This window comes from Bradyrhizobium sp. 132 (assembly GCF_023074185.1).
Lineage (GTDB): Bacteria > Pseudomonadota > Alphaproteobacteria > Rhizobiales > Xanthobacteraceae > Bradyrhizobium.
The window spans coordinates 1-57,671 of record NZ_JADPKY010000134.1; the positions used below are offsets into that span (position 1 = coordinate 1).

Annotated in this window: 44 protein-coding genes and 6 pseudogenes; 40 read left to right on the forward strand and 10 right to left on the reverse strand. The window is 59.5% G+C overall.

Going from position 1 to position 57,671, the window contains the following annotated elements; translation table 11 throughout:
- The 3 genes from IVA74_RS30310 to IVA74_RS30320 form a co-directional block, all read left to right on the forward strand.
- Nucleotides 1–294 (forward strand): hypothetical protein (locus tag IVA74_RS30310; RefSeq protein WP_247350348.1); only part of this gene is annotated, 294 nt, incomplete at its 5' end.
- A 662-nt stretch (nt 295–956) separates the two neighbouring features.
- Nucleotides 957–1,376 carry a hypothetical protein gene (locus IVA74_RS30315; protein WP_247350350.1) on the forward strand — a complete coding sequence of 140 codons (420 nt, stop codon included), beginning with the start codon at nt 957–959 and terminating at the stop codon, nt 1,374–1,376.
- Between the two features lie 480 nt (nt 1,377–1,856).
- Nucleotides 1,857–2,333 carry an Lrp/AsnC family transcriptional regulator gene (locus tag IVA74_RS30320; protein WP_247350352.1) on the forward strand — a complete coding sequence of 159 codons (477 nt, stop codon included), beginning with the start codon at nt 1,857–1,859 and terminating at the stop codon, nt 2,331–2,333.
- Nucleotides 2,334–3,261: 928 nt separating this feature from the next.
- On the opposite strand, the gene IVA74_RS30325 is transcribed toward IVA74_RS30320, so the two are convergent.
- The 6 genes from IVA74_RS30325 to IVA74_RS30350 form a co-directional block, all read right to left on the reverse strand.
- Nucleotides 3,262–4,794, reverse strand: a complete 1,533-nt coding sequence (locus tag IVA74_RS30325; RefSeq protein ID WP_247350354.1) for an AMP-binding protein — start codon at nt 4,792–4,794, stop codon at nt 3,262–3,264.
- Nucleotides 4,795–6,596: 1,802 nt separating this feature from the next.
- On the reverse strand, nt 6,597–7,610 hold the full coding sequence (gene trpD, locus IVA74_RS30330) for an anthranilate phosphoribosyltransferase (RefSeq protein ID WP_247350356.1): 1,014 nt from the start codon (nt 7,608–7,610) through the stop codon (nt 6,597–6,599).
- Nucleotides 7,611–8,945: 1,335 nt separating this feature from the next.
- Nucleotides 8,946–10,553: a carboxyl transferase domain-containing protein gene (locus IVA74_RS30335; RefSeq protein ID WP_247350359.1), complete on the reverse strand. Its 1,608-nt coding sequence runs from the start codon at nt 10,551–10,553 to the stop codon at nt 8,946–8,948.
- Nucleotide 10,554: 1 nt separating this feature from the next.
- Nucleotides 10,555–11,061 (reverse strand): biotin/lipoyl-containing protein, encoded by a 507-nt coding sequence (locus tag IVA74_RS41285; protein WP_247350361.1) that lies wholly within the window; start codon nt 11,059–11,061, stop codon nt 10,555–10,557.
- 1 nt (nt 11,062) lies between these two features.
- The gene (locus IVA74_RS30345) at nt 11,063–12,523 is read right to left on the reverse strand and encodes a biotin carboxylase N-terminal domain-containing protein (protein WP_247350363.1); all 1,461 of its coding nucleotides are present in this window, start codon (nt 12,521–12,523) and stop codon (nt 11,063–11,065) included.
- 393 nt (nt 12,524–12,916) lie between these two features.
- A complete protein-coding gene (locus IVA74_RS30350) occupies nt 12,917–13,120 on the reverse strand; it encodes a hypothetical protein (protein ID WP_247350365.1) in 204 nt (67 codons plus the stop codon).
- A 968-nt stretch (nt 13,121–14,088) separates the two neighbouring features.
- Between IVA74_RS30350 and IVA74_RS30355 the strand changes: the two genes are divergently transcribed.
- From IVA74_RS30355 to IVA74_RS30370, 4 genes and pseudogenes are all read left to right on the forward strand, one after another.
- The gene (locus tag IVA74_RS30355; protein ID WP_247350367.1) at nt 14,089–14,622 is read left to right on the forward strand and encodes a hypothetical protein; all 534 of its coding nucleotides are present in this window, start codon (nt 14,089–14,091) and stop codon (nt 14,620–14,622) included.
- On the forward strand, nt 14,573–15,448 hold the full coding sequence (locus IVA74_RS30360; protein ID WP_247350369.1) for a prolyl oligopeptidase family serine peptidase: 876 nt from the start codon (nt 14,573–14,575) through the stop codon (nt 15,446–15,448). Before IVA74_RS30355 ends, IVA74_RS30360 begins: the two co-directional genes overlap by 50 nt.
- A 513-nt stretch (nt 15,449–15,961) precedes the next feature.
- Entirely contained in the window at nt 15,962–16,339 is a 378-nt protein-coding gene (locus IVA74_RS30365; protein WP_247350371.1) for a hypothetical protein, read from the forward strand.
- Between the two features lie 261 nt (nt 16,340–16,600).
- Nucleotides 16,601–17,981, forward strand: a pseudogene (locus IVA74_RS30370) (IS5 family transposase).
- 317 nt (nt 17,982–18,298) lie between these two features.
- Here IVA74_RS30370 and groL read toward each other — a convergent pair.
- Both groL and groES read right to left on the reverse strand, forming a co-directional pair.
- Nucleotides 18,299–19,939, reverse strand: a complete 1,641-nt coding sequence (gene groL, locus IVA74_RS30375; protein WP_247350373.1) for a chaperonin GroEL — start codon at nt 19,937–19,939, stop codon at nt 18,299–18,301.
- A gap of 85 nt (nt 19,940–20,024) precedes the next feature.
- Nucleotides 20,025–20,339 carry a co-chaperone GroES gene (gene groES / locus IVA74_RS30380; protein WP_247350375.1) on the reverse strand — a complete coding sequence of 105 codons (315 nt, stop codon included), beginning with the start codon at nt 20,337–20,339 and terminating at the stop codon, nt 20,025–20,027.
- A gap of 1,898 nt (nt 20,340–22,237) precedes the next feature.
- On the opposite strand from groES, the gene IVA74_RS30385 reads away from it, so the two are divergent.
- The 7 genes from IVA74_RS30385 (at nt 22,238) to IVA74_RS30415 (ending at nt 31,507) form a co-directional block, all read left to right on the forward strand.
- A complete protein-coding gene (locus IVA74_RS30385) occupies nt 22,238–24,715 on the forward strand; it encodes a 2-aminoethylphosphonate--pyruvate transaminase (RefSeq protein WP_247406603.1) in 2,478 nt (825 codons plus the stop codon).
- Between the two features lie 32 nt (nt 24,716–24,747).
- Nucleotides 24,748–25,806 carry a dhydrorhizobitoxine desaturase gene (rtxC, locus tag IVA74_RS30390; RefSeq protein WP_247350383.1) on the forward strand — a complete coding sequence of 353 codons (1,059 nt, stop codon included), beginning with the start codon at nt 24,748–24,750 and terminating at the stop codon, nt 25,804–25,806.
- Between the two features lie 38 nt (nt 25,807–25,844).
- Nucleotides 25,845–26,636, forward strand: a complete 792-nt coding sequence (locus IVA74_RS30395; protein WP_247350385.1) for a gamma-glutamyl-gamma-aminobutyrate hydrolase family protein — start codon at nt 25,845–25,847, stop codon at nt 26,634–26,636.
- Entirely contained in the window at nt 26,633–27,595 is a 963-nt protein-coding gene (locus IVA74_RS30400; RefSeq protein WP_247350388.1) for a DMT family transporter, read from the forward strand. Before IVA74_RS30395 ends, IVA74_RS30400 begins: the two co-directional genes overlap by 4 nt.
- Nucleotides 27,592–28,878: an ATP-grasp domain-containing protein gene (locus IVA74_RS30405; RefSeq protein WP_247350390.1), complete on the forward strand. Its 1,287-nt coding sequence runs from the start codon at nt 27,592–27,594 to the stop codon at nt 28,876–28,878. The genes IVA74_RS30400 and IVA74_RS30405 overlap by 4 nt, the downstream gene beginning before the upstream one ends.
- Entirely contained in the window at nt 28,878–30,215 is a 1,338-nt protein-coding gene (locus IVA74_RS30410; RefSeq protein ID WP_247350392.1) for a glutamine synthetase, read from the forward strand. Before IVA74_RS30405 ends, IVA74_RS30410 begins: the two co-directional genes overlap by 1 nt.
- Before the next feature lie 776 nt (nt 30,216–30,991).
- Entirely contained in the window at nt 30,992–31,507 is a 516-nt protein-coding gene (locus IVA74_RS30415) for a hypothetical protein (protein ID WP_247350395.1), read from the forward strand.
- 69 nt (nt 31,508–31,576) lie between these two features.
- On the opposite strand, the gene IVA74_RS30420 is transcribed toward IVA74_RS30415, so the two are convergent.
- Nucleotides 31,577–32,638: a pyridoxal-phosphate dependent enzyme gene (locus IVA74_RS30420; RefSeq protein WP_247350398.1), complete on the reverse strand. Its 1,062-nt coding sequence runs from the start codon at nt 32,636–32,638 to the stop codon at nt 31,577–31,579.
- A gap of 2,168 nt (nt 32,639–34,806) precedes the next feature.
- Between IVA74_RS30420 and IVA74_RS30425 the strand changes: the two are divergent.
- From IVA74_RS30425 to bioD, 23 genes and pseudogenes are all read left to right on the forward strand, one after another.
- Nucleotides 34,807–34,976: pseudogene (locus tag IVA74_RS30425) on the forward strand (HupU protein); the annotation flags it as partial.
- 27 nt (nt 34,977–35,003) lie between these two features.
- Nucleotides 35,004–35,468, forward strand: a pseudogene (locus tag IVA74_RS30430) (nickel-dependent hydrogenase large subunit); the annotation flags it as partial.
- Between the two features lie 356 nt (nt 35,469–35,824).
- Entirely contained in the window at nt 35,825–36,916 is a 1,092-nt protein-coding gene (locus IVA74_RS30435) for a hydrogenase small subunit (protein ID WP_247350400.1), read from the forward strand.
- 29 nt (nt 36,917–36,945) lie between these two features.
- A complete protein-coding gene (locus IVA74_RS30440) occupies nt 36,946–38,736 on the forward strand; it encodes a nickel-dependent hydrogenase large subunit (RefSeq protein WP_247350403.1) in 1,791 nt (596 codons plus the stop codon).
- 16 nt (nt 38,737–38,752) lie between these two features.
- Nucleotides 38,753–39,496: a Ni/Fe-hydrogenase, b-type cytochrome subunit gene (gene cybH, locus IVA74_RS30445; RefSeq protein WP_247350405.1), complete on the forward strand. Its 744-nt coding sequence runs from the start codon at nt 38,753–38,755 to the stop codon at nt 39,494–39,496.
- A gap of 18 nt (nt 39,497–39,514) precedes the next feature.
- A pseudogene (locus tag IVA74_RS30450) lies at nt 39,515–40,084 on the forward strand (HyaD/HybD family hydrogenase maturation endopeptidase); the annotation flags it as partial.
- 39 nt (nt 40,085–40,123) lie between these two features.
- Nucleotides 40,124–40,420, forward strand: coding sequence for a HypC/HybG/HupF family hydrogenase formation chaperone (locus IVA74_RS30455; RefSeq protein WP_247350442.1), 297 nt, complete (start codon nt 40,124–40,126; stop codon nt 40,418–40,420).
- Between the two features lie 237 nt (nt 40,421–40,657).
- Nucleotides 40,658–41,101 carry a hydrogenase accessory protein gene (locus IVA74_RS30460; protein ID WP_247350408.1) on the forward strand — a complete coding sequence of 148 codons (444 nt, stop codon included), beginning with the start codon at nt 40,658–40,660 and terminating at the stop codon, nt 41,099–41,101.
- Nucleotides 41,098–41,961 carry a hydrogenase expression/formation protein gene (locus IVA74_RS30465; protein WP_247350411.1) on the forward strand — a complete coding sequence of 288 codons (864 nt, stop codon included), beginning with the start codon at nt 41,098–41,100 and terminating at the stop codon, nt 41,959–41,961. The genes IVA74_RS30460 and IVA74_RS30465 overlap by 4 nt, the downstream gene beginning before the upstream one ends.
- Nucleotides 41,958–42,167: a rubredoxin gene (locus IVA74_RS30470; RefSeq protein ID WP_247350414.1), complete on the forward strand. Its 210-nt coding sequence runs from the start codon at nt 41,958–41,960 to the stop codon at nt 42,165–42,167. The genes IVA74_RS30465 and IVA74_RS30470 overlap by 4 nt, the downstream gene beginning before the upstream one ends.
- A complete protein-coding gene (gene hybE, locus IVA74_RS30475; RefSeq protein WP_247350417.1) occupies nt 42,164–42,679 on the forward strand; it encodes a [NiFe]-hydrogenase assembly chaperone HybE in 516 nt (171 codons plus the stop codon). Before IVA74_RS30470 ends, hybE begins: the two co-directional genes overlap by 4 nt.
- Nucleotides 42,676–43,770, forward strand: a complete 1,095-nt coding sequence (locus tag IVA74_RS30480; RefSeq protein WP_247350419.1) for a nickel-dependent hydrogenase large subunit — start codon at nt 42,676–42,678, stop codon at nt 43,768–43,770. The genes hybE and IVA74_RS30480 overlap by 4 nt, the downstream gene beginning before the upstream one ends.
- Nucleotides 43,763–44,104: a hydrogenase maturation nickel metallochaperone HypA gene (hypA, locus tag IVA74_RS30485; RefSeq protein WP_247350421.1), complete on the forward strand. Its 342-nt coding sequence runs from the start codon at nt 43,763–43,765 to the stop codon at nt 44,102–44,104. Before IVA74_RS30480 ends, hypA begins: the two co-directional genes overlap by 8 nt.
- Entirely contained in the window at nt 44,104–44,994 is an 891-nt protein-coding gene (gene hypB, locus IVA74_RS30490; RefSeq protein WP_247350423.1) for a hydrogenase nickel incorporation protein HypB, read from the forward strand. Before hypA ends, hypB begins: the two co-directional genes overlap by 1 nt.
- The gene (hypF, locus tag IVA74_RS30495; RefSeq protein WP_247350424.1) at nt 44,991–47,246 is read left to right on the forward strand and encodes a carbamoyltransferase HypF; all 2,256 of its coding nucleotides are present in this window, start codon (nt 44,991–44,993) and stop codon (nt 47,244–47,246) included. The genes hypB and hypF overlap by 4 nt, the downstream gene beginning before the upstream one ends.
- On the forward strand, nt 47,246–47,482 hold the full coding sequence (locus IVA74_RS30500; protein ID WP_018459070.1) for a HypC/HybG/HupF family hydrogenase formation chaperone: 237 nt from the start codon (nt 47,246–47,248) through the stop codon (nt 47,480–47,482). Before hypF ends, IVA74_RS30500 begins: the two co-directional genes overlap by 1 nt.
- Nucleotides 47,479–48,621 (forward strand): hydrogenase formation protein HypD, encoded by a 1,143-nt coding sequence (hypD, locus tag IVA74_RS30505; RefSeq protein WP_247350426.1) that lies wholly within the window; start codon nt 47,479–47,481, stop codon nt 48,619–48,621. The genes IVA74_RS30500 and hypD overlap by 4 nt, the downstream gene beginning before the upstream one ends.
- Nucleotides 48,618–49,658 (forward strand): hydrogenase expression/formation protein HypE, encoded by a 1,041-nt coding sequence (hypE, locus tag IVA74_RS30510; protein ID WP_247350428.1) that lies wholly within the window; start codon nt 48,618–48,620, stop codon nt 49,656–49,658. The genes hypD and hypE overlap by 4 nt, the downstream gene beginning before the upstream one ends.
- Nucleotides 49,659–49,871: 213 nt before the next feature.
- Nucleotides 49,872–50,621: a formyltransferase family protein gene (locus IVA74_RS30515; RefSeq protein ID WP_247350430.1), complete on the forward strand. Its 750-nt coding sequence runs from the start codon at nt 49,872–49,874 to the stop codon at nt 50,619–50,621.
- Nucleotides 50,622–50,645: 24 nt separating this feature from the next.
- A complete protein-coding gene (locus IVA74_RS30520; protein ID WP_247350432.1) occupies nt 50,646–51,305 on the forward strand; it encodes an enoyl-CoA hydratase/isomerase family protein in 660 nt (219 codons plus the stop codon).
- A 17-nt stretch (nt 51,306–51,322) separates the two neighbouring features.
- A pseudogene (locus IVA74_RS30525) lies at nt 51,323–52,345 on the forward strand (8-amino-7-oxononanoate synthase); the annotation flags it as partial.
- The gene (locus IVA74_RS30530; RefSeq protein WP_247350433.1) at nt 52,332–52,592 is read left to right on the forward strand and encodes a hypothetical protein; all 261 of its coding nucleotides are present in this window, start codon (nt 52,332–52,334) and stop codon (nt 52,590–52,592) included. The pseudogene IVA74_RS30525 and the gene IVA74_RS30530, both read left to right, overlap by 14 nt.
- Nucleotides 52,593–52,758: 166 nt before the next feature.
- The gene (bioD, locus tag IVA74_RS30535) at nt 52,759–54,108 is read left to right on the forward strand and encodes a dethiobiotin synthase (RefSeq protein WP_247350434.1); all 1,350 of its coding nucleotides are present in this window, start codon (nt 52,759–52,761) and stop codon (nt 54,106–54,108) included.
- Between the two features lie 2 nt (nt 54,109–54,110).
- Here the strand turns inward: bioD and IVA74_RS30540 are convergent.
- A pseudogene (locus IVA74_RS30540) lies at nt 54,111–54,368 on the reverse strand (transposase); the annotation flags it as partial.
- Between the two features lie 421 nt (nt 54,369–54,789).
- Here IVA74_RS30540 and IVA74_RS41290 point away from each other — a divergent pair.
- The 3 genes from IVA74_RS41290 to IVA74_RS30555 are packed head-to-tail and all read left to right on the forward strand — an operon-like array spanning nt 54,790 to nt 57,475.
- Nucleotides 54,790–55,590, forward strand: coding sequence for a YiiX/YebB-like N1pC/P60 family cysteine hydrolase (locus IVA74_RS41290; protein ID WP_247350437.1), 801 nt, complete (start codon nt 54,790–54,792; stop codon nt 55,588–55,590).
- An 8-nt stretch (nt 55,591–55,598) separates the two neighbouring features.
- On the forward strand, nt 55,599–56,612 hold the full coding sequence (locus IVA74_RS30550; RefSeq protein ID WP_247350439.1) for a serine protease: 1,014 nt from the start codon (nt 55,599–55,601) through the stop codon (nt 56,610–56,612).
- A gap of 56 nt (nt 56,613–56,668) precedes the next feature.
- On the forward strand, nt 56,669–57,475 hold the full coding sequence (locus IVA74_RS30555; protein ID WP_247350440.1) for a hypothetical protein: 807 nt from the start codon (nt 56,669–56,671) through the stop codon (nt 57,473–57,475).
- Nucleotides 57,476–57,671: the final 196 nt, after the last annotated feature.

Sequence of the window (57,671 nt, forward strand, 5' to 3'; positions counted from 1 at the left end):
CATCTTCGCCCATTGGGCGTCAGTCAAAACGAATCGGTCCATCCCAAGCTTGAATCACAACCAAGCCCCGATGAGAATCCTGAATCCCAACAGACCCTAGACGAGGTTGTGTCTTACAGGGGATATTTTCCCAAAATTACCCAGATGCTGATTTCGGGGCCAGCGACCAATGCGACCTCATGTGGAATAATCACGATCGGGTCAGGGCTGCGCCTCATAAGGTCGAAGCAGGAAAGTTCCAGTCATCTCCACATGCTGAGCGAAAAACGCCGGGTATCCACGGATGACCGCTAGGATAAAGTTCTATCGCTCCGATCTCATCGGCAAAGGCTGCCGCAGAGCCGGAATGATCTCGTGGGATTGCTCATGCCCTTCATCGGAAGAGAAAGTGAAGCGGGTTATGGCATGAGCTACACCGACGCAGCCTTTAGTTTCTGGTGGACCCTCTGGAGGAATAACTACGAAGTCTTCGCAGCAGATGGCTGGACGTCCGATGATCCCTTCGGCCTTTGGGTTGCAGATGGCGAACACTGGGAGGACCATTCTCGGATCCTATTGTCAGTTCGAGGCATCCAATGTTCTTGATGACCTGAGCGAGCCCAAAGACATCTGCCCGTCAAGAACATCTGCTTGTTGGAAGCCTGCTCATGCCAAATGCAAGGAAACACGCCTGTAGCCGCCTCTTCCCAGTCACATCGGCTTTCACGGAAACCGGAGTTCTTGCCATTGAGGGGCAGCGCCGCGATGCATGATCGACGAGCGCGTCGATGGATCTGCATTCTGGCTCATCGTTCCGAGCAGTTCCTGTTATCGGAGCAGGAATGCGATATGTTGGTTGATTTGTGCCTGGCTCATGTGGGTAGTCGCAAGGCGGTCATGATCACATGCAAACATTTCAGGACGCAATTGCAATCGAGCGCGCCCGCTATGCGGCCGCGCGTGGCGCAAGCCTTCTGATGCTGATGCCGGCCTACCACGGCGTGAGCCTCAACGCGGACGCGCCCTCGATGCTCGATCGTTTCGGCCGTATCGGAGATGCGGCCAAGATTTCGATCCTGGTCCTGAATGCGCTGCTCAGTGGCGTGACGTTAACAATGTCGTTTCTGGTGCGCCTTGCCCGGGAGATGCCGCGCTTTAGTTATTTCAATATCGAGGTGCCGTTTGCCGCGGCGAAGCCGCGGACGTTGACTGACGCCGGAGGAGGGACAATCCTCGGCCCCTTCGACGGAGAGGAAGCCATTACAATGATGCCAGATCTCGATGCTGGTGCGAGCGGGACGATACCGGGCGCGCTGCTTCCTGATCTATTGCGTCCAGTGATCGATCATCACACTAGGGGACGCAGGCGGGAAGCCGCCCTGCCTGTCGTGAATTGATTTCGAGAACTGCCAGTGTGGCCTGCGCGCCGCCACGGGCGCGGCGTGACATAGCTGAAGGAAATTCACCCCCCACTAGCTCGCCCGCGACGTCAATCCAATGGCGCTCTCCATTGGTGACGCTAACCCGCCCACATGTCCGCTGCCGAAGAACTACGTTCAATCAGCTGCCAGGCGTCAAGAGAGGTGCGCTTCCGACAAATTCACCTCCACAAACGGCGCCGTGAGGATAAGAGCTTTAGCGGCTTATTGGAATCAGGGGAGGCGACGCAAGCCGACCGGGCGCGCACAAGACCGGAACCGGTGGTTGGCTGTCCCCAATAACGTTTGAGCCTTCAACTCATCAGTGCGCGCATTGTCGGCTGAAGACGTACATTCGTAAGGTGCTAGGGAGGAGGTTTAGAGATGGCCGGGACACTCAATGGGACTACTTCGCATGCTTGGAGGAGGCGGTCGCGCTCGAGAGTCCGCAATGGAGCCGTGGAAATCGACAAAATCGATGCTCGTATTCTTGATCTCGTTCAACGCAACAATCGCCTAAGCAGTGAAGAACTCGGCGCGAAAGTTGCCCTATCTGCATCAGGAGTTCAGCGCCGACTAAAGCGCCTACGAAAAGAGGGCGTGATAGAATCAGACGTCTCAATCATTTCGCCAAGGGCGATCGGCCGAAACGTGACTATGCTGGTCCTCATTTTCTTTGAGCGCGATCGCGCCGACATCATTGATCGCTTTAAGCGGGGGATCCGCACTATGACGGAGGTGATGAGCGGGTTTTACGTCACGGGCCAAGCTGATTTCATCCTGTTGGTGACTGCAAATAATATGGAAGAGTACGAGCATTTCACCCGACGCTTGATAAATGAAAATCCAGATATAAAGCGCCTCGAAACTGTAGTTGTTCTGGACCGAGTCAAAGCCGGTTTCTTTTTACCAATGGGATCGTTGGCATGCTGGTGACCCCGCCGTGACCCTCAACGCCCTCATCTTGGATGGAGCATAATCGCTTTCCGCGCTGTGAGAGCGGTAACGACCATCTCGCACTCTCGGCCCGGGTCGATGCGGTCCGATGAAAATGAGGTCGCGTTCCAGCAATTCCATCTGGCTCGGCGCATGCTCCTCAACAGCAGTGTCCGAGGCTAACACTATGAGGCCGGCGCTTGTTGTGCGGTTTCGGGCTTCCGAACAAGTCAGGTCCGGTTCAAGACGCTTTGCACGATCGACAGGTCGCTCATTTTTCCGGGCATATCAGAAGCTTTATTCAACATGGCGCTGATACGGGGATTGCTGCAAGCACTCGTCGAGGGCGAGCGTCCACGCAGGCTCGCAAGAGCGATCTCTCCTTTTGAACCCGGACGGGCTCGAATGGCGCACTACTCATCGGTTGATAGGAAGATTGATACAAATCCCGCTCCCAAAGACGGCATGGGTAGTTCGATCACGTCCCAGAATACGCCGGCAGCAACAAGGGCAAAGCTCTAACTGACGCGGCGTCGGCGGCGAGGAGCCAAAAACCGAGATGGGACAGACGATCGGAATATCGGCTGAGTGAGGATGGCTATCCAACTGGCGACGTCGCTCCGGCTCAGCACCTCCATTAACTTCCTGGAAGAGTGTGGCACCTGTGAAGACATGGACTCTCGGCCGAATTGGACGCAAGCGAAACTTGGATGTCGCCAGATCAGAGCCCGACATTTGCGCGGTACCGGCATTCATAATGAGGATCCGCGGCATCAGCGACCTCGGGGCAACGTTATTCCACGGAAAGGCGCCGACATGATCAACTCGCAGCTGCCGTGTTCGCATAGACGCGGTGACCCGTGGGGTTTCGCGGCCCTCAGCGGCCACGCCTGCGGGGTAAAGGAAATGCCACACCCGATCGAAATCTTCAGTCGCCGTCGTTGTGCTGGCTTGATCGTGTAAGCCCCTTCAGCGCGAAATGCTGGATCTTGCCCAGCGCAGTTCGTGGCAATTCTGCCGTGAAAATAATTTCGCGCGGCACCTTAAAGCGGGCGAGCTGCGAGGCTGCATGCGCCGTTAGTGCTTCCGCGTCAAGCCGAACCCCCGGCCGCCTGATCACATAAGCGATCGGCACCTCATCCCAGCGCGGATCGGGTCGACTGACAACGGCGCAGTCTGCGACATCGGGATGCTCCATAAGCGCGCGCTCTACTTCCGCCGGGTAGATATTTTCTCCACCCGATATGATCAGGTTCCTTTTGCGATCATGAACCCAAAAGTATCCATCGGCGTCGCGGCGGCCGATGTCACCGGTGAGATACCAACCGTTGTGCAAAGGCTCGCGCGTTGCTTGTTGAGGGCCCCAATACCCGCTGAAGACATTCGGGCCCCGTACGGCGATCTCGCCCGGGCTGCCTGCCTGCAACTCGTTGCCGGTATCATCGAGAATAGCCGCTTCGCAACATAGGCCGGGCAAGCCGCTCGACCCCTTACGCGCAAGATCGCCGCCGAGCCTCGTATACACAGCAATAGGGCAGGTCTCGGTCGAACCGTAAACCTGCAGCACTGGCACCCCACGCGCGACAAAGCGTTCGATAAGGTGCTGCGGGACCATCGTTGAACCGGTGCAAATTGCCTTCAGTGAGGAGAGGTCCGTCGTCCGCCACTGAGGATGATCGGCTAGGGATTGCATCGTGGTAGGCACCAACGCTGCCAGCGTAGGTCTGTCGCGTTCGATCGCAGCAAGCGTCGCCTCGGGCGTAAATCGCGTGTGAATGGTGACGGTCGCGCCGTGATGCAACGCCGGCGTGGTCTGGATATTCAGGCCGCCAACGTGAAACAGCGGCAAGACTGTCAGGACATGATCGGTCGAGCTGAGATTATGCATGTGCTGACTCATAATTCCATTCCACAGCAACGCTTGTTGACGCAGCACAGCGCCTTTCGGCCGCCCTGTGGTACCCGAAGTATAGACAATCAGAAGCGGGCAAGACAGGTCCGTGTGCTGATTGCGATCGTCGCCTCGACCCTGGTCTACCAGGCAGTCCCACTTACTTCCGCCGAGAGGCGAAAAGTTCAACCCGGCAACAAAGGTATCAGGCAACTGCCCCGCCAGAGCTGGTAGCAGTGCATCAAAGGCCTGTTCTAGAACTAGCACTTTGGGACGGGCGTCGGAGAGGATGAACAACTGTTCCGCGACCGTAAGCCGCCAATTTAATGGAACGAGCATTGCGCCGAGTCGCGCGCAGGCATACAGCAGGGCCAGGTAGTCGGGCCGGTTGAGCCCAAGGATCGCGACGCGGTCGCCTCTCTCGATGCCGAGCTGATGTTTTAGAGCACGAGCGATTTGCTCGATCCTTTGACTGAAGGCGGCGTAGCTTAGGGTGCCCCCGTCGAAGTGGATCGCGGGTTTGTCGGGAGTAAACGACGCGTTACGCTCAATCAGTGTGCAAAGATCCACCTTTGTCCCCTTTTCGCTCAGGTTCGCTACGTACTTGGAAAACTGCTTAAACTCTTGACCTCCTGAGCCGTTCGGAAGCTCTCGATCGCGATCAGACGCATCGGATGGCTTCAGGCACGCGAGCAGTCAAGCGATCTCAGTCGGAAGCATACGGTCTTGACGACGTCATCAGCCCGGGCTCGATGTAAATCTCTTAAAGCGTAAAGGCGGAGGCGCTTCGTCACGGGCTCCGGTTCGTCCAACAGCGCTGGCGTGCATCTGCGCGCAGTGATAAGCGCACCATGACGTTATCTTCTGCAGGTTTCCGACCTACAGGCTCACCACAGATATGGGCCGATTGGAACCATCCGAGGTCGGATCGACCGTCCTGCAGCCGAGATGATGGCGCCGTGCGAGATCCAAGCGGGCTGAGCGAACAGAACCAAAAACGCCTTGGTTCAACTGATCTCCACGGGTGTCCCGGCCCGCGGAGGAACTCGCTTTCCAATCTTCAATTGGGGGGAGCCGCACAGCGCGGTAGGGTGACGTTGACGTCCTCTGAATTGACCAGCTCTCCAGCGATGTGGATCAGAGAAGGCGTATGGTGCCGGCCCAAGATTGTCATGCCCATCAAAACCACCCGCAAGCCGCACTGTCGCGATGATCGAAGTAAGGCGGTGCGGTGCAATTCTGACATGCTCGAACATTCGCAATCCTATCTCGACCAGCCCGAGACTGGTGTACCTTGAGATGGTACAATTTCACGTTACGTGCGATTCAAGCTGGAAGAGCTCGCGATGCCAAGCTTAATTAATCGCCGCGACCGAGAAATACACAGTACCACGTCTTCCGCACTCGACCCTCACGCCATAGCGTGCGTTTGGTCCCGCCAACGCAATTCACGAGATGCACCCCAGCTGCGGCGCCTGCCTTGAAGAACGAGCCGCACGAATGCGCGAGCGCGCCGCCGTACGGCGGCAAATGGCGATGGCAGATATTCGCGGTGCGACGCGGCAAATCGCGTCGGAAACGCCGCCGGTGAAGACGTCGACTAAATCGAAGCCGAGCCCGGTGGCAAGGGGTTGGCATCATCGAAGAGCGCAGCTCCGGCGTTCGGTTTTCCGCGTTTTCGTTGTGGCGATATCATCCAGATAGTACTTGCGCACTTCAGCCTTCTTCCTGAGGCACTCCGGGCATCAAGGCCTTCGCGCAGGATTGGGCCAAAAAGCGTAAGCCGTGGCTCACGAACTCGTCGTCGCCATCGGCATAGGTGCGGGTGAACCATCGGCACCCCCGGGCCCGCAAGATGACGCCACCTCCAAGGTTTGGGAGCGTCGGCAGCTCTCCGCGCGTAGCGGCATGAGAGCACCCAGTGGTTTCCGGAATCGTCGACAATCTGCTTTTCTTGCAGCGAGAAGATGCTTATCGAGTGTTGTGTGCAGCGTACCCCGCAGATTTCGGGGGATGGAGCTGTCTGTATCGATGACCTCCCGAAAGTTCCGAGCATGTGTTCTATCTTTGCCATAAATGCGAGCGCTTCTACCGTTCGTGGGGACGTCATTGCTCATCCTTTGACGCATTGCGTGCACACAAAATTGAGAACCTAAGCTTCGGCCGTGGCCTTCTGATTGTCTCGGCAGGCTGCTTCGCACTGGTCTTCGCGATCTGAGGCCTTTCGCGCATCCCGCTCCCGTCGATTCGAAAGCGGGGCTGCTGCGTCTGTGACCCGGCAACCGCGGTAAGCGCCTCGACGTGTGGCAGAGGCAACTCGCGCCTTGCGCCTGCAATCTCTTCGCGCTCGTAGGGCTTCGGTGTTGGTGTTCTCAAGCATTGGAGATCGCGATCAGGTGTTTCAATCGCGCGGCTGCCGCACCGCTATTAAGGGATTCGTGCCCAAGGGCGACGCCGTGCTTCAAGCTGGTTGCGTGGCCGGCCACGATCATTGCCGCGGCGGCGTTGAGAAGAGCAACATCGCGGTACGGACTTGACATGCCGTCGAGCACGCTTTGCAGCGCGATTGCATTGGCATCGGCGTTGCCGCCCCTCAGCGCCTCGTTGTGGCAGCGGGCGAGGCCCGCTTCTTCCGGGGTGACTTCGAAGGTACGGATCGCATCTCTCTCTAGCGCGGCAACAAACGTCGGCCCGGTGAGGGTGATCTCATCGAGTCCATCTGAGCCATGCACCACCCACACCGATTCAGCACCAAGGTTCTTTAACACTTGCGCCAAGGGCTGCACCCATCGACGCGAAAACACTCCGACAATCTGCCGCTTGACTCCGGCCGGATTTGCGAGCGGGCCGATTAGATTGAAGATCGTGCGGGTCCCAAGTGCCGCTCGGATCCGGGCAACGTGGTGCATAGCCGGATGACGGATGGGCGCAAGCATGAAGCCGATGCCAGCTTCGTGCACACAACGAGCAACGCCTACAGGCGGGAGGTCGACCTTCACGCCGAGCCGGGCCAAGACGTCAGCAGCGCCTGGTAGTGAGGACACGGCGCGGTTGCCATGCTTGGCCACCGGAACGCCGGCCCCGGCGACGATGAATGAGGCGCATGTGGACACGTTGACTGAGCCCGAAGCGTCACCGCCCGTACCAACGATGTCGACGGGATCGGGGGGCGCACTGACCCGGAGCATTTTGCTCCGCATGGCCGAGGCTGCGCCTGTGACTTCTTCGACGGTTTCGCCACGTACCCGCATCCCCATTAACAATCCTCCGATCTGGGAGGATGTCGCCTGGCCCGACATCATGATTTCAAAGGCTGTTGCGGTCTCCTCGCGGGTCAGCGTGGCACCTGTAGCAACTTTGCTAATGATCGATTTGAGGGCGTTCATTGCTCTCCACGTGCTTAGTCGTTCCAATTGGCCAGTCCCGCGTGCGAGCGCGACCTCAATCCGCTAGATGATCCCATCTTCCATGTTGTCGATACCCACGCTGTTCTTTGCTGATATATCATCGGACAAAACGTCGCGGTTTTGTGGATCGAGCCGAACTCGACGGTTGCAGGATGACGTCGATGCCACACACGACTACTCGCCGTTGATGCTCCCCGCTGGCGCTGGCGCATAGCTCGAGATCCTGACCAAATACACTGCATGCTGCTCCTGATATGGCATTATGTCGCGCCGTCTCGATCACAAATGGTGCTCCTCCTCTTTGAGGTACTTGACCTTAGAGCGCGTTGCGCAACTTGCGCGCGTCTCGGCCGGCATCATCGGCGCTCGTTACCGGAAGCGTCTGCTTAGTGGATGTTTGCACTGATCCTAAGTCACTCGTTATCGATACTTGCGAGCCCATGACATCATTCTCACCCTTTTTCGTTTTCTGCGTTCAACAGCGAGGCGTCATTCGAAACGGGCATTGGTGGGGTCATGCAGCTCGGCAACCGGTCCGGCTCGGACCGCGTATGCGTCGTCGAGGCATGCGCGGTGTCAGCTTGAACGTCGGTCCGCTCTGCAATCCTACAACCTGACGCTGCGTAAGAATCAAGCTATCCATGGCGTTCACCTGCAAAGGAGCAAGTGTTCTTTGCTCGAGATCAGATCAGACGATCGGACGGCAAGACGGTGGGTGGTTCCATCGTCGAGCATGGCGGGATGACTTCTTCTGCAACCAGCCCGTCGCGGAATCGTTGACCGCGATCGGTATGATGGCTTGTCTCCTCCTAAGGATTCTTATCGTTGGCGATGAATGGACCAACAATCCATCAGTAGGGCGCACCTTAGATCTAGTGTGACTGACGCGTCCGTTGGTGGATCAGAGTCAGCAGGGCAGACCGCGCTTGCATCGATCGCGAACTCCAGATGTCGATGGCGTCGACACGCAGGAACCTCGCAATTACACCACGCAATGCTAGCAGTGTAACGAGCAGATCATCTCGAGTGTTACGCACTTTGCGTAGTCCCCACGCGAGGTTCGATGCGCGGCCAATCAGGCTTATGCGACCAGCTCCACCTGCGTCGACGCAACGCCGTCGTCCTGATCGACAACGTGGTCACCGAATTCAACGCCCCACCCGGGTTGATCTATTTGACGAAGGTCGCGAATTCGAGTTCTGCGCGGAATGTGGGCGACACCAATCTGGCTCATGCCGGGGACAGGACGATCCGTCGATTTGGACTCCGGTTAGAGAGTAGAATCCACTGACACGGACGTTCGACTCCTGCCGGCTACATTCGGAATACGCCATAATGGGGCGCTTCGATGGGAGCATTCAGCGAAGCGCTCAGGGCAATCGCGAGTGCACTTCGGGTATCGACTGGATCAAGAATTCCGTCGTCCCAGATTTCAGAGGTTGCATAGTAGGCGCTCGATCGTTCCCGATACTCGTCGAGAAGGGGACCTCGAATGGCTGCTAGCTCCTGCTCTGCGAGTCGCCCACCATCACGGGCCAGTTGTCTGGCCTTAACATGGGTCAGCACACCTGCCGCTTGCTCGGCGCCCATCGCAGAGATCTGAGACTGCGGCCAGGTGAAGACGAACCGAGGATCGAAAGCACGTCCCGCCATAGCGTAGGTACCTGCTCCGTGCGAGCTGTTGCAAACGACCGTGAATTTTGGGACCGACGCTCCCGAGACGGCCATGATCAGCTTGGCGCCATCCTTGGTTATGCCACGGCGCTCGTATTCGCGGCCGACCATGAAGCCCGTTGTATTCTGCAGGAAGAGCAGGGGCGTCCGGTTCTTGTCGCATAGTTGGATGAAGTGAGCGCCCTTTAGCGCACTTTCGCTGAGCAGCACGCCATTATTTGCAAGAATCCCTATTTGATATCCATGAAGCCGCGCGAAACCGCACAGCAGAGACGTGCCAAAACGCGGCTGGTATTCGTGAAATCGGCTGCCATCGACCATGCGGGCGATGATCTCCCGCATGTCGAACTGCACTCGAGGGTCCTTGGGAATAATGCCGTATAGTTCCGATGCGTCGTAGGCAGGGGGCTCCGGGGCGGCTTGATCAATCGGAGTCTTCGCGGCCCGATGGAATCGGGCAACGATATCACGTGCGATCGCAATAGCGTGCATCTCGGAGCTCGCGGAATAATCGCTCGTGCCCGACACGCTCGTATGCATGTGGGCGCCCCCAAGCTCCTGTGCCGATACGTCTTCACCGGTAGCAGCTTTCACGACTGGAGGGCCACCGAGAAATATAGCTCCCGTATCCTCGACCATAATGCTGAATTCGCTAAGCGCCGGGACGTAGGCCGCTCCCGCTGTGCAATGACCCATTGCGATCGCGACCTGCGGTACTCCCATCTTCGAGAGAATGGATTGGTTACGGAGGATCCGACCCGCGAAGTAGCGATCGGCGAAGAACTCTGCCTGAAAAGGTAGGAATCCTCCGGCGCCGTCGCACAAATGAATCACTGACAGACGATTCTCGATTGCGATGTCCAAGGCCCGCACTATCTTCTTGACAGACAACGGATACCATGCGCCGCCCTTCACGCTTGCGTCATCTGCATGAACCATCACCTCGCGACCCGCGACGATCCCGATGCCGACGACCTGTGCCGCGCCGGGGACTTCGCCGTTATAGGCCTTGTTAGCGGCCAGCGTTGAAAGCTCGAGGAACGGAGTTTTTGGATCGAGCAAGGCGTCGATCCGATCTCGTACAAACAGCTTATTTTGACGTCGAAGGCGCTCGAGCTCCCGCTCGGGCCGCTGAAAGCGGACAGCACGTTGCCGCTCCTTCAACTCGTCAGAAAGCCGCCTGTTGTGGAGCTCGTTTTGACGAAAGTCTTGCGAATTGACATTCGCCCCAGAAGCGATTCGTAGCATTTCAGCGCCCTTCTTTCGATAGCGTAATCAGCACAGCATCCCGCTCGAAGCTCTCCCCTTCTTTGAAATGGATTCCATCGACTACGCCATCCTGTGACGAGCGAATAATCGTCTCCAGCTTCATGCTCTCAATCATCATCAGCGCCGCGCCTGCGGATACCGGTTGACCAGGCGAAACCGCGATCGTAACGACTACTCCCGGCATCGGTGCGCGGGTCATGAGCGAACTTTCCTCTTGGTTCACGCAAGCGAGCGTTCGCAACGGGTCGCGGTAGCGCAAAACGCGCATTATGCCACGGATGTGGACGTGAATCAGATCGCCTTCGATGACGAAGCGGACCCGTTCGGTCTCGCCGGCAACAGTCAGGACACCTGAATTCTCGCCGTATTGAGCGAACGCGACCGGGGAAATGACTTGGTCGCGCAAATGAAGATGATAGGAGCCGGATTGGCAGGGTGAAAGCCATAACTGATGGTCGACGCCATCAACCTCGACGGAGTGATACACGTCAATTTCTCCAATCGCCCAGCGAAGCGTGAAGCGCGGGCACGGCATCGGCCGATTCGCGGACTTGTCGGGTCAGGAGAGCAGCTGATGCGAGGAATGCCGGTAGGCCGGTAGCAGAGTTACCAGCGGCAATGTGCGGGTTTTCCTCCAGATATCCTGTATGAAACTGTCCGCGGACAAACGACTCGTCGGAAAGGATGCGGGCGAGGAAGCTAGCGTTTGTCTCGCAGCCGAGAAGAATGACCCCCTGAATCGCGTGATTGGCTGTGGCGGTGGCCAATGTGCGCGTCGGCGAATGCGCGATGATCTTTGCGAGCATGGGATCAAACGCAGTGGTGATTGGCTGACCCCGCGTGATGCCGCTGTCAATCCGTACCCCGCTCGGATACTCGAGAAGAAGTACTTTGCCGGACGTCGGAACATAGCCTCGTTCGGGGGCTTCAGCGTACAGCCTTAGTTCGATCGCGTGGCCGTTCGAAACGATATCTGACTGAGCAAAACCAAGTTCTCGGCCCGCGGTGGCATAGACCTGTTCGGCGACAAGATCGATGCCGGTGATCATCTCAGTCACGGGATGTTCGACCTGTAGGCGCGTATTCATCTCGAGAAAGTAGAATTCTCCTGCATCGAAAATGAATTCGACGGTTCCTGCGTTTTGATAATTCGCGGCGCGTGCGATACCCACCGCGGTCTCGCAGACGCGTTTCCGTAGTTCTGGCGACAGGGCTGGCGAGGGCGCTTCCTCGATGATCTTCTGGAAGCGGCGTTGCACCGAGCACTCCCGCTCAAACAGATGTACAATGTTCCCAAAAGAGTCGCCGAGTACCTGCACTTCGATATGCCGCGGGTTCTCAATGTAACTTTCGACGTAAAGCCGGTGATCCCCAAAATACCGTTGCCCCTCAGAGCGAGCCTGCTCAATCTCGCCTTCCAGAGCATCGACGTCGCGTACAATCCGCATGCCCTTGCCGCCCGCGCCCCCTGACGGTTTTACCAGCAAAGGGGTTCCAATTGCACGCGCCCTGGAGACGAACGTCGCTGGATCGTCCTCCTCAATTGCAGCTGGCGCCACTGGAAAGCCGTTCGACTGGACGAAGTTGCGGGCCCGAATCTTATCGCCCATCAGTTCAATAGTTTCGGGGGCGGGGCCGATGAACGCAATGCCGGCCTTTATCACGGCCGTGGCGAATTGAGCCTGTTCGGAAAGAAATCCATAACCTGGATGAACAGCGCCGGCGCCCGCCTTGTGAGCGGCGGCGATGATTTGTGCGATGTCCAGATAGGCCGCGATCGGCGTGTGACCGCTGATAAGAATCGCTGTGTCGGCCATGGAGACTGCCGGGCTTCGCGCATCGACCTCGTGGTAGACAACTGCAGAACGAAGGCCCAGCTTTCGCAACGTCTTGATGATGCGGGCGGCGATCTCGCCTCTGTTGGCGATAAGGACTGTATCGAAAGGCATTGTGTACATTCGCATCCAAACAAACAACTCAAACGAGACTTCGAGTCCCGTGGTTTCTTTGGCGGTATCGCCAATGGAGGTCGCGACATTGATGACTCAAGCTCGCCTGCTTGGCTCTGAGACACGCAGTGATGGCGGTGCGATCCGGGGGTGTGGGTGCTACGCAGGCGAAATACGTCTTCCATGCAAGATGCTTCGCGTCGGTCGGCAGCTGATCTTGCGCAACCCGCCGACTCGAGGACAGAGATGCCGTTGCACAATAAGAACTACTGCACAGCAGTTGGCTTTGGGACGCAAAAACAAATGCGTTCGTTGTGTGCGCATCACGATATCCTCTTTAGGTCGTTACGTTGTGGTAGTGGTGTTCCTGCGCAAAGGCACAGTATGGCCTGTCTACAGGAAAAACAGGCCGGAACCGTTCAAGTCGTTGGTGGCTGCGGAAGCGTTGCTTTGTATGCTAGAACCGAAGGCTGCGATTTGTTGACGATTTACAATAAGCATGCCGATGTCGTCGTAACGCGTGTTGTCTTGCCGGAATCGCCTCGCAACTTGCTCGATCAGCTCGTCGGGAAACCAGGCAAACTTGCGCGTCGACAAGGCGCTAAGGTCTTCCCGACGAAAAAAAGGCCCGGCCTCATTTTGGAAGCCGGGCGAAGTCAGTCTGGGAGGAGCGACGCTGCTACACATCGCCCGACCGTCGGCAAGGGAGAGTTGCCGCCGGCTCATTTACGGCGAGCGTTCGCCGCAAATTCGAAATACGACAAGATCGTTATGTCATCGCCACACACCCTAGGAGTAGCTTACGTTCGTTTGTCAGAGGTCGCGATCTCATTTCAAGATCGTACAATGTGACGTTACGTGCGAATCAAGGCCTTTCAACGAAATGATCGCACAAATTTGTCCAAGCTCCTGGCTTACGCAGCGCGCCGGCGCAGCGCCTTCACGGGGCAAGCCCCCACCCGTAGATTGCTAAATTTAAAATCGAGCCGCTGATTTGACCTTATTGACGCCGTTCTCAAGTGCTTCGAAGGTAATCTGACGTCACAAACTCGTAGTAAGACTGTGCAAGATTGCCGGTCCGCCGGATAATTTCAGGTGCCGAACACTCGGCCTTCGGCTGTAGCCGCCGCGAACGAAATCCTTCCGTGCGCCAACGCACCGATGCCGAGATCAAGCGCGTGTCGAAAGGCAAATCGCGCCATGCTCGAGACCTTTGATTATGAACGCTTGTCGACCTTGGCGCCCTGTCAGCGTCGGACCACCAGAGACTCGGGAGATCACGACCGCTGTTGCCGGCCGGTAAGACCAACCTCTCCCTGGCACGCCGCATCGATCGGAGGTCGGTGAGTAGCGAACCACCATGGTGGCCGCTCTTAATGAACAACCAAGAGACGTTGCCCTGAGGTTTTTGACGAGAGTTCGACCTGGACACCAACGCCTTCGTCACGACCGGTTTCGCTCTTTCGGAGGGAAAGCAGGCCGTCAGCTGGGTCGACCGCAACGCGGTGCTCATCGCACGAGATTGGGGAGAAGGGACCCTGACGCAGGTTGGCTACCCTTTCGTCTTGAAGGAGCTCAAGCGCGCTCAGCCGCTCGTTCGAGCGCGCGAGGTCTTCCGTGGGGAGCCGACCGATGCCGTGGCGGCGCCCTTCGTGCTGCAGGATAATAAAGGCAAAGTTCATGCGGCCGGCGCCATGCGCGCCATAAGCTTCGTCGAGCAGGAGTATGTGCTCTTTGGGCCCAACGCACCGATCAAGCTAAACCTGCCAAAGAAAGCAAACATCAGCGGCATCGTCAGCGGCCGCCTGCTCGTGACGCTCGATGAAGACTGGATACTGTCCGGCAGCACCCGCTTTGCGGCCGGCTCGATGATCTCGTATGGCTTGGGCAAATGGAACAAAGATCCGCTGCGCGGGATGCCATCGCTCGTCTTCCAGCCCGAGCCTCGGCGAGCGCTCAGCGGGTTCCCGGTCACCAAGAACTTGTTGATGGCGAGCCCTGACAATGTTCAGAGCAAGGTACGACCAGGGCACTTGGCGGGCCAACTATTTGGAGCCGACGCCCCTTTGGTACTTCGACGCGGCGAGCGAAGGGCTTGAAATACTGAGGACGACACCTCCGAAGTTCAACCCGTTCAGGCATGTCGCGGAGCAGTTCGAGGCCACTTCGCTCGACGGGACCCGGATTCCCTACTTTCTGGTGCGTCCCAAGAACGCGAGGTTCGGAGCGGAGATCCCAACTCTTCTCAATGGTTATGGCGGATTCCACGCCTCGCTCCTGCCCTCCTTTGCGGGAGCGATGGGGCGGCCCTGGCCCGAGCAGGGCAATGCATATGTCGTCGCGAACCTGCGGAGCGGCGGCGAGTTTGGGCCGCGATGGCACGAGGCGGCCCAAGCGGCAACGAAGCAGCGGACATGGGATGATTTCATCGCCTTTGCGGAGGACCTAATCCGCCGGAAGGTCACCTCTCCGCGTCGATTGGGCGTGGTCGGCGGCAGCCAGGGAGATCTGCTGGTGGGCACCGCGACTACTCAGCGCCGAGACCGCTTCAACGCAGCGATCGTGCAGGTGGCGCTGTTCGACATGTTTCGGTTCACCAAGTTGGGCGCAGGCTCCTCCTACATCGGCGAATATGGCGATCCCGCCATCCCGAGCAGCGCGGGTGGATCGAGGCCTACTCACCCTATCAGAAGCTTGTCCCGGGCAAGACCTACCCAGACACCTTCATTCTCACTTCCACCAAGGGCGACCGCGTGCATGCGGCCCACGGCCGCCGCTAGGCTTGCTGCGCTCGGCCAGCCCTATTACTGCTATGAGAATATCGACGGCGGACATAGCGCGGCCGCCAATCTCACGGGATACGCGTGCCGGCTGCACTCGAATACACCTATGCATCCAGGCGGCTTGTGGATTGAGTGCGGTTGACGAGTGAGTTCGCTAAGGTCGCCAGTGCAAATGGCGGCCTGTCAGCATCAGCGCGTTTGGTCGGAGAGATCAGTGACCAGGCCGCATCCGTGTATGTCATGACCGGGATGTCGTTGTGCTCTATGGCTTCACTCCAGCCATCCCCACGTCCGGCGGGGTGGCTTCGGCTTCGCAAACCTGAATATCTAGAACTCTCACAGCCACAAGAGCTCTCCTTCGTTGCGCTCGAGCATTCGTAATGGTGCGTTAAATCCATCTCGGAGCAGTGGGCGACATGCAGCGGAGAATGCACAAGCCTTCGATCGTCAAGAAGGCGGCGCGCGGCATGAAGTTGTGGACACTTTCCAGCTGCACAGCGCTCAATTAACGCGATCTGTTCTCGGTTACATCAACGTAGCGAGTCGGTTTACGCTGATCACTTGAGCCATGATTGCATCGTCAGCCGCAGGAAAGTTGCCTGCGGGCTTGCGCTCCGACGGAGAGGTGAATTACGAAATGCAATGGAATCCATTCATGAGCAACATGACAACTCAGATTCATTCGCACGCGGTCGTGTGGATCGACCACCTCATTGCTAAGATATTCTCCATAGGTTTAACGGGCGTCAGCGCGACGGCCGTACGCGCGCATTTGGCGCCCCAGCGTCTTGATTGCAAAGCGCATACTGGCTCTGCCGACGTGAATGATGATCCGACGTTTGTCGTCAGGGTAGGTCGGGCCCTGAGTAGCTGCACTGATCTGCTGATCATCGGACCGGGAACCGAGAAGACCGAGCTGATGAACTTCCTGAGAGTGAACAGGCCGAATCTCACTCTGCACGTCGAGACAAGTAATCCTCCGACCGACCGGGAAATTGTAGCGGTTGGGCGAAAGATTTTCCGTCTCGATTGAGTTGGCGATGTTCTTCTTCTGATTGTGAACGGTGCAACAGATCGGCCCAAATTAGGAGAGATGAGGATCGCTCTTGCCGGGGACCACCACCTACTCGTCCGTGAAGAGCGGCTAAGGGATTGAGCCAGAATCGCATTTGTCTTTGTGGACTGCTTTGCGATTGCAGGGTTTTGATGCTTGGGGCATCGGGACCTTGCAATTTCATTTTCAGGATTCCGTCGAATGGCCAGTCATGATTTCGTCGTCGCATCGGAGGTGGCGATGCGACCGAAGAAGCACAGGACGACGGGATCGGGCGATCTGTTCCGGGCCAGGCTGGACCAGATCATCAATATGAAGCACGAGCTGGTTCAGCTTGCCGGCAAAGTCGATTGGGACTGGATCGACGGCGAGATCGCGCCGCTATATAGCGAGAACGGTCGGCCGGGCATCGCAACCCGCTTCGTGATCGGGCTACTCCCGCTCAAGCACATTTACGGCCTGTCCGATGAGGGGGTGTGCGAGCGTTGGGTCCACGACCCCGTATTTCCAGTACTTCACCGGCGAAGTGTTCTTTCAGCACGCGTTCCCGCACGAGCGCTCGGACCTGAGCCATTGGCGCAAGCGGCTCGGCGACAAGCTTGAGCTGTTGCTGGCCGAGGAGCTTGCGGGTGGCGCACGAGGCCGGTGCGTTACGCGGCCAGGACCTCAAGCGGGTCACGGTCGATACCACCGTGCAGCCGAAGGCCATCACCTTCCCGACCGATGCCAAGCTGCTGCACGCGGCGATCAAGGGGCTCAATCGACTGGCGAGGAAGCACGGGGTCAGGCTGCGGCAGTCCTATCTTCGCATTGCCAAGGCCGCGGCAATGATGGCGGGGCGCTACGCCCATGCCAAGCAAATAAAGCGGCATCAGCGGCAGTTGCGCATTCTGCGCAGCCGGCTGGGCCGGATCATCCGCGATATCCGCCGCAAGCTCGAAGGTCAGACCGTGCTCGAGAACGCGTTCGCCCTCCCGCTTGGCCGGGCCTTGCAGATCCGCTCGCAGCAGCAGCGCCAGCGCGGCTGGTAGCTCTATCCGTTCCACGCCCCGGAGGTGGAGTGCATCGGCAAGGGCAAAGCAGCCGCCCTTACGAGTTCGGTGTCAAAGCCTCTATCGTCACCAACAACCGCCGTGCTCCCGGTGGCCTGTTCATGCTGCACGCCAGGGCGCTGCCCGATAACCCGTACGACGGTCACACCTTGCGGGCTGTCATCGACCGCACCGAGACGCTCACCGGCTGTGCGATCGAGCGGGCCTATGTCGACAAGGGATACCGCTGCCACGACGCACAAAGTCCCCGCCGAATCTTCATCTCTGGCCAGAAGCGCGGCGTCTTCGGTGTCATCAAGCGCGAGCCGCGCCGCCGCTCCGCCATCGGACACCTGAAGACCGATGGCCACCTCGGCCGCTGCTACCTCAAAGGCCGCGCCGGCGATGCGGCCAACGTCATCCTCTCAGCCGTCGGCCACAACTTCCGCCGCATCCTCGCCTGGCTCAGAGAACTCTTGTGCCTCTTCCTGATTCAGCTCTGGCGCACGCGCGCCCTGTCGGGCCCCGCTCAATTCGGCTTCTTAACGGACGGCCACCTAGCTCGCGCATCCGTTTACAGCGATGGATAGGCGCCGGAACCGATGCTATTTAAGTCAGTAGCGCCAATGGGTGGCTACCGCGACCGGCGTTCTCAGGTGTTCGCCTTGACCGGCCGCCGACGTTGAGGCCGCAGGGAAAGACTGTGCAGAACGACGATCACCCGCTCGTCCTGCCGGTGACATGCCTACCAGCAGACTCGCAAAACCCCAAGCGGAACGTCTAGCAACTGCTGATCGTCATTTCCGCAGCGCATAGCGCGAGATCAGAACAACGAACTGAAAAAGACGCGAGCAAGAAATGACCCCGGCATTTTTCTGCCGGGGATCGCATTTTTGAGAGAGTTGGATCAGAAGTCCATGCCGCCCATGCCGCCGCCCGGGGGCATCGCCGGACCGGAGCCGCCCTTCTTGGGCAGCTCGGCGACCATGGCTTCCGTGGTGATCAGCAGGGCCGCCACGGAGGCAGCGTTCTGAATCGCGGTGCGGACCACCTTGGTCGGGTCGATGATGCCCTTGGAGATCAGGTTGCCGTACTCGCCGGTCTGCGAGTCGAAGCCGTAGGCGTATTGCTCCTTCTCCAGGATCTTGCCGACGATGACCGAGCCGTCTTCACCGGCGTTGATCGCGATCTGGCGAGCGGGCGCGGAGAGCGCCTTGCGGACGATCTCGACGCCGGTCTTCTGGTCGTCGTTCTTGGTGCGCAGACCCTTGAGCTGCTCGGAGGCACGGAGCAGGGCGACGCCGCCGCCCGGGACGATGCCTTCCTCGACCGCGGCGCGGGTCGCATGCATCGCGTCATCAACGCGATCCTTGCGCTCCTTCACCTCGACCTCGGTCGCGCCGCCGACGCGGATCACCGCGACGCCGCCTGCGAGCTTGGCAAGACGCTCCTGGAGCTTCTCACGGTCGTAGTCCGAGGTGGTCTCCTCGATCTGCGCCTTTATCTGGGACACGCGCGCCTCGATGTCGGCCTTCTTGCCGGCGCCGTTGACGATCGTGGTGTTCTCCTTGTCGATCATCACCTTCTTGGCGCGACCGAGCATGTTGAGCGTAACGTTCTCGAGCTTGATGCCGAGATCTTCCGAGATCGCCTGGCCGCCGGTCAGGATCGCGATGTCCTGCAGCATGGCCTTGCGGCGATCACCGAAGCCCGGAGCCTTGACGGCCGCAACCTTCAGGCCGCCACGAAGACGGTTCACGACCAGCGTCGCAAGCGCTTCACCTTCGACGTCCTCGGCGACGATGACCAGCGGCTTGCCGGTCTGCACCACGGCCTCGAGCAGCGGCAGCAGCTCGTTCAGCGAGGAGAGCTTCTTCTCGTTGATGAGGATGTAGGCGTCGTCCATCTCAACGCGCATCTTGTCGGCGTTGGTGACGAAGTAGGGCGAGATGTAGCCGCGGTCGAACTGCATGCCCTCGACGACGTCGAGCTCGGTCTCGAGCGACTTGGCTTCCTCGACGGTGATGACACCCTCGTTGCCGACCTTCTTCATGGCGTCGGCGAGGAACTTGCCGATCTCCGCGTCACCGTTGGCCGAGATGGTGCCGACCTGGGCGATCTCGTCGTTCGAGGTGACCTTCTTCGAGTTCTTGACGAGGTCCGCAACGACGGCTTCGACCGCGAGGTCGATACCGCGCTTCAGATCCATCGGGTTCATGCCGGCGGCAACCGATTTGGCGCCCTCACGAACGATCGCAGCCGCGAGAACGGTTGCGGTGGTGGTGCCGTCGCCGGCCGCATCGGCGGACTTGGAGGCGACTTCGCGCACCATCTGCGCGCCCATGTTCTCGAACTTGTCCTCGAGCTCGATCTCCTTGGCGACGGTGACGCCGTCCTTGGTGATGCGGGGTGCGCCGAACGACTTGTCGAGCACAACGTTGCGGCCCTTCGGGCCGAGCGTGACCTTCACCGCGTTGGCGAGGATGTCGACGCCGCGCAGCATCTTGTCGCGTGCATCGACGCCGAATTTGACTTCTTTAGCTGACATGTGAGTTTTCCTGAATGTTTTACTTGGTCTCACCCTTGGCGACGCCCAGCAGGCGCTCCTCAGGATGAGCGGTGCGAGCGATGGTTTAGGCGGCCTTCTTCTTGGCGGACACGTCGGTGAGAACGCCCAGGATGTCGCTCTCTTTCATGATCAACAGCTCCTGGCCGTCGATCTTGACCTCAGTGCCTGACCACTTGCCGAACAGGACGCGGTCGCCGACCAGGACGTCGATCGGGATCAGCTTGCCGCTCTCGTCGCGGCCGCCGGGGCCGACGGCGATGACTTCACCTTGCGAAGGCTTTTCCTTGGCAGTGTCCGGAATGATGATGCCGCCAGCGGTCTTTTCTTCTGCGTCAATGCGCTTGACCACGACGCGGTCGTGAAGCGGACGGAATTCCATGCAGATCTCCTAAGTATTTACTTCAGTTGAAGATTTCCCGATTGCTAGCAATCGTGGCCGGCGAGTGCCAATGCAGGCGCAGCTGAAATAGGACCGATTTTTTGGGGAACAAGTGTTTGTAGCAGGAAAAATCCGGTGGGCGCGCGGGATCTCTGTGGGGGCTGCCCCAGATCACTTTGTCCGCTTGCCGCCGAGCACCCGACCTTCTTCTGATTGAGTCGTACGGCTCTGTCTCTCAGCCCGATGTAGCCTAACAGTTCAATTCCTCTGCCCTAAATTCGAGCTGGTAAAGGCCCGCCGATCTGGTGCCGGTTCAAGTGCGGATCGTCGGCTGACTTCGTTCTAAGATTGGGATGCGTTTAGAACCTGACGCAGAGGTCGCGAATTGGGGGTATCGCTCCGCTTGATCGATGATCCGATACTCAGCAACTCGAGGCGAGGCAACGCCGGCTGCGAGAGCTAGCGCAGAAATGTGCTCAGATCGTTCGGCACCTGGTCCAGTTTCAGATCACCTTTGCGCGGCGAAGGCTGCTGGACGGATCGCCCGTGCTCCAGACAGCGAGCGCGCCGATGTCCCGGTTTGCGCGAAAGGACCTCTGCCCGCATCGCGACAGCTCTATATGCGCGAACAGCTCGCCGAACTGTCCCGCGATCATGGCCTGGCCGACGCGTTCAACTAAATCCTGAAGCGATGGGCGAGCTGTGAAGACGCCGGTGGCGGCGTGCTGATCAATACCGGAGCCAGCGTAGGTGTGATCTCGACAGGAACAAGAGCTAGCACGAAATCTCCGCCCGGTCGCCCCTGGCGCGCTTGTCGGCCTGGTGAACAGCAGGCTGTAAGCCACCGCGTACCGGCGCGCGAGGCCGCAGACCGTCTCGTCAGCCTGCAAATGGCGAACCTGCTCGTCGCAGCTCCGTCGCCACCGACGTTCGGCGCCCTATCGCTACGTGACCTCAAAGCTAGACTTAAGATCAAATACTCGGCCGCCTCTCAAACTACACAACACGGCCGCCGCCGGCGCCGCCGGAGGGATACGGACTCCGAAACTAGTCAGGTGATCTAAGTTCGCCCCAGGTCCGCCAGGCCTTGTGGCAGAGCCGTCTGGTCTGCGGATTTAGTCGGCGTGAAGTGGATATGATATTGCGGGCCCTAACGACGCAGTCGGGCGGCTCTTATACCTGCGGTCACGACAAGCGCTCTCCTTCAAGAAGCCCCAGCGGTCATTTGCCTGCCTTGTGCGTCGAGCGCGTCTTTAAGTTTGGAGCTTGATGGGATTCATCTTGGACATCGTGCACATACTGTGGCGCCTCGGATTACATGCGACACAGCCGCATCGTCCGAAAAGTTTCACACGATAAGCTATCGGAGGGGCTTGAATCGCACCTTACGTCAAGATGTAACCTGTCGAAATGGGCGGTGACAGACTTCAGCACCCGAAGCCGTCCCAACGAGTAACATAGAGTGCGAATGTCCCAATCCTAGGCTCACGGAAGGCGAGCCCGGTCATCGACGACTGTCGTGAAGCTCCCCTGTCTCTGGGTCATAGCAACGCGCGTCTGACAGATGCGCTTGGCTCACCGTCGGATCGTAAGACGCCGCTCACACGTAAGTAGAGCGGCTGACTTGCCTGTGAGCGACGCAAGATGGTGGCCCTCAAGCCTGCATCTCAATGCCAGAAGGAAGCTGATGCTTCGTGGCAACTGCGAACGGCTACGTGGTGCGGTACCGGACATCTGCGGGCTTTACGCAGATCGTTCCGGAATCCGCGACTAGGCTCAAGGGTCTCGTTCATTCGGGTTTCGGTCGTCTTCACGCGAAAGACATCGTGTGACTCTGTCGAACTGCGATGGGCACTACATAAGGGGATCGTGTGACGAGACAACTAACCGGAGGTGGTGTGACAACACAACGTGCTTTGCTGACGCCTGGGCCAATGTCGTTATCGTCGGCAGTGAAGGCCGAGATGCAACTCGACCTCGCATCGCGCGATTGCGAGTTCAAGAAAGTGACCGCTCGCATGAGGCAGCTGATGCTCAATGTGTCGGGCAATGCGGAAGGCTATTCGGTCGTTCCTATCCAGGGTGGCGGCTCCTTTGGAATGGAAGCTGCTCTCTCTTCATTTGTCGCCCAGACCGACCGGCCGCTTGTTTGCATAAACGGCATTTATGGCGAGCGCATTCTCAAAATTCTGCGGCTGTGGGGCGTCCAAGCGGTGAATCTTATCAAGGGAGCCACCGAACCGTTGGACCCCGAGGAAGTCATCGAGCGTTTGAACCGAGATCCAGGTATCACGCACGTATGCTTGGTCCACTGCGAGACTACGACCGGGATTGTGAATCCGCTCGAAGCGATCATAGAAGGAGCAAGGCAGCGTGGTGTAAAGACTATCGTCGACGCAATGAGTTCTTTCGGCGGCGTCGACATCGACCTAGGCCGAGGCGGGCCAGACGTCTTGGTTACGTCGAGCAACAAGTGCGTCGAAGGTCCGCCAGGGCTGGCTTTCGTTATTGCCTCTCGCGAGCTTCTTGAGAATGCAGTTCAAGAGCCAAGATCGTTTGTGCTCGACGTGAGAGATCAATGGCGCTCGCTTGAGCGCACTGGTGAATGGCGATCGACCCCACCAACGCATATCGTGCAGGCAGTCACAAAGGCATTGGAGGTCCTGAGCATCGAAGGCATTGATGCCAGGCGCCGCAGGTATGAGAAGATAAGAGGCAGCGTCATAAAAGAGCTGGAAGGAGTGGCGTCCCCACTGCTTCCAGCGAACCTCCAGTCGCCGGTTTGCGTGGCGTTCACCGCGCCAGCTGACATCTCCGACCAGGTAGCGTTTGACTGCCTATATCGGCACCTGGCAGCCCATAACCTCTACGTCTACTCTAAACTGCATCTTCCTACCCGCAGTTTTCGGATCGGCTGTATTGGCGAGATTCAATCCAATTGGATTGAGCAGTTGGGCTGTGCCTTTCGCACATACTTCCGCTCCGGTGAGACTCTGACCGTGGGACCAGTGTCAGCCCAGGAAACACGCGAGAGCCCTACAGAGATATCGCGCCCAATGGCGAGCATCGCGCGGCATTCATATTCGATCGAAACTGCTGTTCTGCACGCAGGATACCGTCGTGATCCGGTGACGAAAGCTGTGGCAGTGCCGATCTACCAGAATACGGCCTATGAGCTCGACGGTAATTTGAGCCATATTGCTGACGTCTATAACGTGAAGGCTGATGGTTTCACATACACTCGCATCATCAATCCGACGACCCGGGCGCTGGAAAAAAGGTACGCCGCCGTCGACATGGGAAGCGACTCGCTGGCCGTTGCATCAGGTCAAGCGGCGACGTTTCTTGCGATCGTAAACTTATCAAGCGGTGAGGTGGGAGATAACGTCGTCGCTTCTCCGTATCTATACGGCAATACCTGGAATCTGCTCCACAACACGTTGAAGCGTCTTGGTATCAACGTAAGGACGGCAGACCCTCGAAACCCCGAGACCTTCGAACGCGCCATTGATGATCGCACGATATGTCTGTTCGGGGAGGTCATCTCCAATCCCTGTCTGATTCCGCTTCCTGTCCAGCAGCTGGCGGAGATCGGCAGGAGGCACGGCGTCCCCTTGGTTGTGGACAATACGACAACCCCCCTGGTTTGCCAGCCGTCAGCTCTCGGCGCCGCGATTACGACGTACTCTGCCACGAAATACATTTGCGGTCATGGGACGACGCTCGGCGGACTGATCGTCGACAACTGTGGGTTCGACTACCAGGGAAGATCTCGCTTCCCACTGTTCAATAGTCCGGATGATGCGCACGGCGGGATCATCTGGCGTAACGCCTTGGCGGAGCTCGAGGACCTCGGAAAGAGCGAATATCTTCTCAAGGCCCGTATGACGTGGTTGCGCGATACTGGCGCGGCCATCGCCCCCTTTGCGAGCTTTCAACTCATTCAGGGACTTGAAACGCTGCCTCTTCGCATGAGGCAGCACTGTGAAAACGCCAGGATTGTAGCCAACGTTCTGAAGGAACATCCGAAAGTGTGCCGTGTCTTCTACCCGAGCCTCTTTGAGGGAGCTGACCGAGAAATCATCGATCAGACACTTAATACCGGGTATGGGCACGGGGCGATGATCATGTTTGAGGTGGAGAACGAGCAAGCCGGACGCAAGTTCATCCAGAACGTCGAGCTGATGTATCACGTGTCGAATGTGGGGGACGCCCGCACGCTGGTAACCCATCCTGTCTCTACGACCCACACCACCGTCCCACGGGAAAAGCGCGAAGCAGCCGGCATATTTGGTGGCTCCATCCGGCTTTGCGTCGGCATTGAAGATGTTAGCGACATCATCAAGGACTTGGAAAAAGCGCTTTCCGCAATCTGACAACCTGAAAGCCGATCAAGCAAGGGGTTCTCATGAAACACGCAGATACTTGGAAATTGAGGTCGTCACGTTTTGAGGCGGTTCAATTTGGCCGCGAGATCAACCGGCAGCTCTCCGCGCTGAGGCCTGACAACGTGACGGGAGCTGCTTACATCGCGAAAGACTACGCTGTGATCGCAGCTTGCGTGCTGGCGACGGTTCATGTGTCATGGTGGTTATATCCCCTCGCAGTTCTGTTAATTGGCGCCTACCAGCGTGGATTGACGACAATCGCTCACGATGCGGCTCACCGTACCCTCGCGAGCAACACGACCTGGAATTATATGCTGGGCATTTTGTTCGCGTCCTATCCTTTGTTCCAGCGCCACTGGGCATATCGGATTTCACACGTCTACCTGCATCACCCGAATCTCGGCGATCCGGAGAAGGATCCCGACTTGAAGTTCTTCTTGGCCAGCGGCGTTTACGATGTTGTGCCGCCTAAGCAGTACGCCTTCAACATCATCTGGAAGCCGATACTGGGTGGCGCGACAGTCGCGTATCTGAAGTACCTTTGGACCAATCGGTTTTCGATCACGGATGTCGAGGACCAGAGCCGGTCGGGAATCCTCATCGACAAGTATGGCTTCTATCTCTTTTGGACGCTCATATTCGGTGGGTCATACCTTCTTGGACTGCTCCACGTCGTAGTCCTGTTTTGGATCGTGCCCTATCTCACCACGTTTCAAGCTCTCGGCTGGTTTATCGAGCTCGCCGAGCACTCACCTATGTGCGAGACCGAGACAACGAATGTCTACCTGACCCGGAATAGAAAGGGGAATTTTATCGAGCGAGCAATTGTCGGTCAAAATCTGGATGAATACCACCTTGAGCACCATCTATCGCCCGGCATTCCTTTCTGGCTCCTGCGCAAAGCTCAGAAAATTCGAATGCAGGATCCTCATTACGCAAGTGTTGCCGCAACCTGGGGAGGGCTCTTCGTCAAGGGCCCTCAAGGTCAACCCAGCGTAATTGCCCAGTTGAAGGAGCGAAATCGATGCTTGTATGAGCAGTCTCTGGCCAGTCCCGTGGCGAAGGAGCAGTTGGCTTGATATCGCGGCTAACAGAGTCGGTCCGGGCCGTGGTGGGCGTGACCTCAAACCGCCTTTTGGCCGATGGCGTACACCGCGACTGGTTGCGGCGCAAATATGTTCAAGCCCTCGTTCGCTATGCGGGCGTGGCTTGCGTGATATTGCCAACGATCGATGCTGACGATGCGGAAGGCGACAGTGATCTGTCGATCATGGGCAGGCTCGACGGTCTGATTTTGACAGGTGATGAATCGAATATCGATCCTGCCATCTTCAGTTGGTCCGCTTCGCGCAGACCGAAACTGACAGGCCAGGCGGACGTTGAAGCTGGCGTGAGGGACCGTCCTCGTGACAGGCTGTCCGCGGGCGCAATCGAGAAGGCGGTTGCCCTTGGGATGCCGATACTTGGCATCTGCCGTGGGCTTCAGGAGCTTAACCTCTATTTTGGCGGCACGCTTCACCCGTCGTTGTCCGAATGGAGGCTGGAAAGCGGACAGATGCACGCTGAGAAGGCGGGGCTGCCGAGGGATCGCCAGTACGATATAGCGCACAGCGTGAAATTATGTCCTGACGGCGTTCTCCTTGCTATCGCGGGCGCGATCGAAGCGCACGTTAACTCCTTGCACAATCAAGGCATAGAACGGCTTGGGGCTGCGCTGAAACCGGAGGCCTGGGCGTCCGACGGTCTGATCGAAGCGGCTTCCGTAATAGGCGCACCGACGCTGCAGATCGGCGTGCAGTGGCACCCCGAATGGCACGTCGAAACTGATTCCCTGAGCAAGCAGCTTTTCAATGCATTTGGAGAGGCGTGTGTCACGTATCGCCTAAGAAGTGATAGGGGCGTAGCGTGAAGTTTCGAACGAAATGGGGCCCTTTGGGATTGAAAGAAGAAGAGCCTCTCGACAGGCCGAGCAGACAATTCGCCGCAGGAGTGCTCTTTATTGCCCTCTACGTTGTCGTTAGCGCGGCAGGTGAAGTCTTTGCGGCGTCATATTTTCAGCAAGCGAACGTGTGGGTCACTCTCCTGTTCTCCTTTGGTATCGTAAGTATGACGTTCAACATTTTGGCTCGCCGCGAAGGCATTGGAGCGAAGGTCACGAAGTCGTCGATGCTAGCTTTTGTGTCGCTCAATTGCGTTACCGCGATAAGCTGGGTCGGTTTGTTTATTGGACTGAAGTACGCCGAGCCAGCTATAGTCGTCACGTTCATGGTCGCATTGGGACCTACAGCGACAGCATGGTTGAACGCACTGATCAGGAGACAGGGGCGTCCTCCGAAGTCAGATATCGCCGTGAGCGTTCTGATTGCGGCCATTGGTGTTTACATGGTCTGGATCGCGGCAAGCGGCAACGCTGGGATCGAATGGGGATCTCGCTCATCCTTTGGTATCTTCCTGGCGATCGCAGCTGGGCTGTCCCTTTCGCTTACCAGTATCCTTGTGAAACTGCTGTTCGACCGTGGATTATCTGGTCGACAAGTGCTGGCCCATCGCTTCTATGGAGCAATCCTCTTGCTGCTAGCACTCAGCGATCCTTCCTCCATCTTACGAGAGATCTCACAGCATTGGCTTGCGATCATAGTGATTGCACTCTCGACGATCATTGTTCCCTTGCTCCTTGTGCAGGAGGGCATTCGCCGCGTAGAGCCATTTACGGCAAACATGGTCTTGTCCACGGCACCTGTCATTACGTTTCTTTTCCAGTATTTCGATACTCGTATCGTGCCTTCTTTATATACGTTTGTTGGAAACGTTCTCATTACGGCTGTCGCCGTGGCTAACGTCTACTTGCAGTATCGGAGATCGGCATGAAGGAACGGAATTGTGTAATTGTCGACGCATACTCGACAGGCCGATATCTGCCGGAAGAGTTCAAGCGCTACGGAATTAGGACCGTGCATGCGATGTCGAATGCACGAATCCCACCAATCTTCCAATCGCACTTTAACGCCGACATCTATGATGAAATCATCCAGCCAGACGAGCGAATGCCTGAGGAGGAGGTCGTTGAATTTCATTTGAAGGCTCTCCGAGGTAGGGAGTTGGAATTCATCATAGCGGGTTGTGAGTCAGGAGTTGAAGTGGCCGATTCCTTGTCCGAGCGGCTCGGACTACCTTCAAATGGAACCGCGTTGTCCGCTGCAAGACGTGACAAATCGCGCTTGGCTGACGCTTTGAGCTCTGCAGGAGTGCGATCGATCAGACAAGTTGTTTCCGAGGATGCGGAGGACGTCATAAGTTGGATGCGTCAACAGCGCTACGACGAAATCGTGATCAAGCCCTTGAACAGCGCAGGCACGGAGGACGTGTTCTTTTGCGCGACCGAGGCTGATGTTCGCAGAGCTGTGCATGTTATTGTCGGCAAGGCCAATTGCCTCGGAGCGATAAATCGTTTTGTTCTTGGTCAGGAGAAGATAAACGGCAAACAATACACCGTAAACGCTGTCTCGATCGACGGAGAAATCTTCGTCACGGAGGTGTGGACTTATGACACCGTTGCCATCAAGGGCGCGGCATCGGTCTGCGCGCTCGAGCAGTTGCTGGGAGGTGACGAAGAAGTTGTTCAAGAGCTGTCCGATTACTTGGTGCCGGCGCTAAGGGCGCTTGAGATGGTCAACGGACCTGCTCATGCCGAAATTATCATCGATCATAAGGGGCCGGTTCTGGTGGATCTTGGAGCGAGGCTTCAGGGGACAATGTCGGCAAAAGCCCGGACCATGGCTTTGGGTCACAATCATATAACACTGACGGCGTGGCGCTACGCAGATCCTATCGGTTTTACTGCTCATATGAGACGACGCGGGCCTTACACGCGCCTTGCGCACGCATTGTGCGTCTCACTCATCTCCGATATCGACGGTGTTGTTGGCGGTTATCCCGGACTGGACGCAATCCGCAAGCTGCCCAGCTTCGCAGATTCGATAGCGTTTGTTCCGATAGGTCAAAATCTGGTCCCGACGACCGACTTAGCTTCGACGCCGGGTATTGTGTATCTCGTGAGCAACAACTTGACTGAGCTTTATGAGGATTATCGAAAGCTGCGAGCAATGCGTATGGACGAGGTATTCGGATTGACGGCGCAGGGTCAGGAGTGATGGCAAGCGAAATACAGGTGGCTGGCGCGGACGAGGCGCGTAAGGCATTGATTGGAGTATGCGACTTTGACGGCATTCTTCGCGGCAAGCACGTATTTGCTGACGATATCTCGGACGAAGGCCGGACAATCAAGTTCTCCGAAGCCGTGCTCGGCTGGGATTGTTCGGACCGAGTGATACCTGCGAATTTCGGGCACGAGGCGCCATCGATCTTCGGAGACGCCAACCTGCGTGTTCTGTCAGGCACAGCGCGTCCGGTGTCTAATCGTCATGATCGGTATCTTTACCTCGCAGAGTTTGCAGGTGGCCATGAGAGCATCTGCCCGCGTGGTGTTTTGCGGAAGGTCTTACGAAGAGCTGCTGACCACGGATACAGTTGCGCTGCTGGATTTGAGTTCGAGTTTATGCTGTTTAATGAGAGCGCCGAGACAATTGAGAAAAAGCCTTATAATCAATGGGTCCCCCTGACGAGGGGCCCTTTTGGCTATTCAGTAGCGCGCACACTTGCCAGTAATGAGCTATTCGAAGAAATTCTGGCGCTTTGTGAGAATGCTAGATTGCCGCTCAGCGGGCTCCACTTTGAAACCGGCCCTGGGGCGATTGAGGCATCGCTTCGTCATTGTGATGCCCTGGAGGCTTCGGATCGAGCAGTCGTATTCAAGTCGATGTTGAAATCCTGGGCTCAGAAGCGGGGTATGATGGCAACGTTTATGGCGAAGGTTTCCGAGAATTGGCCGGGACAGTCGGGACATATTCACATTTCAATGTCGTCAAATGGTCAAAATGCATTTTACGAAAGCGAGGCAAGCCGCAACATCTCAAGAACTATGAGCCAATTCCTCGCCGGACAGCTGAAATATATGAACGACTTTTGTGTACTCGCTGCGCCCAACGTGAACAGCTATAAGAGGCTGCGGCCAGGCTACTGGGCTCCAACCTGTCCTAGCTGGGGAGTTGACAATCGTTCGTGTGCGGTGCGGGTCATTCCGGGAGACAAGTCTGCACACCGCCTCGAGTACAGATTGAGTGGCGCAGATGTGAACCCCTATCTCGCTCTCGCATGTGCTATCGGCTCCGGTATTCTGGGGATTGAAGAGAATGCTGGGTTGGCAGCTCCAACTGTGGGTGATGCAAGCGAGGAAAAACATCCTCCGTTCGAACGGCTTCCCCAAGACTTATCTGAGGCCACATCCCGGTTTGAACAATCTCCAAAGGCGATGGACGTTTTTGGCGAAAGGTTTGTTGAAGCGTTCTCCCGTTCCCGGCGATGGGAGTGGGAAGCCGTTCAACATCGAGTCTCCGACTGTGAACGCCAGCGGTACTTCGAAGCGATTTAGCAGGTATGCCGGTCGTTCGTCCGAACCGCGGTTGATGTTGGGGCTATCACGTGAGACGCGAGTGAGGCTGGCATTGTGGTTGAATCAAACGCAAGCTAGCGAGGGTTCGAAGCATTCGAGCGTCGCCATCACTATGATGGCGCTTGACCCACTTTGGCCGGATGCCCGGGTCGCGTGCTTTGAAAGAGGCGCGCGTCGCGCCAGGGATCCACAAGGGTGAAAAAGCGGCTGATCACAAAACAGAACCGATTTGGCCGAGCGCGGTATTGCCTGCCCAGGTCATTTTTATCTATCCAATGAATGGCGCGGGTTACTCCCGGGAAGAGCCGGGAAAGCCGGCTGCCTGGGTCTGTGAGGGCAAAGCCAAATGCCGAGCTACTCGACCGCGATCATAAGACTAGCGTACGTTGACTGGCGGCATCGACGCGGTCAGCCGCGGCACAAAGCCATCTTGGTGCCCGCCGCGTGCTGCCCACACCGGGCTCCCGGCAGATTGCCGCCAGTGCGGAGGAGCCCGCGCGATCGCGAGTGTACTTAGAGCTATGGACGCGATCGTTTCGTGCGTTTTTTCGTTGCGCGTGCAGCGTTAATGCGCCGAGTGCCTGTTGGGGCTGAAAAACATCGATCCGTTGCACGAGCAGAGTCGTGTTGGACGCTGAAGCGGCATGATCTTTCCCGATATCTTTGTGCGCATGGCCAATTAGTTTCGCATGGACGCTCTTGACCGTCATCGCTACTACCGCGGCAACGAGAGCCAATATAGATCGAGAGAAAGAATGATGGATGTGATTGATCAAGCGAACGGTTCGGAGTTGCCGCCCGTCCTGCAGAAGTCATCAAGACGCCTTCCGTGGGTTTTTGGATTTGTCGCCATCTTCATCGGGCTATGCGTTGGGGTTCCATTTTACTGGCCCCATATCGACCGAATGATCGAGGCGTTAGTGGCACGTGAAGTCGTCCCAATGCCGGCGTTGTCACCTGAAGACAAGGCGGCCCTTTCGGAGATTCGGTCGGGGCAACAGGAGGTGAGCGAGGAGCTTTCAGCGCTCAACCGCAACATCGATGCGCAGCAAGCCGATTTGAAACGGATGTTAGATCAAATCGCAGCCCTGGCCTCAAGAATTGAGTCTCTGCAGAACATTGCTGCGCCTCTTCTTGCGGATATTCGTCCGCCAGCAGCCCAGGCCGCTTCAAAGCCGACTACAAGAGCCACTCGCCCGCCTAAAGCAGAAGGGCCCGTTTCCGTCGGGGGCGCGCCGCTGGTCCCCGAGCCGGAGACGGACCGCCGATGATCCAATGATGAGCGTCGAGCGTGCCAGACATGAGGATGCAATTCGAACTAGGAGCGAAGATTGCGGTGCTCACGTTCGGTCCTCCCAGGCGCGTTCGGTGAGGAGGACGAGAATGCGGCTCAACCGGTCGAGTCCGAGATCCCTTCTATGGCTCGGGTCTGCGAGGGCAGCCATGGCACCCGCCAGGCCCGCTGCACCGGACGGCGTGGTGGCAAGGCCATCATGGGCGGAGAGTACGCGGACAGCATCCACTAATTCCGCCTCGGGCACGGTGATGGCTCGAGCGCCGTGACGCCTGAGCACCGCAACGGCGGCCGCACTCGCCTGGCCGCAGGAGAGCATCTCCGCGGATGTTCGGAGATCGCCCATCACCCGAATCGGGCGACCGGCAGCGAGCGCGGGCGCAAGACACGCGGCGGTTTCCGGCTCGACCGTCACGATGCAGCCCGGAGATGCCAGCCAGCCCGAGAGGCCCTCGGCGATGGCAGCGGCGAGTCCGCCGACCCCAGCTTGTATAAAGACGTGTGTCGGACGCCGAAGGCCGGCGAAATCCACCTCATCGCGGATTTCCGCCGCCGTGACGCCGTATCCCGCCATGACGTCGCAAACGATGGGGTCGTTCGGATCGTCGGTCGTGTCGGCGACAAGAATGCCGGCGCCTTGGCAGGCCGCGGCTGCGGCCGCATCAACTGCATTGTCGTAGGTGCCCGGCACCCATACGATCTCGGCACCCTGATCCTCGATGCGGCGCGCGCGCGCGTTCGGCACGCCCTCGTGCAGGAACACGCGGGCAGGCGCCCCGGCAAAGCGCGCGGCGGCAGCTACCGCGAGCCCGTGATTGCCGTCACTGGCGCAGACCAGGGTCGGCTGCCCCTTAGGTCGGGCCGCGAGAAGGTCGGCTAACTGCATGCGCGAGGCCCGGGCGAGCGCGCGCAGCCCTGCATAGGTGCCACCAAGCGACTTGAAACTGCCGAGCATGCGGCGGCCCTCGTCTTTCGCTAGCACCTGCGCCACTCCGAGCCGCTCCGCAAGCGCCGGAAGGTTCAGGAGGGGTGTCGGCGCGTATGCGGGATCGAGGCGGCCAAGCTCGGCTGCGATCGCATTGACTGGTGAAGAGGAGGTGCTGTTCATGGATTGATCTTGCCCGCTACAGGTGACGGCTGCTGCTGGACCGTTGCACAGCAACTGTTTCCGTCGATCATATCAGCTGTATTTGCGAGCACCACCCTCGACGACTTCGATCGCGCGCTTTTCGCGGAGGCCCCTTTCGCGCTCGAGTCCGCCTACGCCTTAAATTGCGCATCTGCGCAATGATCTGAGAGTTTTATCGGCAGGAAGTCTCTGGGAGCCGTAAGAAGTTTGTGAGCAGCACGTGCCCTCTTTCCGCAAGTATCGCGATCTTGCTGTACTATCCTGTCGGGACCTTGCCTCGGACTTCACAATCCGAGCCTGTTGGATCCATCACACTCACAGCTGCATGAGGTGCTCGTCACGTCTGCCTGAACCTGTGAGCTATATGCGCTGAAGACAAATGCGTTAACCTCAACAACGTGGGACGCTTGGTGAGCCACAACCGCAATACAAGCAATCGCGACAACGCGGGGTACATCCCGATCTCGCGTGACCAAATCACGCGTCCCCGATATGGCGCAAGGTCGTGTCGCCGGTGGTGGTGTAGCTCGGTAGAGCAAAGCTCTCCGCACGCGCGCTGACCTGATCGACGAACCACATCCGCGCTCGCGCAACGGTATGGTCGACATTGCGATGGGCTCTGCCATGAGATCGGCTGCAATATCAAAGATCACCGGAACTTGATCTGCCCCCGTGCCGCGCCACCACAGCCGCACCGTGCGCGCATAGCCAGATGTCGTCGCCATGTCCCGCCCAAAAGAGCTCGACAGCACCACCGTATCGAGATCAACCCATTCAGCGTCGCTTGGCTTCCGGCAACACGAAGCTATCGCGAGCGAACGCTTTCGCGTCGATGTTGAACTCACGCAAGGTGACAGCATCGCTGGCGCGCCGGCAGGCTCAGTTTCGTGCGTCCATGAGCCCCGGGCAGCGAGGCCGTCGCATTCAGAAGCCAGTCTTCGCCCTCGCTGATACCGAGCTGGCCGATGTCGAGCAGAATTTCCCACAACGCGGCGCTCGAATTCTTCCAGAGTGGTTCGTCGCCAGAGGCCCCGCGGATTGTTGGTGCACTTCCAGAGATTGTAGAGATAGCCGCCATGCCGGCTAATATAAGATATAATGTCTGATCAATCGTAAATCGAGGCCAGCGCGTCCCGCTCCCGCTCGAATGCCGCTCCGTCAAACGTCTGCAACGTCTTGTAATTCTCCCGCTTGATAAATCTCAGCGCCTGCGCGCTTGCGATCTGTTCCAATCACAATATGGATCATCGTCTGGAGCCGAGAACGAGGGCTTTCCAGCCCGCCACTTTGTCTTCGCTCTTGCTTTGGTTGCAGTTCACTACCTCCAGTCCTGGCATTTAGGCCACCGTGGGTCTGGCATCCGCGGTGAAGCGCCGTCTCTCGTACGTTTCTACGACCTGACGAGACGTGAGATGCAAGGCTAGCCCTTCGACGCGGATGTCGCACGGCATCACAGCTTTAGTGCTGATGACAATACGCCCGCGGTTGGAGCGATCCCAGCGAAGCTCGACTGAAGGATTGCGGCGATGGCCCTCGCGACGCAGCCCGACGCGAGCGCCCATTCTGCGGGATGCTGCTCCTGTTCGCGGATATCACGTCGCAGAACCAGCCGACGTTTCGAGCGAACAGTACTTAGGCTCCTTCGCCTGCGTAATCGAGGCGATCGTTTCCGTCATCAAGGTCTGGTCCTCCCTGCATGTGCACTCTGGTATTCGGAAAATGTGTGTTGTGTTCGATTCCGACGCGGCCGTGTTTCAATGCACGCTCGTGTGTCGCGAAAACGACATTCCGAAGCCGAGGCAGTGGCGGTTTACAGAGCCAAGGAAGTTCTGTCTTATTCTATATGCGATAAGTTTGGCTTCGGCGTGGGTGGCCGCTATTGAGTCACGCGGACGCCATGACATCGCGAACGAATCTCCATCACGTCAGCAAAAAGCCTATCGCCAACCGTGCTACTGTGAGGCCAGAAAGCCCGACCTTCAAGTTCAAATTTATCAATTCGCGCGTTGCGGGCTCCCCCGTGCGACTACCACCTTTCACATCCGTAAGATTGGTTGTCTTTCCAACATCGCGCATACGCGCCAGATGTACCGAGGAGGTCGCGCAGGAGCAAGTCGCTTCGCGTTTCACTGTGGAGAGAGACATCCGCAAAGCTTACCGGCATTGCCGTTGGACTTCCGACCGACATGCCCAAGACCTGGTTCGTGGCGCTCGCGGCCCTATCGAAGTGGGCGACGCCGCGAGGGGTGTGGCTGAGTCGACCGCGGACCACGTGGTCGTGCCGCCCGGCCACCCGACGGCCAAGCGCATGCCATGACGCGCAACACGATCGGTCGCTCAACGCATCGAGGGCGATCTCGAAGTTGGCCTCGATGTGGAGAGTGGGCGGGGCATGCGCGCGGAGGTGACGGCGCCGCTGTATCGCGACTTCGAGCACATCATCGAGGGGCGTCCGCCCCCGAGGCGCTGGCGCTGGCGCCGCGGATCCGCGGCATCTGCTCGGTCTCGCAGTCGGTCGCCGCGGCTGCCGCTCCTCGCGATGCGATGGCGGCCGAGGTCGCGCCGAACGGGATTCCCGCCACCAATCTCGCGCATGCGGCGGAGAATGCCGCCGATCATCTCACACACTTCTACATCTTCTTCATGCCGCATTTCGCTCGCGAGCCCTGTGCCGCGCATGCATGACGAGACACGGGACCGTTTCGCAGCGACGCGCGGCACTGCGGCACGCGATGTCTTGCCGGCGCGGGCGCAGCTGCCCGAACCCATGGGTATCTTCGCCGGGAAGTGGCTGCATAGTGTGGCCTTCTAGCCGGCCGATGACGGCGGCCCGCTGGAGCAGGCGCTGATCGGCACCGATCTCGGCCACGCCGGCGCACGCTCGGTTGCCATCCAGCACGTCGCGCGCTCGTTCGATCCCTGGATCGTGTGCACCGCGCATTGAGTGGTCTCTCGCGCGGGGGCGGAAAGTTCGTTGTCGCCTGAAATCGAATTGTTTCCGCTTTTCTCGGTCGCGGCACGCGCGCGCACCGCAATTCGAGCATTTCAAATCTGCGACAATTTTTGGTATCACTCTACTCTACTTTCCTTACCTCTTCCAGTGCTTGGCCTGCTTCTTGCTGTCCTTGGCGTCATAGACAAGTCAAAGCCGAGGCGAGAGGATTCATGGGCGCGGCGACGGAAACGTTTTACAGTGTGATCAGGCGACAAGGTATCACCCGTCGGAGCTTTCACAAATTTTGCAGCCTGACCGCGACGAGTCTCGGCCTCGGTCCGCTGGCGGCGAGCCGCATCGCGAACGCGCTCGAGACCAAGCCGCGCGTGCCGGTGATCTGGATGCACGGCCTCGAATGCACCTGCTGTTCCGAGAGCTTCATTCGTTCCGCGCACCCGCTGGTGAAGGATGCCGTGCTCTCGATGATCTCGCTCGACTATGACGACACCATCATGGCGGCCGCAGGCCACCAGGCGGAGGCGATCCTCGAAGAGACCCGCGCCAAGCACAAAGGGCAATATATTCTCGCAGTGGAAGGCAATCCGCCGCTGAACGAAGGCGGCATGTTCTGCATCGACGGCGGCAAGCCGTTCGTCGAGAAGCTGAAGATGATGGCGGAGGATGCGATGGCAATCATCGCCTGGGGCGCTTGCGCCTCGTGGGGGTGCGTGCAGGCGGCCAAGCCCAACCCGACGCAGGCGACGCCCATCGACAAGGTCATCCCCAACAAGCCGATTATCAAAGTGCCGGGATGCCCCCCGATCGCCGAAGTGATGACTGGCACTGTCACCTTCATCACCACTTTCGGCAAATTGCCCGAGCTCGACCGTCAGGGCCGGCCGAAGATGTTTTACTCGCAGCGCATCCACGACAAGTGCTACCGGCGGTCGCATTTCGACGCCGGCCAGTTCGTCGAGGAGTGGGACGACGAGGCGGCGCGCAAGGGCTATTGTCTCTACAAGATGGGCTGCAAGGGCCCGACGACCTACAACGCCTGCTCGACTGTGCGCTGGAATGGCGGCGTCTCCTTCCCGATTCAGTCGGGCCATGGCTGCATCGGCTGCTCGGAAGACGGATTCTGGGACAAGGGTTCGTTCTACGACCGTCTCACTAACATCAAGCAGTTCGGCATCGAGAAGAACGCCGACCAGATCGGCATGGTGGCGGCCGGAGCCGTCGGTGCGGCAGTCGCCGCGCATGCAGCGGTGACCGCGGTGAAGCGGTTGGCTGGCAAGCGCAAAGACGCGCACCGCACCAGCTAAGCGCCAAAGAGATCCAAGGGTAGAAGATCATGGGTATCCAGACTCCCAACGGCTTCAATCTCGACAATTCCGGCAAGCGCATCGTGGTCGATCCGGTGACCCGTATCGAAGGTCACATGCGGGTCGAGGTCAATGTCGACGCCGACAACGTCATCCGAAACGCAGTCTCCACCGGCACGATGTGGCGCGGGATCGAGGTGATCCTGAAGAACCGCGATCCCCGCGACGCCTGGGCGTTCACGGAACGGATCTGCGGCGTCTGCACCGGCACGCACGCGCTGACCTCGGTGCGCGCGGTCGAGAACGCGCTCGGGATCACCATTCCGGAGAACGCCAATTCGATCCGCAATCTGATGCAGCTTGCCTTGCAGGTGCACGACCACGTCGTTCACTTCTATCACCTGCACGCGCTGGATTGGGTCGATTTGGTCTCCGCGCTTTCGGCCGACCCGCGGGCAACCTCGACCCTCGCGCAGTCGATCTCGAGCTGGCCGCTGTCGTCGCCGGGTTACTTCAAGGACCTGCAAACCCGTCTCAAGAAGTTCTTCGAGTCGGGGCAGTTGGGGCCCTTCAAGAACGGCTATTGGGGCAGCAAGGCGTACAAGCTGCCGCCTGAGGCCAATTTGATGGCGGTTGCGCACTATCTGGAGGCGCTCGATTTCCAGAAGGAGATCGTCAAGATCCACACCATCTTCGGCGGCAAGAATCCGCATCCGAACTGGCTCGTGGGCGGCGCGCCCTGTCCGATCAACGTCGACGGCACGGGCGCGGTCGGTGCCATCAACATCGAGCGCCTGAACCTGATCTCGTCGATCATCGATCGCCTGATCGAGTTCAACGAGCAGGTCTACCTGGCCGACGTGGCGGCGATCGGTTCGTTCTACAAGGACTGGCTCTACGGCGGCGGTCTTTCCGGCAAGAGCGTACTCTCTTATGGCGACGTGCCGGAACACGCCAACGACTACTCCTCCAAAAGCCTGAAGCTGCCGCGGGGCGCCATCATAAACGGCAATCTTTCGGAGGTGCTTCCCGTAGATCATGCCAACCCCGATGAGATCCAGGAGTTCGTGGTTCACTCCTGGTACAAATATCCCGACGAAACCAAGGGACTGCATCCCTGGGACGGCCTGACCGAGCCGAACTACGTGCTGGGACCCAATGCGAAAGGCACCAAGACCGCGATCGAGCAGCTCGATGAGGGCGGAAAATATTCATGGATCAAGGCGCCGCGCTGGCGGGGTCACGCCATGGAGGTCGGCCCGCTGGCGCGTTGGGTGGTGGGCTATGCGCAGAACAAGGCCGAGTTCAAGGATCCTGTCGACAAGTTCCTGAAGGATATGGACCTTCCGCTGTCGGCGCTATTCTCGACGCTCGGTCGCACGGCGGCGCGCGCGCTGGAGTCGGTCTGGGCCGGACGACAAATGCGCTACTTCCAGGACAAGCTCGTCGCCAACATCAAGGCCGGCGACAGCTCGACCGCGAACGTCGACAAGTGGAAGCCGGAGAGCTGGCCGAAGGAGGCCAAGGGTTTTGGCTTCACCGAGGCGCCGCGCGGCGCGCTGGGGCACTGGATAAGGATCAAGGAAGCCAAGATCGACAACTACCAGTGCGTGGTGCCGACCACCTGGAACGGCTCACCGCGCGATCCGCAAGGGAACATCGGTGCATTCGAGGCCTCGCTGATGAACACCCCGATGGTCAATCCCGAGCAGCCCTTAGAGATCCTGCGGACGATCCATTCCTTCGATCCGTGCCTGGCCTGCTCCACGCATGTCATGAGTCCGGACGGCCAGGAAATGGCCAGCGTCAAGATCAGGTGAAGCAGGGGGAAACGCCATGATGGATGTAGCTGCACGTCCGGCGGAAGCCGAGCCGGACCTCTCCGCGATAGCGGCCGAGGCGGCCGGCGAACATGCGGTCGGCCGTCCCGCCGTCTATGTCTACGAAGCGCCGGTGCGGATCTGCCACTGGGTGAACGCGTTCACGATCATCATGCTGATGGTGACTGGTTATCTGATAGGAACGCCATTGCCCTCGGTCGAGGGTGAGGCCTCGGCGAACTTCGTGATGGGCTATATCCGCTTTGCCCATTTCGCGGCGGGGCAGGTGCTGGCGGTGTTCTTCCTTGCCCGCATTCTGTGGGCCTTCGTCGGAAATCACCATTCCCGGCAGATTTTCTATCTGCCGGTGCATCGCAAGCACTTCTGGAAGGAAGTGCTGCATGAAATCCGCTGGTATGCGTTCCTGGAGCGCGAGCCAAAGATGTATGTCGGCCATAACCCGCTGGCGCGGACGGCGATGTTCACGGGCTTCACGCTGTTCGTGGCGTTCATGATCGTTACCGGCTTTGCGCTCTATTCGGAAGGTGCGGGCATCGACAGTTGGCAGCACAAGCTGTTCGGCTGGGTGTTCGCCATCTGGCCGAACAGCCAGGACGTTCACACCTGGCATCATCTCGGCATGTGGGCGCTGGTCGTGTTCGTGATGGTGCACATCTACGCCGCGGTCCGTGAGGACGTCATGTCGCGCCAGAGCATCATCTCCTCGATGATCTCCGGCGAGCGGCAATTCCGCGACTGAGAAACTGGAATGATACCGATGCCGACATCTTCGCAAGCAAACCGCATCCTGGTGCTCGGCATCGGCAACATCCTGTGGGCCGACGAAGGCTTTGGCGTGCGCGCGGTGGAGGAATTCCACCGCCGCTACGCCGTGCCCGACAATGTCACCATTCTCGACGGCGGCACGCAGGGGCTCTACCTCGTGAACTACCTGGAGGATGCGGATCGTTTGATCGTGTTCGACGCGATCGACTATGGGCTCGAGCCCGGGCAGTTGAAGCTCGTTCGTGACGACGAGGTGCCGCGTTTCACCGGCGCCAAGAAGATCAGCTTGCACCAGACCGGCTTCCAGGAGGTCATCAGTGCGGCCGACCTGCTTGGCCGTTGTCCGCGACATCTCGCATTGATCGGCTGCCAGCCGCTCGACGTCGAGGATTGGGGTGGGCCGCTGACTGAGCCGGTGCGCGATCAGATCGCACCGGCGCTCGAGCTTGGTTGCGAGATCCTGGCCGAATGGGGCGTCGAGGTGATGCCGCGCACGGCGCCGTTGGCAGAATCGGAGCGGCTGCTCGCCAACGACATCGATCATCAGCATTACGAGATGAGGGGCAGCCTGCCTGACCGGCTGCACCGTCGGAGATCCACCATGTGCCTCGGCTTGCCGATGACGATCGTTGAGACTGACGGGATATCGGCGCTGTGCGAGTTCCGAGGCGAGCAGCGGCGCGTTTCGATGCTGCTGCTCTCGAACCCGCCGGCCGGTGCCAGGGTGCTGGTCTCTATCGACACCGCCGTTCGGCTTCTGCATCAGGTCGAGGCGCTCCTGATCGGTGCCGCGATCGACGGTCTGGGCGCAGCGATCAATGGCGAGGATTGCGATCGCTTCTTCGCCGACCTCATTGACCGCGAGCCGCAACTGCCCGAGCATCTCCGGCTTGATTAGGGCGGCAGCCCGCTCCGCGAGAGCCCGCGACCTCGCTGGAAGACAAATGTCTATCTGCTAAGTTCATTTTCATCCGATATGGAAATTAGCTTTCTGTCTTGGGATTGATGCATCTCCTGTCGTGGAAATATATGATTCAAATCAATTAGATAAATCAGGGAAGGTGATAACCGTCCTTGGCACGTACCTTGCTGATCGCTGTCCCAGCAGAATCATAAGCTTGTCAGGGGAGGTCTGATGAAATTACAGCAGGGAAGGCAGGATCTGGCGCGGCGTGGCTTGCCCGAGGTGGATGCTGCGACGATCGATCGTTTTCTGAATACGACCGACGAGGCCCGCGCCATCGCCGTGTTGCTGTCGGCGGGAGACCCCGCGCGTTTTCCGGAGGCGATCGATGTCGCGGTCGTGCTGCCGGAGCTGGTCGAGGCATTCAAGGGTAGATTGCGTGCCGCGGTGATCGCCCGCGGTGCCGAGAGCGAACTCGGCCACCGTTTTGGCGTGCGCGTGCAGCCGACGCTGATCTTCGTCGCCAACGGCGAGACACTCGAGCTGATCGCGAAGATTCAGGACTGGTCAATCTATGTCGACCGCATCACCAAGCTGATCGACCGTCCGCGCGGCACGAGCGCCGTTGTCATGACAACCATCGTTCCCCAGCACCGCCAAGGTGTTGAACTATGAAAGCGGGTTTCTGGACTGCGCCCGAGGGCGCGGAGCAGCCGATCAACGTGTTTCCGATCGGCGATGAGAGCCTGAACGCGACGGGCGGCAGCCTGACCGCGGCCGGTGCCTTGGCCAAGCTTGCCACGCTCGACAGCGCGGAACTCGCCAGGATGTGCCCGAACGCCATCGAGCTGTTGTCGAAGGTGGCCGCAGCGATCGCGAGCCAGAAGGCCGACATGCCGACGCAACTGTTCCGGCTTGGCAATCTCAACGATCTCGAGCGCAAGCTGATTGCCGACGTGATGGGCGAGGGCGAAGTGGCCGCCGTGGTTGAGCTGCCCGATGGATCGTTGGCGCAGATCCGGGAATCTGTGCTGGCCGGGATCTGGCGCGTGCGGCTCGAGAGCGACGCCAATCACGAATATCTCGAGGTCGGGCCGATCCCGGAGATCGTGAAGCGCGCCGCTGCCGATCTCACGGCTGCGGATTTTGAGATCGGGCAGGCCCCCGAAGGGGCCATGAACGTGCTGCCGGTGCTTGCGGAAATCCGCGAGCGGGCGCTCGCATGGCGGCCGGGCATCCGCTCGCAGATCATCAATTTCACGCTGCTGCCGATGAGCCCGATCGACATGAGTTTTCTCCAGGACACGATCAAGCACGGGCCGATCCAACTGCTTTCTCGCGGCTACGGTACCTGCCGGGTGCTCTCCACGGGCATCCGCAATGTCTGGTCGGTGCAGTTCTTCAACGCCATGGACACCGTCATCCTCGATACGCTGGAGGTCGGCGGCGTGCCCACGGTGGCGATTGCGGCTGACGAGGACTTCGAGGACTCGGCTGAGCGGCTTCAGGAGATCATCGAGGCCTATTTCAAATGAGCGGGTTCGAGAATTTTGGGGTGCGCCAGGACGTCGCCGATGTCACGCGGCTGGAATGCGGCATCTGCTGGACGGTCTATGACCCTAAGGATGGCGACGGGGTGGCACAGATCGCGCCTGGCACTCCGTTCGCGGCGTTGCCGAAAGACTGGCGCTGCCCGAACTGCGACTCTCCAAAATCCAAGTTCATGGCGCTCGAGTCATGACGGCTGATGCGCAAATTCGTGCCCGCGACGCCAACGCCGAAGCGTGGGGCGAGCTCTTGGCAGGAAGCTACCGGGAGATCGGCGAGCGCGCGGTGCGCGATCTGCCGATCTACAACAACGCGCTCGGCGTCGAAGCTGTCGGTTTCCGCTGGTTCAACGGCACGACCATCGGCGTCATGGTCACGCCCTGGTTCATGAACGTGGTGATCCCGGCGAGCGCGATCGCGCGGGATACTTCGGGCCCGAGCCTGCGAATGCGCTTCCCTGCGGGTGATCTCGAATTCACTGTCAGCGAGGTCGGACAAATGGGCCGGATCGCGAGCTGCTCGCTGTTCTCGCCGATGTTCCAGTTTGCGGACATAGTCGCCGCGCGGGCGACGGCCAAAGCGACCTTCGCCGAGCTGATGCTGCCGGCCAACAGCGAGGAGGCGGTCCGTTGCCGCGAGCCCGCAACAAGCCCGATCGACCGGCGTAACTTCCTGCGCGGTGTTCTGACGGAGCGGTGTGGATGAGCCTAGCCTTCCGGAACGAGATCGACATCACGGTGTGGCTCGCCGGCGGCACGATCGCCGACGTCGCGATCCGGCCGCGCAGCCGGCCGCCGTTGACGCGCTTGTTCGCGGGAAAGCTGGCCTCGTCACTGCCGTCGGTGCTGCCGCGTCTGTTCTCCCTGTGCTCGATGGCGCATCAGGTAGCTTTCCTGTCCGCGGTCGAGGCGGCGCGGGGCGAGGATGCCGGTCTCCAGATCGAGCGCGGTCGCCTCGTCGCTGTCGTCGCCGAACGCCTGACCGAATTGTTACGCGGCCTGTTCGTTGGCCGTCTCACGCTTGACGGCGCCGGCGCCGCAGCGGTTCGTGCCATGATGGAGGCCACGGCCGTTCTGGGTGGCAGCATCGCAGAGCGCGGGGAGGCGGTCTCGCGCCGCGAGGCGGTGGCGAAGATCAGGGCATCGCTCACCGCGCTCGGGATCGCGAGCGAGGAGCAAACCCCCGGGGCCGGCAGCGCGCTGGCGGTACATCTTGCGAATTTCGATGGCGATGCCTTGCTGCCGCCGGTCGTCGAACAGTCATTCCTGTCGGCAGCCGACGATCTCGAAATCGTCATGCGGCTGCTCGCCGATGGCGCGATATTCTCCGATGCGCCTGATCTCCATGGCCGGATTCCGGAGACCGGCGTCTGGGCGCGGCGGGTTAGGCGCGAGCCGATCCTGCCGCCGGGCGCGGGGCCCGCCGAGCGTCTGAAGGCGCGGATCGCGGAAGTGGCGCGGCTCTGCGGCTTCCTCGAGGCGGACGATGGGACAGTCGAGGACGGTGTCCTCCAGAGCTACCGGCTGGGGACCGGCAGAGGCGCGGGTGCCGTCGAATGCGCGCGGGGCCGGCTCTATCATGCCGTCGAGCTCGACGATGAAGACCGCATCCTCCGCTTCGAATTCTTGGCGCCGACGGAGTGGAATTTCCATGCCCGCGGGCCGTTGGTTCGCAGCCTCCAGGGCTCCGTTCTCGCCGGGGGCCGGCAGGGGCTGGATGCGGTCCGCGCGCTCGTCGGCTCGTTCGATCCGTGCGTCGGCTTCAGCCTCAGCTTCCGCGAGATCGGCCATGCATGAGATGGCGCTGTGCCAGGGAATCGTCGAGATTATCCAGGAGGAGTCGCGCAAGCGCGCCTTCGCTAGGGTGAACGTCGTGTGCCTGGAGATCGGCGCGCTCAGCCATGCTGCGCCTGAGGCGATGAAGTTCTGCTTCGAGGCCGCCGCCGCGCGCACCATTGCGCAAGGAGCAAGGCTCGAGATCGTCGAGACGCCGGGAGCGGCCTGGTGCGTGGCCTGCTCCAAAGGCGTCGAGATCAAGCAGCGCTATGAGCCGTGTCCGTCCTGCGGCAGCTATCAATTGCAGGTGACCGACGGCGAAGACATGCGCGTGAGGGAACTGGAGGTCGACTGATGTGCACGGTATGCGGTTGCCGCGATGCCAAAGCGTCCACAGAACACACCCATGATCATTCCCATGATCGTTCCCATGGGTACGATCATTCGCATCATCATGGGCACAGCGACGACCATCACCATCATCATGATCACGCGCCCGGCGATGGCGGACTGGTCGATTGCAGCGCCAACCCGGCTGGCCAGCAGATCGCCGGCATGAGCAGCGACCGCATCATCCAAGTCGAGCGTGACATTCTCGGCAAGAACAATCGGCTTGCCGCCGACAACCGCGCGCGCTTCCGCACCGACGACCTGCTCGTCTTCAACCTGGTCTCGAGCCCCGGCGCCGGAAAAACCTCGCTTCTGGTTCGCGCCGTGTCCGAGCTGAAGGACAGCTTTCCCATCGGCGTGATCGAAGGCGATCAACAGACCTCCAACGATGCCGAACGGATTCGCTCGACCGGCGTGCCGGCGATCCAGGTCAATACCGGCAAGGGCTGCCATCTCGATGCCGCCATGGTCGGCGCAGCCTATGACCGCTTGCCCTCGCTTAACGGCGGCATCCTCTTCATCGAGAACGTCGGTAATCTCGTCTGTCCCGCGGCGTTCGATCTCGGCGAGGCCTGCAAGATCGTGGTGTTCTCGACCACGGAAGGCGAGGACAAGCCGCTGAAATATCCGGACATGTTCGCCGCCTCCTCTCTGATGCTGATCAACAAGATCGATCTTGCGCCCGTACTCGACTTCGATCTTGCAAGGACGATCGAATATGCACGCCGGGTCAGTCCGAAGATCGAGGTTTTGACGGTGTCGGCGTGCACCGGTGAGGGTTTTGCGGCATTCTATGCCTGGATTCGCAAGCGAGTTGCACAGATGAAGCCGACCGAGATGGCGGTGTCGGGATGAGCATGAGCGGCGAGGCCATGGCGCGAGACCGAAGACGGCTGCGCCTGCATGTGCGCGGCGCCGTGCAGGGCGTGGGCTTTCGTCCGTACGTCTACGGCCTCGCCGCGCGCTATCGGCTCGGCGGCTTCGTTGCCAATGATCCCGATGGCGTGGTGATCGAGGTCGAGGGCGACCGCGCCGCGGATTTTGTCCATGCGCTCCCGCTGGAAAAACCGCCGCTGGCTCGGATAGACGAGATCTCCGTGCAACCGGTCGGCATCACCGAAAGCGACGAGTTCCACATCCGCGCCAGTGAGCAGGGCAAGGTCTCGACCCGGATCGCCGCCGATGCCGCCACCTGTCCGCAGTGTCTGAGCGAGCTGTTTGATCCGGCGAGCCGCTTCCATCTCTATCCTTTCGTCAACTGCACCCATTGCGGCCCGCGCTACACCATCGCCGAGCGGCTGCCCTATGACCGCGGTACCACCGCGATGAGGCGCTTCGCGATGTGCACGGCCTGCGCAGCAGACTATGCCGATCCGGCGAGCCGTCGCTTCCACGCCGAAGCAATTGCCTGCCCGCGATGTGGGCCAAGGATCAGTCATGGTACCAAACAGATCGCCACTGCGATCGCCGACGGGAGGATCGTCGCGATCAAGGGGCTCGGCGGATATCAATTGCTCTGCAATGCCCGTGAAGATGCGGCCGTGTGGCGTCTGCGGCACCGGAAGCATCGCAACCAGAAGCCGTTCGCCGTCATGGTCGGCTCGGCGGATGTGGTCGGCGAGATCGCTGAAATCGATGCGGTCGCGCTCGCGCTGCTGGAATCCTCGCCGCGGCCCATCGTGCTGATGAGATCCCGCGATATGCTCGCGCCCGGGATTGCACCGGAGCTGTCGCGGATCGGGGTCATGCTGCCCGTCGCGCCGCTGCATCATCTGGTGCTGAAGGCGCTCAATTCGGCGCATCCGCGAGCGGACGGCGCAAGTTGGGCGATCGTGGCAACCAGCGCCAATCCTGGCGGCGAGCCGCTGGTGATCATCAATGACGAGGCCAAACGGCGGCTTGCCGGCATCGCCGACCTGATCGTCACGCATGACCGCGATATCGTCACCCGCGCGGACGACTCTGTCGTCTCGGTAGTCGGGGGGCGGGCGCAGTTCATCCGCCGCGCACGCGGCTATATCCCAGAGCCGATTAGGCTCGCGAAGTCGGTCCCGTCGGTGCTTGCGGTCGGCGGCGCGCTGAAGTCGACGGTCACCGTCATCCGCGGCAACGAAGCCTTTGTCTCCCAGCACATTGGCGATCTCGACACCGCGGAAGGCATTCGCTTTTTCGAGGAGACGGTGGATCACCTGCTCTCGACGCTGGACATCGAGCCGGTCGTCATCGCCCATGACCTGCATCCGAACATGGCCTCGACCCGTTTCGCCGAAGCCAGCGGGAGACAGCTGATCGCGGTCCAGCATCACCATGCCCATGCGGCATCCGTGATGGCGGAACATGGCGTCGCAGGGCCGGCGTTGGCGCTGGTGCTCGACGGCTTCGGTTATGGCAGCGACGGTGGCAATTGGGGCGGCGAGTTGCTCTCGTGCGATGGTGCACGCTTCCAGCGACTCGGACATCTGGCCCCGATGAAGATGCCGGGTGGCGATCGCGCGACGCGCGAGCCGTGGCGCATGGCCGCGAGCGTGCTGCATGCCTTGCGGCGCGGCGACGCGATTGCGAAGCGCTTTGCGATGCAGCCGCAGGCTGCGCGTCTCTGCGCTATGCTCGACCAGCCCGGTGTGGCGACGACGACCAGCGCCGGCCGGCTGTTTGACGCGGCGGCGGGGCTGCTTGGTCTCTGTCCGGTGCAGAGTTACGAGGGCGAAGCCGCAATGAAGCTGGAAGCGCGTGTCCGCACACCGCGCCTCGCCGAGGACGGCTGGACGATCGAGAGTGGCGTGCTGTCTCTTTTCCCCTTGCTCGCACACCTTGCGGTCGATCCGGTCGATGGGGCCGAGCTCTTCCATGGCACCTTCGCCGCCGCCTGCATTGACTGGATCGCGCGCGCGGCACTGGAGACCCGCGTCACGACTGTCATCCTGAGCGGTGGCTGCTTCCTCAACGCGATCCTCGCAGACGAGATCGGGCGCGGCTGCGTCGCCGCCGGGCTCTCGCCGTTGCTGCCTCGCCAGGTGCCGTCCAATGACGGAGGCCTCAGCCTCGGGCAGGCCTGGGTCGCCGCGCTCCAACTCCTCGAGCAGCAAGGCCCGGAGGGAAACGCCTGATGTGTCTCGCCATACCTGCTGAGGTCACAAAGCTCCTGCCTGACGACATGGCCGTCGTCTCGATCGATGGTGTCAGCAAGGAGATCTCGGTGGCGCTGATCGAAAACCTCGCCGTCGGCGACTACGTGATCATCCATGTGGGGTACGCCCTGACCAAGATAGATGCGCAGGAGGCGCAGCGGACGCTGGAGCTGTTGCGTGAAATCGGCGCCGAAAGCCGGGAGGCCGCGCAATGAAATATGCCGACGAGTTTCGCGACAAGGAGATCGCGGTGGGATTGGCGAAGGCGATTCGCTCGGAGGCCGATCCGGAAAAATCCTATCGTTTCATGGAATTTTGCGGCGGCCACACGCATGCAATCTCCCGCTACGGGCTCGAGGACATGCTGCCGAAGAACGTGCGGATGATCCACGGCCCCGGCTGCCCTGTCTGCGTCTTGCCAGCGGGACGCATCGACATGGCGATCCGGCTCGCCGAACGGCCGGACGTGATCCTTTGCATCTACGGCGACTTGATGCGGGTGCCGGGCTCGCAGGGTGCCTCGCTGCTGAAGGCCAAGGCGCGCGGCGCCGACGTCCGTATGGTTTATTCCACGATTGATGCCATCCGTGTTGCGGAAGAAATTCCCGGCCGCGCGGTCGTGTTCTTCGCCATCGGCTTCGAGACCACGACGCCGCCGACCGCCGTGATGATCCGGCTCGCCGAGAAGAAGCAGCTCAAGAACGTCAGCGTGTTCTGCAATCATGTGCTGACGCCGCCGGCGATGCAGAACATCCTGGAAAGCGCCGATATCCGCAATATCGGCCCCGTCGAGATCGACGGCTTCGTCGGGCCGGCCCATGTCTCGACCATCATCGGCACCGAGCCTTACGAGTTCTTTGCCGAAGAATTCGGCAGGCCGGTGGTGATCGCGGGCTTCGAGCCGCTTGACATGATGCAGGCGATCTTGATGCTGGTGCGGCAGGTCAACGAGCACCGGTATGAGGTGGAGAACCAGTATAGCCGAGCAGTGACCCGTGACGGCAATCTGCGCGCCAAGGAGGAGGTCTCCGACATCTTCGAGCTGCGTGACCAGTTCGAGTGGCGCGGTCTCGGCCTAGTGCCTTATAGCGGGCTCAAGCTGAAGCGGGCCTACGACAAATACGACGCCGAGGTCCGCTTCGACATGAACGAGCTTCGGGTTGCCGACAATCCGGCCTGTGAATGCGGCGCCATCCTGCGCGGCGTGAAGAAGCCGGTTGACTGCAAGCTGTTCGGCACGGTGTGCACGCCGGAGGCGCCGATGGGGTCCTGCATGGTCTCGTCCGAGGGTGCATGTGCGGCACACTGGACCTACGGCCGCTTCCGCGATCATCAGCAACGGCGGGCGTCATGAAGGCCCATCAGCGCAAGCTCGACATAAGGAACGGCTGCGTCGACCTGTCCCACGGATCCGGTGGCCGCGCGATGTCGCAACTGATCTCGGGCCTGTTCCACGAGGCGTTCGGCAATGAATGGCTGGCGTGCGGCAACGACCAGTCTGCGTTCGATGTCGGCGCCGGGCGCATGGTGATGACGACCGACGGCTATGTGGTCTCGCCGCTGTTCTTTCCGGGCGGCAATATCGGCTCGCTCGCCGTGCATGGCACGGTCAACGACATCGCCATGGCCGGCGCGCGGCCCCTCTATCTCTCGGCGAGCTTTATCATCGAGGAAGGTTTTCGTTTCTCCGACCTGAGGATGATTGCGGATTCCATGGGCGAGGCCGCGCGAGCCGCGGGCGTCTACATCATCACCGGTGACACGAAGGTCGTCGAGCGCGGCAAGGCCGACAGCCTGTTCATCTCGACCGCCGGGATCGGTGTCGTGCCTGCCGGGCTCGACCTCTCTGCCGGGAATGCCCGCGTCGGCGATCGTGTCCTGATTTCTGGAACGCTCGGGGATCATGGCGTCGCCATCATGTCCAAACGCCAGAACCTCGCTTTTGAGACCGAGATCGTCTCGGATTCTGCGTCGTTGCATGATTTCGTCGCGAGCATGCTGGCGGCCGGCGGCAAGGGCATCCGTTTGATGCGCGATCCGACCCGCGGTGGGCTCGCCGCGACGCTGAACGAGATTGCCCAGCAGTCCGGCCTCGGCTTCCAACTTCAGGAGGCGGCGATCCCGGTGAAGCCCGGTGTTGCTGCGGCTTGCGAACTGCTCGGGCTTGATCCGCTCTACGTCGCCAACGAAGGGAAGCTGGCAGCGATCGTGGCGCCCGAGGTTGCAGCAGCCGTGCTTGCGGCGATGCGGATGCATCCGCTCGGCCGTGATGCCGCCGAGATCGGCGAGGCCGTGGCAGACGACCACCATTTCGTGCAGATGGCGACGAGCTTTGGCGGCGGAAGGATCGTCGACTGGCTATCGGGCGAACAATTACCCCGGATCTGTTGAGGCTCAGGATGCGCATTCTGCTTTTGTCGCATTCCTTCAACAACTTGACGCAGCGGCTGCATGTCGAACTCAGCGAGGTGGCCATGAGGTCTCCGTCGAGTTCGATATCCATCCCGACGTGACCCGCGAAGGCGTTGCCCTGTATCGGCCCGACCTCGTTATCGCGCCGTTCTTGAAACGGGCGATCCCGGACGAGGTCTGACGTGGCGTGGCGTGCGTTGCCTCATCGTGCACCCCGGCCCGCCCGGTGACCGCGGTCCTGCGGCTCTCGACTGGGCCATTCTCGAGGGCGTCGCGGAGTGGGGTGTCACGGTGCTGCAGGCGGATGGCGAGTTCGACGCCGGTCCAATCTGGGTCCATCGCACGTTCCCGATGCGGCGTGCCGCGAAGTCCACCATCTACCGCAACGAGGTCACCTCCTACGCGGTGGAGGCGGTGCTCGAGGCCATTGCCGCGATCGAGGCCGGGCACGAGGCGCCCGCGCCAACGGCGAGCGACGATCCGCGCATTTGCGTGCGGGGGCCCTGTCGGCAAGCGGATCGCGCGATCGACTGGCAGCACGACACAACCGTCGAGGTGCTTCGCAAGATCGACAGCGCCGACGGCATGCCCGGCTTGACCGACAGTCTGTTCTGGCAGGACGTCCGGCTGTTCGATGCGCATGAGGCCCATGGCATCTCCGGCGAACCCGGCACCGTGGTGGCGCAGTGCGACGGTGCGCTGGCCCGGGCGACCGTCGACGGCGCGGTCTGGATCGGCCAGGCCCGGAGTGTCGCGCCGAAGAGCTTGAAACTTGCGGCGACGAAGATCTTCGCGTCGGAAGCGGCGCATCTGCCGCACAGGCCAGGACGCGGCTACGGTCCGATCGAATATCGCGAGCATTGCGAGGTTGGCGAGCTGCAATTCAACTTCTACAACGGCGCCATGAGCTCCGACAATTGCAAGGCACTGCTCAACGCTTGAACCGCGCTTGCGCGCGCAACCAAGGTGCTGCTGCTGACCGGCGGCCGTGATTATTGGTCGAACGGCATTCATCATGCCGAGATCGAGCCCGCCGACAGCGCAGCGGATGAGTCCTGGCGCAACATCAACGCCATCGACGATTTTGCGCGGGCCATCATCGAGACCACCGATCGGCTGGTTGTTTCCGTCGTTCGCGGCAATGCCGGCGCAGGCGGTGTGTTCCTCAGCCTCGCCGCCGACGAGGTCTGGGCCAGCGATCGGATCGTGCTCAATCCGCATTACAAGGACATGGGCAATCTCTACGGTTGGGAATACTGGACTTATCTTCTGCCGCGCCGCGCGGGTGCCGCGAATGCGGCCATGATCACTCAATGCCGGCTGCCGACGGGCGTGGCTGAGGCCGGTCGCCTCGGCATCGTCGATCGCGTGCTGACGGCCAGGGGCGCTGCAACGGACGATCTCGTGAGGCTCGCCGCCGCGCTTGCATCGGATCCCGACTATGCCGCGCGCCTCGTCGACAAGCGAAGGCGCCGCGCCGCCGACGAAGCCGCTCGAGCCGTACCGCAACGAGGAGCTGCGCCGCATGCGGCTCAACTTCTACGGCTTCGATCCAAGCTACCACGTGGCGCGTTACAATTTCATTCACAAGGCCCCGAAGTCGCGTACGCCGCTGACCATCGCTAATCACCGGTCGCGGCGTGAGCGCGAACGATGATCCCGCGCTCGCGAGCGCGCCGCGTATGAATCTGACCGCGCTCGAGGCTGGCACGCCGATCGGAGCCGGCGCGTCGGCCTTCTGCGCGGCAATTCCGAGGAGCACGAACGTCTCCAAGCAGAAGCTGTCAGTTTTTTTGGAGCAAGAACGGCACTCTTTTGGCGTCGGTTATGTCGCAAATTTTGCTCACATGACAACGCTGTCCCAGCGGGACAATTTACTTATCCTGGATTTCCTGGTGCACGCAAATCTTCATTTAGGCACGCGTGCCGGTTCGGGTCCGAGTTTCAATAAGCCTCCATAACGATTCTTGCTTGGTCGAAAACACAGCGCGACTGGCGGGCCAACAGCGGAATAGGCCGCGCCTGGATCGTGGTCGAAAGTCTCTATAGCATGGATGGCGATTTCGCGCCGCTCGAAGAACCTTATCGCAATCGCGGCCCGACCCGATGCATTCCTGATCGTGGATGAGGCGCATACAGGCGTCTACGGCGAGCAAGGGCGGGAGCTAACCGCGCCTTGTGAGGGGCGCGAAAATCTTCCGGTCGTTCACACCTGTGGCAAGGCGCTCGGTGCCGCCGGCGCGCTTGTCACTGCATCCGGCGTGCTGCGCAGTTTAACGGTCAATCGCTGTCGTCCTTTCATCTTCGCCGCCGCACCCTCGTCCTTGTCATCGCCGTGCGGGCAGCGCTGTCGATCCTGCAGGAGGAGTCCGAGCGTCAGCAGCATCTGGCCAAGCTCGTCACTTTTGCGCATCGGCAGATGCGTAAACGTGGCTGGCAAAGTCCTTCGGGCTCGCAGATTGTGCCCTGTATCGTTGGCGACATGCGCGCAATGCGGCTTGCCTCTGCACTGCAGGCTCGAGGCTTTGATATCCGTCGATCCGGCCGCCAACGGTGCCAGTTGGCACGCTCGTCTATGAATTTCACTGACGCTCAACGTCGCCGAGGAGGATGTGCTTGCAATGCTTGATGCTCTAAGCGAGGAGACGACAAATGAGGCTCAATGAGCCAGCAGATCTGTTGACCGTTACGGATACCAAAGTCCGAAGATCGGTTTTTTTCCGCAATGTCGGTCGATCTCATGCGCGCGAAATTGCAAACCTATTCAGCCTGGCCGCGAAGGAGAGACCAGCGAGCTCGTCGCACGGCTGGGCGATCCCCAGCTTTGATCGTTCCAAACCTCAGATCGCCTCGCGTGCTTTGCTTGAGGAAGCTCGAGATCCGTCTCGCATGAAAAGCTTTGTATTCGACTGATCGGGCGCCGCAATTCGGCAACAAGCGGCCAACAATTGGGTAAATTGGGCTCATAGCTCAGGCAATAAAGAGCGCGAATTTGGATACTATCCGTCGATTAGGGTGGAGCAAAATGACAGCATTCGCTGCTCGATGCGCTCACTGAGAAGACGAGAGGAGGCGCTCGATGAGCCAGCAGATCGTGGTGACCGGTACGGGTACTGGAATCGGAAAAGCCGTGTTTTCCGCGGGGCTCGCCAATCTCCTCGGCGCCAACTACTGGAAGCCAATTCAGGCCGGTCTCGAAGGAGAGACCGATGCTCAGATCGTCGCGCGACTGGGCGGTCTGTCGGCCGATCGCATCGTACCGGAGCGTTACCGCCTGACAACGCCTGCTTCGCCCAACCATTCCGCGGAACTTGACGGAGTTCGCATCGACGCGGATTCGCTCAATGTGCCAGATACTGCGGAGCGGCCGCTCGTGGTCGAGGGCGCCGGCGGGCTAATGGTGCCGCTGAGTGGCAGTACACTCTACATTGATGTCTTTCAGCGATGGCGGCTACCAGTCGTTCTCTGTGCGAGCACAGCGCTTGGCACAATCAATCACACACTGCTCTCGATAGAGGCACTGCGAAGGCGCGAGATCTGCATTCTTGGGATTGCCTTCATTGGCGAAAAAAATGCTGAGGCGCAGATTGCTATTCGCGAGATTGGGCGGGCGCGTTGGCTCGGGCGATTGCCCTGGCTTTCTTCCCTAACCATGGACACGCTGCAGACAGCGTTCAAAGCGTCATTCCGCTGCGATGATTTCATACACTACCGTGCCGAGCATCTGTTTGCGCTCGATCAGGCACTCGCCCTTTACGACGCCTATCGCGAGAAGGCATCTGCCTGCGATGTCCGGATCGAAGCTGTGTTGAAGGAACTCAGCACCCACAGGGGTCGTGATCATGGATCAGCACCGCCAGTCTCGCGGCGTCGGAACAGAACCGATCAGGCGAACGCTCTGGCTTTCGACGTCCGGGCGGCGCTGTTCGTGTTGCTCGGAAAGGACATCACTATGATCGACGGCCTCGGCCCTTACCTTTCGCTGAAGTTGATCGCGGAATGCGGCGACGACCTTACCTCATGGCCAAGTGCAAAGCATTTTACCTCCTGGCTGGGGTTGGCTCCGAGCAATAAGATCTCCGGCGGCAAAGTGCTCTCGTCACGAACGCGCCGATCCGGCGGTCGGGCCGCGGCTCTTCTGCGCCTCGCTGCCGTCACCGTCGGACGCACTGACACCGCGCTCGGCGCCTTTTACAGGCGCCTCTCGTCCCGCATCGGCAAGGCCAAGGCGGTGACCGCCACGGCCCGCAAGATCGCAGTCCTGTTCTACAACGCGGTGCGACACGGAATGGAGTATGTCGATCCGGGGGCCTCATCCTACGAGACGCGCTACCGCACGCGAGTCGTCAACGATCTGCATCGGCGTGCCAAGGCATTCGGGTTTGTTCTCCAGCCAGTGGAGCCGAAAGCTGGTGCTGCCGTTTCTTAGGAATCGTTCTCCAGCGTCAGCTCCCCGATCTTGGCGTGCAGCGACTTTACGTCCACAGCCGGCACGGCGGCCGTCACACTTCCAGATCCGAAAACCTCGGAAGCTCCTCCCTCGAGCTGCGCCTTCCACGCCATAATCTGATTAGGATGGACGTCAAATTGCTCAGCCAGTTGAGCTATCGTTCGGTCACCCTTCACGGCAGCGAGTGCCACCTTGGCCTTGAAAGCCGGCGTGTGGTTCCGGCGCGGTCGTCTGCTCATGGTCTCTCCTGTTCGCGGCGATTATCGCCGCCGTCAGGCAGAAACTCCATTTATCCTCCTGTTCAAATTTGCGGGGCCAGCTCTCTACCACACCTATATGAAACTCATGATCTAGGGCGTCCCGAGTTCGCCGTTCAGTGCGCGCACCCTGCAAACCAAGTAATCTAGGCGCAAATGTCCCAAGAATGGGGAGCAGCTTACCCATTATTCGGTCAGTTCTATTGTACGGCCCACTTGAGGCGACGGCGGCGCCTTAAGTGACAGAACCACCCGCTTGACACAACGGTGGGGCGTAGGGTTGAATACTTTCGCGTCGAAACTTTGTGAACGGTCATTCTGAAGTCCGTAGGTAATTGAAAAATCCGCATTTATGCGGGATATTCCGCTACGCTGATGCAAGCGATCACAATAGGAGGGAGATGTGCGCGCATTTTCACGGCGCAGTTTCGCTTCGGGCCTGCTGCTGACCGCGCTTGGCAGCGAAGGGGTCCGCTCCCAGATCATTCAGCAATCGCCTCCTCTGCCTCGCACCGAGCTCTTCAATTCGGGGGATTTTTTGTGGCCGAAAAAGCCCGGCGAATTCGTTCCGTACAGCCAGCAGGCAAATGCCGGCCCCGAGCACGACGCTGCAATTTGGCAAAAGGAAAAGCAGCAATTTCTTGAGCAAGCTGCCAGGGAATCATCGGGTCTCTCCGCGAGTCAATTGGCCCAGATAAAGGATCTCGACTACCGCGAGTTTCTTGCGCGTTACGAAGCTGATCAACGGCCAGGAACGCCCGGCGTGTACTCATCAGGGGGGGGTGTCTATGTTGGCCACGTCGCCATCGTAAACATAACGAGCGATCGTAAGCCTGAGGTGGTAGAAGCTATTTGGGGCGCGGGCGTTGTTCGTCATTCTTACGAAAGTTGGCTGGCTGGACGCCAAGGCGAGGTCGTTTGGCTGGGCAGACTGCGCGACCGTTCGGCAGAAGATCGAGCCCGGATCAGTACGGAAGCCGCAAAGTACGTCGGCCGACCATACAACTTTTGGAACTTTAATTTGAACGACGACAGCGGTTTCTATTGCTCGAAACTGGCTTGGCTATCGGTTTTTCGAAGCCTTGGATTTGCGCTCGATGGAGATCCCAACCCTCAACGAGGGTTTTGGTTCTCACCGAAACAGATGCTGTACTTGCCAGTTGTTGATAGACTCTACGATCCCGGCCCCTATGCGTATCGTTGAGGATGACTATGGCTTCTTACCTGCTGAGGCCGGCTGCGATTCTGCTCTTGATAGCGGTAGCGGTCACCGCAGAAACATCAAGAGCGCAAGATTTTGTTGGCATTAGATCCAAAGCGCAGGATTCCATTCTCTTTGTCCAGCGGGTAGTTCGTAACCGCGACGGCACCGGCGAGCATGTTGCCGACAGCGCAACAGGTTTCGTGGTTGCGTGCCGAGGGTATTTTCTAACGGCAGCCCACGTTGTTCAAAGCGTCACTTCTTCTCAGGAGCAAGCATACTACGCGTCTCCAGGTCCGCGTGACAGTCAGCGCTTTCAATTAGATTTGGTCAAGTCTGACGCGGACCTCGACGTAGCCCTGTTTCAGCTACCACCCTCACGCCCTTGGGCGCCACTTGCGATCGCTTCGTCCTCGGGCGTTCCAGATGACGCGAAAGTGCTTGTCTTGGGCTATGGCACTGGAAGTGACTTAGGCTCAAGCCAGGGGACCATACGAAATCACTTCGGACCAGGCGGCCGACTCAATACACAAGTCCCGTTCAATCATGGAGACAGCGGGGCTCCCGCATTCGACATTTCTGGCCGAGTGATAGGTATGGCAAGTAGCGGTTTAGCACTTGCAAATTCATTCACCGTGATTACGCCTTCCGATTATTTTCAGCCCCTGCTGTCCTTAACCGGCGTCAACAATGCCCAGAATTGTACGCCGCCACCGACGCCAGTGTCAGCTTCGACTAAGTCTTTCCAGTTCTCTTTCACTGCGGAACCGGATCAGTCCCGTGAATTTTCACAGACGTTCTGCGTTGACGAGGGAGTTTCGGTTCGGCGGGTGGAAGTCCACACCGATTCCATTAATGGCGAGGGCACCCACATCATTTCCTCGTTGAAAGATACGGATCGACCGAATTGCGTGACGCTGCGCGTGTTTGTAAGGGGAAATGGCGTTGACCGCATCGGGGGCATTATCGTCAATTATCGAGGACGGGGCTGGATCTCCGGCGCGCTAAATGTAAGCTACGGCTGACCCTTATTTCGATATGCGAGCAATTAAGCCGGCCCGTCAGCAGGTGAGGATATGCGGTGAAATTCCGGGTCAAATACTTTGCAACTATGTTGTTTATTTCACTTGCTGCGAAGGAGGCTTACGCGTCGAGCCTCCTAGATGTAGTTAATTCAATCAACGCTCGCTTGACGCAGTTTCAACTGATCAGCGTTGCGTTGCCGGTCCTTGTTGATAAGGCGGTGGTCGCGGCCTATGAGTTCAGGCGCACCGGCAACTCCGATGTTCCGGTCATCACATTCCGACCGAAGAACTATTCCTTCCAGTACAACTTGACGCAGGATCCCACGAGATACTCCGTGAGCGATTTCTGTGAAGCTATTCACTCCACTAAACACCCGAACAAGCTGAATTTTGTAGAGATCGCCGCTAAGCTGGGAAATGACCGCGAAGGGGAACTCGCCCGACTTGCCAAAGAAGGGCCTGTCGAGATAGCGCTTGCAGCATATTCAGCGGGTGTCTCGCTTCTCGAGGCAGGATATCGCTCTCAAGTATCTCTTCTTGGTACCGCTAGCGCTGATCCGAACGAGCCCGCCGACGCGCTCTATTCAACGCCAGCGACGCACCAGACGTTTGGCGCGCTTTCACAAGATGATGGAAAGACGCTTTGGTACCGCGATATAGAGCGCTACTATGCTTTCAACGGCGGCTACTTTTACAGGGATATACCCAATCTCCGATCGAATGAATTCTTGGTGAAAATTATGGGACCGATAATGAGCATATGCAGAGAGCCCACCACGGCGATAAGGATTTTGGACGGATTGCTCATTTCAAACGAAAAATATTCGGATTCCGTAAGAGTGTTCATTCATATTTACAAGTAGTTGGTTAGCTTGAGCGAGCGCACGCCTAGGGAAAGATCTTTCATCCGAGTTGCGACCGCGCATGCAGAGGCGCCATGGTGCCTGTAGGAAAGCTGCCACGATCGTATGATCGCCGGACGCACGGGTGTACAAGTGCCTGCCCCTGAAAGGGTTTGGACGCGCCACGGACGCTCTTCGAAAATGCGCTCAAGTTTCG

Bases quoted from the DNA above. Each gene is read 5' to 3' on its own strand.
- IVA74_RS30315 (WP_247350350.1), top strand. From the start codon at position 957: ATGCTGATGCCGGCCTACCACGGCGTGAGCCTCAACGCGGACGCGCCC.
- trpD (WP_247350356.1), bottom strand. From the start codon at position 7,610: ATGAACGCCCTCAAATCGATCATTAGCAAAGTTGCTACAGGTGCCACG.
- IVA74_RS30335 (WP_247350359.1), bottom strand. From the start codon at position 10,553: ATGCTACGAATCGCTTCTGGGGCGAATGTCAATTCGCAAGACTTTCGT.
- IVA74_RS30345 (WP_247350363.1), bottom strand. From the start codon at position 12,523: ATGCCTTTCGATACAGTCCTTATCGCCAACAGAGGCGAGATCGCCGCC.
- IVA74_RS30365 (WP_247350371.1), top strand. From the start codon at position 15,962: ATGAGCAACATGACAACTCAGATTCATTCGCACGCGGTCGTGTGGATC.
- groL (WP_247350373.1), bottom strand. From the start codon at position 19,939: ATGTCAGCTAAAGAAGTCAAATTCGGCGTCGATGCACGCGACAAGATG.
- groES (WP_247350375.1), bottom strand. From the start codon at position 20,339: ATGGAATTCCGTCCGCTTCACGACCGCGTCGTGGTCAAGCGCATTGAC.
- rtxC (WP_247350383.1), top strand. From the start codon at position 24,748: ATGAAACACGCAGATACTTGGAAATTGAGGTCGTCACGTTTTGAGGCG.
- IVA74_RS30405 (WP_247350390.1), top strand. From the start codon at position 27,592: ATGAAGGAACGGAATTGTGTAATTGTCGACGCATACTCGACAGGCCGA.
- IVA74_RS30410 (WP_247350392.1), top strand. From the start codon at position 28,878: ATGGCAAGCGAAATACAGGTGGCTGGCGCGGACGAGGCGCGTAAGGCA.
- IVA74_RS30415 (WP_247350395.1), top strand. From the start codon at position 30,992: ATGATGGATGTGATTGATCAAGCGAACGGTTCGGAGTTGCCGCCCGTC.
- IVA74_RS30420 (WP_247350398.1), bottom strand. From the start codon at position 32,638: ATGAACAGCACCTCCTCTTCACCAGTCAATGCGATCGCAGCCGAGCTT.
- IVA74_RS30435 (WP_247350400.1), top strand. From the start codon at position 35,825: ATGGGCGCGGCGACGGAAACGTTTTACAGTGTGATCAGGCGACAAGGT.
- IVA74_RS30440 (WP_247350403.1), top strand. From the start codon at position 36,946: ATGGGTATCCAGACTCCCAACGGCTTCAATCTCGACAATTCCGGCAAG.
- cybH (WP_247350405.1), top strand. From the start codon at position 38,753: ATGATGGATGTAGCTGCACGTCCGGCGGAAGCCGAGCCGGACCTCTCC.
- IVA74_RS30455 (WP_247350442.1), top strand. From the start codon at position 40,124: ATGTGCCTCGGCTTGCCGATGACGATCGTTGAGACTGACGGGATATCG.
- IVA74_RS30460 (WP_247350408.1), top strand. From the start codon at position 40,658: ATGAAATTACAGCAGGGAAGGCAGGATCTGGCGCGGCGTGGCTTGCCC.
- IVA74_RS30465 (WP_247350411.1), top strand. From the start codon at position 41,098: ATGAAAGCGGGTTTCTGGACTGCGCCCGAGGGCGCGGAGCAGCCGATC.
- IVA74_RS30470 (WP_247350414.1), top strand. From the start codon at position 41,958: ATGAGCGGGTTCGAGAATTTTGGGGTGCGCCAGGACGTCGCCGATGTC.
- hybE (WP_247350417.1), top strand. From the start codon at position 42,164: ATGACGGCTGATGCGCAAATTCGTGCCCGCGACGCCAACGCCGAAGCG.
- IVA74_RS30480 (WP_247350419.1), top strand. From the start codon at position 42,676: ATGAGCCTAGCCTTCCGGAACGAGATCGACATCACGGTGTGGCTCGCC.
- hypA (WP_247350421.1), top strand. From the start codon at position 43,763: ATGCATGAGATGGCGCTGTGCCAGGGAATCGTCGAGATTATCCAGGAG.
- hypB (WP_247350423.1), top strand. From the start codon at position 44,104: ATGTGCACGGTATGCGGTTGCCGCGATGCCAAAGCGTCCACAGAACAC.
- hypF (WP_247350424.1), top strand. From the start codon at position 44,991: ATGAGCATGAGCGGCGAGGCCATGGCGCGAGACCGAAGACGGCTGCGC.
- IVA74_RS30500 (WP_018459070.1), top strand. From the start codon at position 47,246: ATGTGTCTCGCCATACCTGCTGAGGTCACAAAGCTCCTGCCTGACGAC.
- hypD (WP_247350426.1), top strand. From the start codon at position 47,479: ATGAAATATGCCGACGAGTTTCGCGACAAGGAGATCGCGGTGGGATTG.
- hypE (WP_247350428.1), top strand. From the start codon at position 48,618: ATGAAGGCCCATCAGCGCAAGCTCGACATAAGGAACGGCTGCGTCGAC.
- IVA74_RS30530 (WP_247350433.1), top strand. From the start codon at position 52,332: ATGAGGCTCAATGAGCCAGCAGATCTGTTGACCGTTACGGATACCAAA.
- bioD (WP_247350434.1), top strand. From the start codon at position 52,759: ATGAGCCAGCAGATCGTGGTGACCGGTACGGGTACTGGAATCGGAAAA.
- IVA74_RS30550 (WP_247350439.1), top strand. From the start codon at position 55,599: ATGGCTTCTTACCTGCTGAGGCCGGCTGCGATTCTGCTCTTGATAGCG.